A 54,430-nucleotide genomic window follows, 5' to 3' on the forward strand; every position below is an offset into this window, starting at 1 on the left:
TCGGCAAGGTCGTTCTCGCGGCCGTGCTTTCCGCCGGCGGTCTCCTCGGACTCGCCGCGCAGGGTTTCATCTCCCCCGGAAACCCGCTCGGTCCGGTGCTCTGCGTGGCGCTGGTGGTGGCCGGGCTGCTCGTCGTACGGGAGAAGAGCGCTCCGAAGGCAGAGGCCGCGCAGGGCATTCGCACCGTGCCCGTTCAGCCGGTGGTACGCCATGAAGGTGCCCGGGTTCTCTCCCGGCAGGGCAGCTGATGAGGGCCGCCTCGCGTACGGCGCTTGCGCGCCCCGTACGCGAGGCGGCTCTCCCGCTTCCGCGTCTCATGAGCCGTCGGCTGCGAGCTGTTGCCGGACCAGGCAGACCAATCCGTCGATGAGAGGGCCGGGCTCAAGGGACGGGTCGAGCGACCGCTGGAGCAGGTATCCGTCGATCGCCGCCGTGAGCGTCACCGCGACGGCGAGCGGGCGCGCGACCCCCCGCTCCGCGAACCAGTCGCACAACCGCTGCCGCAACTCGGCCAGCAAGCCGGCGATTTCGGCACGCAGCTCGTCGTCCCGGCTCGCGGCGACGAGGGACTCGTACAGCAGCAGCAGTTCCGGATCACGGGGATCGTTGGCGGACAGCGCACGGAGCATGGTTTCCACGGCCACGGCCGGATCCTCCTGCGCCAGCGCCTCGCCGATCCGGTCGAGGAAGAACGTCCGGATCTTCCGCACCGCGGCGATGCGCCGGAGTTCGCCGATGCTCCCCACGTGGTAGTGGATCACTCCGGTGTTCACGCCTGCGCGCTCCGCCACCCGCCGACTGCTCACATCGCCCCAGCCCAGTTCGGGAATGAGAGAGGCCGCGGCTTCGATGATCTTCTCGCGCGTATCCGTCCGGCGCGAAGGACCCGTGGACTCGTCGCTCACAGCCGTACCCCCTGGATCGCGGCCACGGCGATCACGCCGGCCGAAGCCAGCGCGATCGCTTCGAGGACGAGCAACTGCACCGGCAGGGGGTCGGGCACGACGGGGAAGACCGCGCCGAGGTCGGCCGCGAATACCGCGATGTAGCCGAGGCTCAGCACCAGCGCCGCCACGAAGGCCCAGTGCTGACCGGCCATGGCGAACCCGGCCACCACGAAGCTGGTGAGCCCCAGGGAGGTCAGATACACGTTGAAGCTGTTGTACTGCCACCGCGGAAGCGGGGAGAAGTCCCTCGTGTCGATCAGCTTCCCCGGGACCATGGGAATCAGCAGAAGCGCCTCCCAGACCAGCAGTGCCGCGATCACGGTCCCCAACAAGGATTGGTTCATCACGCTCTCCGATACGTGTACGTGCGGGAGTCTCCGTCTGTTTGGACGATAGTCCTGGACGGTCGTCCAAATCAAATGGAGAGGTGAGTCGCGCTCGCGGCGGAGAGGGTGAACCACACCGTCTTCGAGTGCGGTGACCGTGCCCCGTACGCGGTGGTCCCCCACCGGGCGGCGAGCGCGTCGACAAGGAGCAACCCCCGGCCACCCTCGTCCGCACCGGGGGCTCGCGGAGGCGGGGGCACGGGCAGCCGACCGGGTTCGTCGTCCGTCACGTACACCGTCACCTGCCGTCGATTGACGGTGACCTCCACCCGGACCTGCGGCGAGTCCGTATGGCAGTACGTGTTGGAGACGACCTCGCTCACACAGAGCCGGGCGTCATCGACGAGCGGGGCGTGCCCGGCGGCCCACAGCACCGTCGCCACGAAGTCCCGCACGATCCTGGGGGCGGTGGGGGCGTTCGGTGCGACGAGCCGGTAGCGCTCGCCGCGCTGGGGGAGGTAGGGGGTGGGTGACGGAGGGGCGGTTACGGGGGTCATGGCGCGGTCTCCCTGCGTGAGGCGGGCTCCGGGGCGTCGTGCGGTGGGCGCGGTCCGTGGCATTGGCCGACTCCCACGAGCGTTCAACTCGCTTGCAGGTGGCTGCACTTCGGTCCGGTCGAGCCTCAGCTCGGCATGACGGGACGCTAGGGCACAACAATGGGACGGCGCAACAGTGTGACGCCCGTAGCACCCATACGAGTGGACCAGTGACCCGGTTGCGCGGCACACTCGTACCCGCACGAAGGGGAGGGTCCATGCCACCAAGGAGCTACCCGACCGCCAGGCAGCGGCGGTTGGGTGCGGAACTTCGCAAGCTGCGCGAGCGTGCGGGGATGTCCGGGAGCGAGGCGGCCGCGTACCTGGGCGGCGAGCGAGCCCAGATCAGCCACATCGAGTCCGGCCGCTACGGAGTGAGCAGCGAACGGGTACGCCGGCTCGCAGCTCACTACTCGGCCACCGACAAGCACCTGGTCGATGCCCTGGCCGAGATGGCCGAGGAACGCACCAAGGGATGGTGGGACGACTACCGCGGAATACTCTCGCCCGGATTCCTGGACCTGGCGGAGCTTGAGCACAAGGCGTCCTACATCCGTGCCATCCAGATGCTCATCATCCCTGGAGTGTTCCAGACGGAGTCGTATGCGCGAGCCATCATCCGGAGCGGGATCACCGACCTTCCCGCTGACGAGCTGAGCGCCCGCGTCGAGCACCGCACCAGACGGCGCGACATCTTCGACCGCCCCAGGCCGACCCCGTTCGAGGCGTTCATCCATGAGGCCGCGTTGCGGATGCGGTACTGCGACCCCGAGACCATGCGGGCGCAACTCACCTTCCTGCACGAGGTTTCCACCTGGCCGTCCGTGACGATCCGCATCATCCCGTTCACCAGGCAGATCACCGGTTCAGTGCACTCGACGCTGTACGCCGGGGCCGAAATTCCGGCACTCGACACCGTTCAGCTGGACAGCGCCTTCGACGCGGGCTTCCTGGACGCCGAGGCCCAGCTGGCGCGATATCGAGCCCTCCTCGACTCCATCGAGTCCATCTCTCTCGACACGGAGGAGTCCGCACAATTCATTCAACACATCGCACAGGAAATGTGAGTCCACCCGCATGACCGACGCAATCAACTGGCAGAAGTCCTCGTTCTCCGGAGCGGACAACAATCAGAGCTGCATCGAGCTGGCACCTGTCGACGGCTCGATCAAGATGCGCGAGAGCGATGACCCCGACATCGTCGTCACCACGAGCGTCGCCAAGCTGCGCGCATTCGTGCTCGGCGTGAAGGCCGGGGAGTTCGACCACCTGATCTGAGCACGGCCCGCAAGCGCCCTCCGGTTCGAACACCGGGGGGCCTTCTACATATCCGGCGCAACATAGGGACGTCACGCTGTTGCACCGCAGCCACCCGTAACGCTACCGCCGCTCTGTGTCGCCGCGCCACGGAGACCACCCGCCCCCGCCTGCCGCGCCGCTCCACAACTCCCCCTGCCCGCACGCCATTTGGCGTGCCCGCCGTGATCGGACGGTCGACGATGCGTACGCCCCTCACCCTCTTGCAACCAGCCGTCGAGCGCGGCTACCGGTTCGAGGCCCTCCGCTACGGCCCCGCCACCGGCTTCGTCCCCGAGCCGGTCGTCCTGCGCATCATGGCCACGCCCCAGGAGGCCGTCCGCGCCATCCGCGTCCAGCTCCGGGCGAACCACCTCTTCGGTCTCACACCTCGCGAACTGATCCGCGCCCACCACTGGGCGGACCGGGGCGGCTGGGTGCAGGCGCTGGGGGCACTCCATCGCGGCGAACCCTGCGGGTTCACGCTCCTGCTGCGGGGTGGTCGGCACATCGAGTGGCACGTCCGCCCACTGACGTACGTATCGCTCGACGCCCGCACCCACCACCGCCCCGCCCCACGCCCCGTCGCACAGAAATCCGCATGAGTTAGGCTCGCCGGGGCGCAGCGAGGGCATCGATCGGGCTCAGGTATCGGCCCGCTGGGCCGGAATGTGAGGCCGCCCGTGCGGGACTACTTGCTCATGCTGTTCATCACGGCGGCCGTGACCCATATCCTGACCGGCCCCGTAAGAAAGTTCGCGATCTCCATCGGGGTGGTCCCCGAGGTCCGGGCGCGCGACGTCCACCGCGAGCCCACTCCGCGTCTGGGCGGCATGGCCATGTTCGGTGGGCTGCTGGCCGGACTGCTGGTCGCCTCCCATCTGCCGCATCTGGAAGAGATCTTCACCGAGAGCTCGACGCCACGGGCGTTGCTGTCCGGCGCGGCACTGATCTGTCTGCTCGGTGTGCTCGACGACAAATGGGGCGTCGACGCGCTGGTCAAGCTCGGCGGGCAGGTGCTCGCCGCCGGGGTGATGGTGTTCCAGGGGCTGACAATCCTCTGGCTCCCGGTGCCGGGCACCGACGGGATCTACCTCTCCGACTGGCAGGGCACGCTGCTGACCGTGGGGCTGATCGTCGTCTCCATCAACGCGGTCAACTTCGTCGACGGGCTCGACGGGCTGGCCGCCGGCACGGTGGGCATCGCGGCGTCGGCGTTCTTCCTGTACGCGTACCGGCTCTGGTACGGCTACGGCATCGAGGCCGCCGCGTCCACCACGCTGATCTCGGCGATCCTGGCGGGCATGTGCCTGGGCTTCCTGGTCCACAACTCCCACCCCGCCCGGATCTTCATGGGTGACTCGGGCTCGATGCTGCTCGGTCTGCTCATCGCCGGGTGCGCGGTCTCGGTGACGGGCGAGGTCGACCCGAGCCTCCTCAACCAGTCGATGGACGGCAGGTCCGGTTCGGCCGCGATGGTGCCGGTCTACATTCCGCTGCTGCTGCCGCTGTCCGTCATCGCGCTGCCGGTCGCGGACCTGGTGCTGGCCGTCATCAGGCGTACCTGGAACGGAATGTCCCCCTTCGCCGCCGACAAGGGACACCTCCACCACCGTCTGCTCCAGCTCGGCCACTCGCACCGCCGGGCCGTGCTGCTCATGTACTTCTGGTCGGCGCTGTTCTCGTTCGGGATCGTGGCCTACTCGGCGCGGGGCGCCAAGTCCTGGATGCTCTTCGGCGTCGCGTTCGTCTGTGCGGTGGGCCTGGTCCTGCTGCTCCAGCCCCGCTACGAGTTCCGCCTCACCCGCCGTCCGCTGCCGCGCGGGTCCAGGGGGCGTGTGGTCGCCTCCGGCGGAAAGCGCGCCGAGGCCGACGAGGAACGCCGGGTGCCGACCGCGTGACCGGGTGCTCCGCTCGCCGCCCGGGCGAAACCCCCTGGCGGGACAGGGCACTTGGCGGCGAGCATGGGGCACATGAATGATCAACCCGCACGATGGACCCAGGCCACTGTCTACCCCGACATGTGGGCCGACCCGGACGACGACCCCCGCAACAGCGAAGGAACCGGTCCGGACGGTGAGCTCGCGACGCTGCAGGGCTTCCTGACGGACTACCGCCTGACCCTGCGGATGAAATGCGAGGGCCTGGACGCGGAGCAACTGGCCCGTCGTTCGGTTCCGCCGTCGACGATGTCGCTGCTCGGCCTGATCCGGCACCTCGCCATGGTGGAACGGGACTGGCGCAACTGGATCAGCGACGACGAGCCGCTGCCGAGGCTGTACGGCAGGCGTGACGCGGACTTCGACGAAGCCGTCGCCGATCAGGCCCTGGTCGACGCCGCGTACGCCGACCTGGAGCGCGAGCAGGCCGCGACCGATGCCGCGCTGGCCGAGCACCCGGACCTGGGCGAGCGTCTGGGGAAGGACCGGACCTCGGTCCGGGAGCTGATGGTGCACCGGGTCGAGGAGTACGCCCGTCACTGCGGGCACGCCGACCTGCTGCGCGAGTGCGTCGACGGAAGAGTGGGCCAGTGACGGGCCCCGGACTCCCTCTCCGGACGGAGCGCGAGCACGGTTCGTCGACCTAAGTCGTCGTTCCGGGCGCGCGGTTCATCCCTTGGTCGCGCGCCCGGAGACTTTCGGCGGACGCCCGCCCCCGCACCCGCTCGGCAGACTGGCGGCGACACGTGAACCGCCGACCATCCGGGGAGTCAGGGTGCATCGCGACGTACGCAGTGAGGGAATCAGCCGGGCGAGGTTCCTGGCCGGGGCGGGGGCGATCGGGGCCGCGGCGGCCGCCGGACCGCTCCTGACCGGCGCCCCCGCCTCGGCGGCCACGACCGGTCGGCGCGACGGGCGCGGGAGCCACAAAGGGCTGACGCATCGAGGGGTCTGCTACACGGTCGGCGCGGGCGAGACCCCCGGCACCGCGTGGAGCACCGCCCGTATGCGCCGGGACCTCCGCGCCATCCGCCACGACATGCACGCCACGTCGATCGAGGTGACGGGCGACGGCGTCGACCGCCTCAACGCCACCGCTTCCGAGGCCGCCGAGCTCGGCCTGCACATCTGGCTCCAGCCGACCCTGGGCGACCGCCCCCCGTCGGAGATCCTCGACCACCTCGCGGAGACCGGCCGGCACCTGGAGCGGCTGCGCCGCCAGGGGGCGCGGGCCGATCTGAGCGTGGGGTGCGAGTTCTGGCTGTTCGTGCCGGGCATCGTGCCCGGCGCCGACGCGCAGGAGCGGATCCGCAACCTGATGGAAGGCAACTTCGACCCGGAGCAGATGATGCGCCGCCTGTCCGCGTTCACGGCACGGGCCGCCGCGGTCGGACGGTCGGTCTTCGGCGGCAACCTGTCGTACGCGGCCGCCCAGGACGACGAGGTCGACTGGAACCTCTTCGACATCGTGGGCATCGACTACTACTCGCACTTCCCCGACCGCGCGGACTACGTGCGCGAGCTGCGCTCGTACCTGCGCTGGGGCAAGCCGCTGGCGATCACGGAGTTCGGCACGTGCACGTACGCGGGGGCACCCGAGCAGGGCGGCATGGGGTGGGACACCATCGACTACACCAAGCAACCGCCGGAGATCAAAGGCGACTTGGTCCGCAGCGAGCGGACCCAGGCCGCCTATCTCACCGAACTCCTGGGTGTCTTCGAGGAGATGGGCCTGTACGCCGCGATGGCCTTCGAGTTCGTCACCGCCGACGCCCCGCACTCCCCCGTCCCGCGCTACGACCTGGACATGGCGAGCTACGCCGTGGTGAAGCCGGTCAAGGACCGGTTCGACGACCCGGAGTCCGACTGGCACTGGGAACCGAAGCAGGCCTTCCACGCACTGGCGCGGTGCTACGGGCGGGCGGGGCACCGCTGAGAGGCGTCGGTGGGAGGGACGCCCTGGCGACGGGTCACGTCCGGGAAGAGGGAGCGCTCTTCGCGGACCAGAAATCCGACTTGACGTCAGGGATGGGGGTCATTTTTCCAGAATAGTCCGGGCCGACTGTCTCCGCTTTCGGCGGAGACACCTCGGAAACGTTCACACAAGGCGTCGCAACCTCAAAAAATGCCTGTCCTGCACCGCCGATGAGCACGCGCACATTGAATTGGTCGGGCGTCCTGTAGTATATGGCCGGCATATCCGAGTTGTTCACCGATAGCTGCTTGTATCCCTTCCCCTCCCAGTAGCGCTCGATCAAGCCCAGAAAGCTCCCCCGACGTTCCTCCGAGATGATCGTCATGACCGCCCGGCGCCTCTGCACGTCGCAGCTTCCCTCAGTCGACCGCTCGTGCGTCCAGTGCACCTCCGGCTTAATGGCGGCAAATGTACCGTCGAGGATCTCATCCGCCCGAACCGCCGCCTCCTGCATATCCATCTTTACCTCCTGTTCAGCCGGATCACCCGATTCACCGCACCCAGCCAGGAGCAGGGCTCCAGCCATCAGCACCATGGCCCTCGAAACCCTCATCGAGGCGTCTCCAACTTGATCTCCTCAGACTTCCCAGCCACAATCTTGGCAATATTGTCGGCCGATTCCTGGTCTTCGTCCGGGTTGAAATAATTCGAATGCGCCGACATCTTTCCACGGTCTTCGATGATGGTTGCACCGTCGTCCACCATGAACCGTGTGGCTCCGAAACTCTCACTTGCAGGGTCGGTGCCGAACCAATGCTCGCTGGGGTCGGTTTGTGCGTCTTGCGCGTTGTAGCCGGCGATTCCTCCGACGAGGGCGCCGACACCGCCACCGAAAAGCGCTCCCGGCGGGCCGGCCATACCGGCTCCCAGAACAAATCCGGCCGACCCTCCACCGACCGCTCCGGAAGCCATTCCGGAGGCTTCCGCATGGTTCGGGAGTTTGGTGACGATGTCATTGTCGGCTGCGCCCACATACACGTGGTCCTTACCCACATTGAGGTCCTGCGCGTTGTCCGCGCCGGTGCCGGGGCTTCCGACCAGGATGATGTCATCGGCGCCGGGGATGCCGCCTTTCTCCTGAGCAGCGAGCCCGACCGTGAGGGATCCGTAGGAGTGCCCAATGGCGGTGACGTGCGGGTTGCCGCCCTCGTGCGTTGCGGAGATCCCCGCCATGAACGCGTTGTAGTCAGGGGCTCCCGCCTCGGCATCGTTCGTGAACATCACGCTCTTGCCGCTGGCCAGATCGCCAGGTGTCGTCTGCGGCGCATCATATCCGAGCCACACGATCGACGAGGTTCTGCTGGACTGATCGACATGGTGTGCGCCGAGAGCTGTCTGCAACGCGCGGTTCACTGTTCCACCGGCGAAGTCCGCGTCCAGCTTGGTGCCGAGTCCAGGGACATACGCCGAGACGTTGTCGGCGGTATCGGGGTTTCCGTAGGCGATGATCGCGCGGCCGTTTCCCTCATCGCCGATGCCCAGCAAGTACATCGGCGGCTCGCCGCCCTCCTCCAGCTTCTCCTGAATCCCCTTCAGACCACCCAGCATCTCTCGGGAAGCGTCATCATGCTTCACACCGAGTTGCCCGATGAGCAGCTGAAGATTCTCGCGGTTCGCCTCATCGCGCGCCGTCGCCGGAATCCCGTCCAAGTTCCCGATCACCCCTGGAAACGCAGACAAATACTCGTCACGCTGCTCCTGACTCAGGTGGTCCCACCACTCCTTGCGTTCAGCAGGAGACTTGTCGAGCGGAAGCTGTTTCTCCAGGTAGTTCTGGGCGGCCTGGCTCACCGCGTCGGCATCCGAGCCCACGTCCGCCCACGTCCTGGTGTCGACCGTGAGGCCTGGAGCCGCCTTGAGCTTGTGGAGTGCCGAGCTGTACCGGGCGTCGATCTCGTGTGCTTCCCGCATGGCATGGGCGAGGCGGTCGGCGACGTCCTGGGCCTTGGCGCGGTGCGGGTTGGGACTCTTCAGCGCGGGTGTGCCCGGAGCCGGTGCGGGGTCCAACATGCCGTTGGCGTCGCGGTACAGCCCCGGATTCCCAGCACCGATGAGGCCGTTGTTGCCCACCACAGAGCCGCCGGGGTGCGGGTCGCCGGTCAGGTCGTTCTTACCGCCGGCTGGGTAGTCGATGCTGCCGCTGTCGTTGACGGTGTATCCGAGCGAGGCAGCGTCATCGAGGGCGTCGCGCAACCGGCGCTGTGGGGCGCCGAGTTCGGTGGCGAGCCCGTCGAGGGCGCCTCGAACGAGGCCCGTCTCGGTGCGGATGTAGTGGTAGTTCGCGCTCAGCCGCTTCAGTCTCTTGACCGCTGCTCGGGCGGACTCGCTGTCCTGGGTCTTGGTGAGCCTGCCGCCCATGTCGCCGTCGACGCGTTCGCGAGCGGCATCGGCGAACGCGGATGCGGCACGCCAGCCGTCGGCGGCGTCGGTCAGTTCCGACAGCTTGAGGTCGCGGAACCGCTGCCATGTCAGCCCGGGTTCTGTGGCCATGGTCTACTCGCCCCTCCTCGTGCCCGGCACCACGACCGCCTTCGTTCTCTCCGCCACCCCGGCATCCACTTCGGCGAAGTCCACAGCCACCTGTCGCAGTTTCGGCTCCAGAGAACTGCACTCCTCACGGACACGACCGAGGCGTTCGTCCCACGAGGTGAGAACGGACTTGAGTGACCCGAGGCTGGACAACCCGGCCAGACCGCTGGAAATGCCGTCATGAGCCTTGCGCAGGTCGACCTTCGCGGTGATCGTGCTGGTCTGGAGGCCATCCGCCGTGCCGGCCGCCTTCGTCCACGGGCCGCCCTTGTGCCTGAGCGTTCCGGCACCGCCACCGCCACCGGACGGATCGGCGTGGCCGCCCTCCCCCGGAAGGCCGTTGAGCTGTAACCGAGCGGTGTGCCGCTCGGCCACCTGCGCCTTTACCTGTTCCCACTCGTCCCACGCCATGCACACGCCTTCCCCCGCGACCCGGGCCACCACCCGGGTGAATTCTCCGGCCGTGTCTGCTGTACTCGCCGGAGGTGGTCGCCACAGAAGTTACCGACGAGGCGCTCATCGTCACGTCCGTACGGTCACCCAAACGGGCCCTGAGTATCCGTACCTACCAGCCACAGCTACGGGGAGCCATTGACGCGACACTGCACTCATCCGCCCTCACACCAGGGGTTGTTGGGGCTTCCCCAGGATATTGAACAATGATTCAATCCTTGCTGAGCCGGTTGGAGCGCCACCCAGGAGTCGCGGCAGGGCCGCGCTTCGTCGAGCCACGGCCGCGACCGTATGTGGAGAATCCTGCAGTGAACCTGACGTGGATGCTGGAGAAGTCGGCTCGTACCTCCGGCGCGAAGCCCGCCGTGGTCTCCGACCTGGGCTCGATGACCTACGCCGAACTGCTCTCGGCTTCGAAGCGCGCGGCTGCCGTACTGCGTGACCGCGGTGTGCGGCCGGGCGACCGCGTGGGCGTGATGATGTACAACACTCCCGCCTTCGCCGTGGCGGCGTTCGGCATCTGGCGGGCCGGTGCGGCACTGGTGCCCATCAACCACAAGCTCACCGCACACGAGGTGGCGTACGTCGTCGGGCACGCGAAGGTGCGCCTGGCGATCGTGGCGGAGGAACTGGCCGGGCGCGTGCACGAAGGGGCCCCCGATGCCGTCGCTCTCACCACGAGCGACACCGGCAGTGGCGAGTTCGACCTGTGCGTCGCGCAGGCACAGGAGTGGAACGGCGTGGAGGTCGGGCCCGACGCCGTCGCGCAGGTGCTCTACACCTCCGGAACGACCAGTGCGCCCAAGGGATGTCTCCACTCGCACCGCGGCCTGTCCAGTGTGCCCGCGTACACCACCGCGGCCACGGGTCTGCGCCGCGACGACCGGTTCCTCATCGCGATGCCGATCTGGCACGCGGCGCCCCTGAACAACTGGTTCCTGTCCATGATGTACCTGGGCGGCACCGTGGTCCTGCTCAAGGAGTACCAGCCCCTCGCCTTCCTCGAAGCCGTCCAGAAGCACCGGGCCACGGCGTTCTTCGGCGCCCCCATCGCCTACCTCGCCCCGCTGAAGACACTGGAGGCGGCGGGGCGTGACCTGTCCGGCTTCGATCTGTCGAGCATGCGGCTGTGGGCCTACGGCGGTGCGCCCCTGGGAGCGCGGACCGTACGGATGCTCCAGGAGGCCTACGGATCCGACCGCTTCTACCAGGTGTACGGGATGACCGAGATGGGCCCGGTCGGCTCCGCCCTCTACCCCGAGGAGCAGGTCACCAAGGCCGGGTCGATCGGTGCGGGGGGAATGCCCGGCGTGGACATCCGCGTGGTCGGGCCCGACGGCTCCGATGCCCGCGCCGGCCAGACCGGGGAGCTGTGGCTGCGCTCGGGCACGCGGATGATCGGCTACCTCGACGACCCGGTGGCGACGGAGCGCGCGTTCGACGGCGACTGGTACAGGTCCGGGGATCTGGCACGCGTCGACGAGGACGGTTACCTGTTCATCGTCGACCGGCTCAAGGACGTGGTCATCACCGGCGGCGAGAACGTCTTCTCCCCCGAGGTGGAGGAGGCGCTGCGCCAGCATCCGGCGGTCCAGGACTGCGCCGTCATCGGCCGGCCGCACGAGGAGTGGGGAGAGACCGTCGTGGCCGTCGTGGAGGCGAACGCGGCCGTGACACTCGATGAGTTGCGCGAGTTCCTCGCCACGACGCTGGCCAAGTACAAGATCCCCCGGGAACTGGTGGTCCTGCCGTCCCTTCCCCGCACGCCCTCCGGCAAGGTGATGAAACACGTCCTGCGCGAGCAGGCGCTGCCGGGTGAGCACTGACCGCACCGCACCGCACTGCGCCGCACCCACACGGTTGAACAGGGCGGCCCCTGACGCGAGGACGGGTGTCCCCTCGCCAGGGGCCGGGGAGGCGGCGGTGGGCGGCCGTCCGCCGTCAGTCCTCCTGTGCCGGGCGCTCGCCCGCCGTCACGATCGTCCCTTGCGCCACGGCGACCAGGCGCTCGTCCCCCTCCGGGGACGCGACGTAGATGGAGCACTGGCACACGGCCTGCCGCCGGGTGGTGGCCGTTGCCTGCGCGCGGGCGATGACGACGTCGCCGACCGCCGGCTTGATGTAGTTGATCTTGTATTCGGCGGTGAGCGCGTCGCCTCCCAGGGCGAGTCCTCCCGCGAACGTCAGCGCGTTGTCCGCCAGGTAGCTGAGGACGCCTCCGTGCACGAAGCCGTGCTGCTGCTGGATCTCGGGCCGGTTGGAGATGCGGATCTCGGCCGAGCCGGGCCCCACCGAGGTGAGCTCGGCGCCCAGGAACATGCTGAAGGGCTGGGCCTTGAAGATGCCGTGCGCGAAGTCGCTGAGGTCCGTGGTCATGAGTGCTGTCCTGTCGTCGCGCGGGTGGTGGACGGAGTGCCGGCGGTCTCGCCCGGACCGGTGAGCCGCTCATCTATGTTGTTCTGGAATATCGAGAGCAGGCCCTCCGCGAGTCCCAGCACGTGGTGATCGCTGCCGCCGTGGAGGAGGTGGCGCTGCACGTCCTCGGCGATGGCGAAGTCCTCCTGGTCGAACACGGTGTCGTTGGTGAACCGGAACCGCTTCTCCAGGGAACTCTGCCCGGCGGAACCGGCGAAGTCCTCGGCCCGGTAGAGCATCTCGTGGGTCCAGATCGTCCGGTCGGGGCTCAGCGGCCAGAACGTGTTGATGGACACGTAGTCGGGATGCAGGATGAAGAAGGTGTTGGGGAAGAGCGTGTAGTACACGGAGGCGTAGTCGAGGATGCGCCACTCCTCCTCCGGCTTGAGGGCGCACTCGCCGATGTTGGTGCGCGCCGCGGACAGCCGGATGTGCGGCCCGTCGCTGTCGTGGGCGATCACGCCCCTCTTGAAGGCGGCCGCGAGCGTCTCCCGGTGGAGGTAGGGGACGTGGTAGCCCTCCAGGTACGTCTTGATCAGCAGCTTCCAGTTGGCTTCCTTGACGACCTTCGTCTTCTTGTACTGGATCAGTGAGGCCACGTCGAAGTTCACGAGGTCCTCGAAGAACGTCCCCAGGAAGCCGGGGATGTCGAGCTCCGCCCCGGGTGTCCGGCCGACCCAGATCAGGCCACCGGCCTCCGTGGCCGGCAGCTCCACCAGCCCGTAGTCGCACGGATTCACTCCCGGGAAGTCGTGTGCCCGGGTGATGCCCTTCAGCGCGCCGTCGAGCCCGTAGACCCAGCCGTGGAAAGGGCAGACGAAGTTCTTCACCGTGCCGGCGGGCGCCTCCGCGATCCGGGCACCGCGGTGGCGGCACTGGTTGTAGAAGGCGCGGACCCGGCCGTCCTCACCCCTGACCACGAAGTACGGGAACTGGTCCCAGTCACTGGTCAGATAGGCCCCGGGTTCGGCCAGCGTCGACGCGTGACCCGCGATCAGCGGGTACTGGGAGAAGGCCGAGGCGATCTCCTGCTCCAGGAGCCCCTCGTCCGTGTACTTGGTGATCGGAAGTCTGACGACCTCATCGAGCATCTTCTCGTCGCGGCGCGTCTCGCGCAGCGCGAGAAGGCGCTTGAGCATGTCTACCTGTTCCCCGTGTTGCATCTGTCCCCCACGTCCAGATCAAGCCATGAACCATTGTTCAATTTATGGTACGGACGATGCAGGAGCGGGGCAACGATCCTCCGAAGCAGGTGTGGACGATCCGTCTGGCGCGTAACCCAGCGCCCGGAAGCAGAAGTTGCGGATTTCCGCCACCAACTGCACATCCGGAAGATCCGTCCCCGTCCCGCCGGAGACGACCGGCGAGAGCCGCCCGATCAGTGCTTCGGCGATGGCACCGATCGCCGCCGAGGCCGCGACGTAGGCGTTCTGCTGTGCGAACAGCTTCGCCGCGACACCCTCGCCGATGACGCTCTCCCCCAGCGCGACATACTCCCGCCGGTAGCGGAGCCGCTCCTCCTCGACCAACGGGGAGACCGGCTCGAAGAGCAATGACCACGCCAGTCGGCGCCCCAGCAGGGCCCGCCGCGTGAAGGTACTGACGAGCGCGTCCAGACGCGCCGGCGCAGTGGCAGGGGCTTCGGACACCGCGTCGCGTACAGCGGCCAGTTCACGGTCGGCAGCACGCCGGAAGACCCGGGCGAGCAGTTCGTCCCGGCTGCCGAAGTACGAGTAGAGGGAGCCGGCACTCGCTCCGCACGCACCGGCCACCGCGGTCACTTTCGCCCCGGCGAAGCCGTGGCGGGCCACCAGGTCGTGCGCCGCGCGCAGGAATGCCTCCTCCTTCTCCTGGGCGTTCCGCCTCGTACGTTCCGTATGCCGATACACCATCGCTGCAGCCCCGGGCCTTTCCCTGTCCTGGTCGAACACCACTCAGTGAACCAGGACCACGGGCCGGCACCGCGCCGGTGACGTCGATCGGGAGCAGGAGGCGACCGCGGGCCCGGGGTGGCCGTCGCGGAGGATCAGGCCTTCGGGGCCACCTTCGAGAGCCCGTTGATGACGCGGTCCATCGCGTCGCCGCCCGTGGGGTCGGTGAGGTTGGCGAGCATCTTGAGGGTGAACTTCATCAGCAGCGGGTGCGTCAGGCCGCGCTGGGTGGCGATCTTCATGACCTTCGGGTTGCCGATCAGCTTCACGAAGGCGCGGCCCATCGTGTAGTAGCCGCCGTAGGTCTCCTTGAGCACCTTCGGGTAGTTGTTCAGGGCCAGTTCGCGCTGGGCGGGGGTCGCGCGGGCATGGGCCTGGACGATGACGTCCGCGGCGATCTGGCCCGACTCCATGGCGTACGCGATGCCTTCGCCGTTGAACGGGTTGACCATGCCGCCCGCGTCACCGACGAGCAGCAGGCCCTTGGTGTAGTGCGGCTGGCGGTTGAAGGCCATCGGGAGGGCGGCGCCGCGGATCGGCATCGTCATGTTCTCGGGGGTGTAGCCCCAGTCCTCCGGCATCGAGGCGCACCACGCCTTGAGGACCTCGCGCCAGTCCAGCTCCTTGAACGCGGAGGAGGAGTTGAGGATGCCGAGGCCGACGTTGGACGTGCCGTCGCCCATGCCGAAGATCCAGCCGTAGCCGGGCAGCAGCCGGTCCTGGGGGCCGCGGCGGTCCCACAGCTCCAGCCAGGACTCCAGGTAGTCGTCGTCGTGGCGGGGCGAGGTGAAGTACGTACGGACGGCGACGCCCATCGGGCGGTCCTCGCGGCGGTGCAGGCCCATGGCGAGCGACAGCCGGGTGGAGTTGCCGTCGGCGGCGACGACGAGGGGGGCGTGGAAGGTGACCGGGGTCTTCTCCTCGCCGAGCTTCGCGTTGACGCCGGTGATGCGGCCGGTGCGGTCGTCGATGACCGGGGCGCCGACATTGCAGCGCTCGTACAGCCGCGCGCCCGCCTTCTGCGCCTGGCGGGCCAGTTGCTCGTCGAAGTCGTCGCGCTTGCGGACCAGTCCGTAGTCCGGGTACGAGGCGAGGTCGGGCCAGTCCAGCTGGAGGCGGACACCGCCGCCGATGATGCGCAGGCCCTTGTTGCGCAGCCAGCCGGCCTCTTCGGAGATGTCGATGCCCATGGAGACGAGCTGCTTGGTGGCACGTGGGGTGAGGCCGTCGCCGCAGACCTTCTCGCGGGGGAAGGCCGTCTTCTCCAGGAGCAGGACGTCCAGTCCGGCCTTGGCCAGGTAGTACGCCGTCGTGGAGCCGGCCGGGCCTGCCCCGACGACGATCACATCCGCGCTGTGTTCGGAGAGGGGCTGCTCGGTCACGGTCGGATCTCCCGAAGACTCGAAATCACGTGCCGCGCGGCACCTGTCCCGTGCAGTCTATTGGGGTCCGCCGATCAACTCTCCGAAGGGCTCCCAGATGTCGACCGTGCTTCCCGGTGCTCCCTCCGTACAGCTGCGCGTGCCGATCGACGAGGACACGCTGTCCTGGCATCGCGCGTTCGACGATCCCGAGGTGATGGAGTTCTTCGGCGGTACGTCGGAGGAGCTCTCGATGTACGAGGAGTGGACCGCCCGCCAGCGCAGGCTCGACGCCGAGCTCGGCTACTGCCTGTGGACGGTGCTGGGCGCGGACGGCGAGGTGGCCGGCTTCACGGGCGCCCAGCCGTGGCCGCGGGCCGATCACGGCCCGGTCGGCGAGATCGAGATCGGCTGGCGGCTGGCCCGGTCGGCCTGGGGCCGGGGTTACGCCACCGCCGCCGCGCGCCTCACGCTGGAGCGGCTGCGCGCGGCCGGGGTGGAGCGGGTGGTGGCGACGATCGACGCGGAGAACGAACGGTCCCTGGCCGTGGCCCGGCGGCTCGGAATGGAGCGGGCCGAGAGCTTCACTGCGCCGGGGACGGGCCGGGAGGTGGTCTGCTTCCGGTTGGCCCTGTGACCCCGGCGCCGTGAACGCGGGCCTCGGTCGGTGTCGTCGAGGGACCAGGTGGGCAGGGCCGCCCGGTCCGTCTCGGAAGTCGCCGAACCGTTGTCTCAGGGGCGTACGCCCCGGTGCAGCGCCACCACACCGCCGGTGAGGTTGCGCCAGGCGACCTTCGACCAGCCGGCCCGCTGGAGCGCGGCCGCGAGTCCGGGCTGGTCGGGCCAGGCGCGGATGGATTCGGCGAGGTAGACGTACGCGTCGGGGTTGGAGGACACCGCGCGGGCGACCGGCGGCAGCGCCCGCATCAGGTACTCGGTGTAGACCGTGCGGAACGGCGCCCAGGTCGGCGACGAGAACTCGCAGATCACCACCCGGCCGCCCGGCTTGGTCACCCGGTACAGCTCGCGCAGCGCCGCGTCCGTGTCCTGGACGTTGCGCAGCCCGAAGGAGATCGTCACCGCGTCGAAGGTCTCGTCGCGGAACGGCAGCCTGGTGGCGTCGCCCGCGGTGAACGGCAGCCAGGAGTTGCGCTTCTTGCCCTCCTGGAGCATGCCGAGGGAGAAGTCGCACGGCACGACGTACGCGCCCGTGGCGGCGAACGGCAGTGACGACGTCGCCGTGCCCGCGGCCAGGTCGAGGATCTTCTCCGCGGGCCGGGCGTGCACCGCCTTCGCGACCTCCTTGCGCCACAGCCGGGCCTGGCCGAGCGACAGCACGTCGTTGGTGAGGTCGTAGTTCGCCGCCACGCCGTCGAACATCGTGGCGACTTCGTGCGGCTGCTTGTCCAGGGATGCTCGGGTCACCCACCCATTCAAGCAGCCCGGTCCCGGGCGCTCCGCGCCGGTCGCAAGTCGTTACCCGAGTGGACTGAACCAATCCGTTCCACCGACGGTCAGACTGGAGGGGGCACCGAGCCACCGGGATCCAGGGGGGAGCCCAGATGTCCGTACGAGACGCACGCGTCCGGTCACAGCCGGAACGCCGCCGAGGGCGCCTGCTCGTGGCCGTCGCCGTCCCGGTGGCGCTGCTCTGTGCCGCCGCCGTGCTGGGGCCGCGGGAGAGCACCGGCGCCGAGGGGAAGGCGTCCGCGCCGTCCGCGTCCGGGAGTTCGCCGAGCACCGGCACGTTCACCGTCGCCGATGCGCCCGATGCCGGCGGGGACAGGGGCGAGGCCAAGAAGGACAAGGGCGCGGGCCGGAGCAAGGGCATGGCGTACCGGGTCGAGGTGGAGAACGGATCGGGCGTCGACCCGGACCGGGCCGCCGCCGAGATCGCCCGGATCCTGGCCGCACCACGCGGCTGGTCGCACCACGGCGAACACACCTTCCTCCGGGTCTCCGAAGGACCGGCCGGGCTCGTCGTCCGGATCGCCACGCCGGAAACCACCGACGCCATCTGCGGCAGGAGCGGCCTCGACACCCACGGCGAGGTCAACTGCCGGGTCGGCACCGACGTCATGGTCAACCTCAAGCGCTGGCAGCGGGGATCGCCCGAGTTCCACGGCCCGCTCGCCGAGTACCGGGCCCTGATCATCAATCACGAGGTCGGCCACTGGCTGGGCCACGGCCACGAGACCTGCCCGGGCAAGGGCCGCCCCGCCCCCGCGATGATGCAGCAGATATACGGGCTGAAGGGGTGCGTCTCCAACGCCTGGCCGTACGACACCGAGGGCCGCTATCTGGGCGGCCCGCAGGTCCCGTGAGCCGGCCCGCCGTACGTATCGACCGCGGGTGTCAGCTGCGGCGGAAGACCAGCCGGCCGCCGAGCACCGTCGCCGTGCAGCTCCCGGCGCCCTCGGCCCGCAGGGCCGCCAGGTCCGGTACGTCGAACACCGCCAGGTCCGCGGGGCCGCCGACGGTCAGCGCCGCCGCGAACGCGTCGCCCGGCTCCGGCACGGATGCCAGCGGGTCGAGCGACGCCGCTTCCGGCGCCGGGCCGGGGGCGTGGACGCGCAGCCCCGAGCGGGCGACCGCGGTACGTACGGCGGGGCGGGTGAACGGGCCCCGCACGGCGGTCGTGCCGTGCCGCAGCATCCGTTGCAGCCCGCGCCGGGCGCTCGCGCCCCAGCGGGCGTCGTCCATGCCGAGTGCGGTGAGCGCGTCACCGGTGAGCGGTTCGGTGCCGTGCTCGTCGGCCTCGCGCGGGTCCGGGTGGTAGGCGGCCTCCAGCAGCGCGGGAGCCGCCGCGTTCAGCAGCCCGGGGGTGATCAGCCCGGACCAGCGCCTGACCCCGGCCTGCGGACGGGCCGCGGTCAGCTCCGCGTACCGGCCGATGGCGACGACCGCGCCGCCGTCCACGGCCACCGAGTCCGCCCCGTCCGGGGCGCCGATGACCGCGTCGGCGGCATGGACCGTCAGCAAGGGGGCGGCCTCAGTTGGCGCTGAGGAGCTTCAGCTCCGGGTGGGCCGTGCCGCCGTCGATCGCCGTGGACGAGATGTGCGAGACCACGCGCTCGTCGACCGGGTCGTTCGCCGGGTCGTCGTGGACGACGAGGTGCTCGTAGGTGGTGGCGCGCTGGGCCGGCACCCGGTCCGCCTTGCGGATCAGGTCGATGATCTCCAGGCGGTTGGAGCGGTGCTTGGCACCGGCCGAGGAGACGACGTTCTCCTCCAGCATGATCGAGCCGAGGTCGTCGGCGCCGTAGTGCAGCGACAGCTGGCCGACCTCCTTGCCGGTGGTCAGCCAGGAGCCCTGGATGTGGGCGACGTTGTCCAGGAAGATCCGGGCGATGGCGATCATCCGCAGGTACTCGAAGAGCGTGGCCTGCGTCTGGCCCTTCAGCTTGTTGTTCTCCGGCTGGTACGTGTACGGGATGAACGCGCGGAAGCCGCCCGTCCGGTCCTGTACGTCGCGGATCATCCGCAGGTGCTCGATGCGCTCGGCGTTGGTCTCGCCGGTGCCCATCAGCATGGTGGAGGTGGACTCGACACCGAGGCGGTGCGCCGCCTCCATGATCTCCAGCCAGCGCTCGCCGGACTCCTTGAGCGGGGCGATCGCCTTGCGTGGCCGGGCCGGCAGCAGCTCGGCGCCGGCTCCCGCGAAGGAGTCGAGACCGGCGGTGTGGATGCGCTGGATGGCCTCCTCGACGGAGACCTTGGAGATCCGGGCCATGTGCTCGATCTCGGAGGCGCCCAGCGAGTGGATGACCAGCTGCGGGAACGCCTTCTTGATCGCGGAGAAGTGCTCCTCGTAGTACTCGACGCCGTAGTCCGGGTGGTGCCCGCCCTGGAACATGATCTGCGTGCCGCCGAGTTCGACGGTCTCCGCGCAGCGGCGCAGGATGTCGTCGAGGTCGCGCGTCCAGCCCTTGGCGGTGTCCTTCGGCGCGGCGTAGAAGGCGCAGAACTTGCAGGCCGTGACACAGACGTTCGTGTAGTTGATGTTGCGCTCGATGATGTACGTCGCGATGTGCTCCGTACCGGCGTAACGGCGTCGGCGGACGGCGTCCGCGGCCGCACCCAGTGCGTGCAGCGGCGCCGAACGGTAGAGGTCGAGCGCCTCCTCCGGAGAGATCCGACCGCCCTCGGCGGCTCGGTCGAGGATGGGCTGAAGGTCGGCCTTCTCGGTCACCGGGCTGTCACCTTTCGGCGGTTTTTCAACGGATCTACGGACCGGTTCAGCGTACGCCAGCCCCTCTCGGGGTCAGCCGCCGGACCTGGTGAGCGTGGCGTACGGCAGGCCCGCGCCCCGCTCCTCGGACCGGAAACGCAGGGTGCCGTCGGAGGCCAGGGTGAAGTGGACGTCGGTGGTGGTGGAGGTGCACAGGGCCGGGGTGCTGGGACGGTCCGGGTCGACGCGTTCGTGGAGGGTGAGCTCCTCGGCGGTGCCGGAGGTGAGGCTGGCGACGCTGTTGCAGCTGACGGTGACTCCGAGGTTGCTGATCTCGGTGTTCATCCGGACCACGTCCGTCCCCTTCTTCCCCGCGGTGAAGACGGCGGTGAGGGTGCCGTGCGGCGCCCCGGTGGTCTTCTCGGTGGCCGGGCCCTTCCAGGTGCCGATGAACTCCTTCGGCAGCTCGGCGATCTGCTCCGGGGTCGCGGTCCCCGGGTCCGCGGGCTGCGACGGCCGGCCGGACCCGGTGGCGGCGGGCGGGGTGCTGCCGACGTTGCCGTGCTCGGCGCTGCTCCCGCCGCCGCCCGGCATCAGGTCGAAGATGAACGCACTGCCCACGGTCACCGCGGCGAGCGCGCCCGCCACCGCGAGGGCGACGGTGCAGCTGAGCCGTCGGCCGCGGTTCGCGTCCGGCCGGGCCGGGCCGGAGTCCGCGCTGACGGTGACGGAGAAATGCGGGTCGGACGCGCGTTGCCCGGGCAGCCCGGAGGGCCCGGTCCGCGGCGGCGGTCCGAACGCCCCCGACGTCCTGGCCGACTGGGCCGCGCCGGCGGTCGCGGGCCACGAGGGCAGTACGCCCGGGTGGGACAGCCGGGTCGGGTCGTGCGTGGGGAAGGGCTCGGCCGGTGATCCGAACCCGCCGCCCAGTCCCCCGGACCCGCTCGGACCGCTGCCCCCACCGGCCCCGTCGGCACCCCACTCCGCCCCGCTGAACGGCACCGGCCCCGACTGCGCCGGCGCGTCCTGCGGCTCCAGGTCCAGGAGCGCGACCGCGGCCCGGCTTACCTCGCGCACCAGCGGTCCGGGCAGCCAGCCGGCCGCCACCAGCGCGGCGGCCCCGCCCGGCGCCAGCCGCCGGGCCAGCTCCATGGGCGTGGGCCGGTCCTCGGGCTCCTTCGCCAGGCACCCGGCGACCAGCTCCCGCAGATCCCCCTCCAACTCCCCCAGCTCGGGCTCCTCGTGTACCACCTTGTAGAGGAGTACGGCGGAGGAGTCGCCGAGGAAGGGCGCGGTACCGGTCGCCGCGTACGCGAGCACCGCGCCGAGCGAGAAGACATCGGCCGCGCCCGAGATGTCGACGCCCCGGATCTGCTCCGGCGCCATGTAACCGGGCGAGCCGACCGAGACCCCGGTGGAGGTGAGCGAGGCGGTGGCGCCGATGGCGTGGGCGATGCCGAAGTCGATCAGCCGGGGGCCGTCCAGGGCCAGCAGTACGTTGGACGGCTTCACATCACGGTGGATGAGGCCCTGTCCGTGCACCGCGGCCAGCGCCTCGCCGAGTCCGGCGCCCAGCGTCCGTACCGCGTTCTCGGGCAGCGGGCCGTGCTCGGCGACGGCGGCGGAGAGCGCGGGGCCGGCCACGTAACCGGTGGCGACCCACGGAATGGGTGCGTCGGGGTCGGCGTCCAGCACCGGGGCCGTCCACTGCGCGCCGATCCGCCGGGCCGCGTCCACCTCGCGCCGGAAGCGCGCGCGGAACTGCTCGTCCAGCGCGAAATGGGGGTGCACGACCTTGACCGCGACGGTGCGTCCGCCCGCGCTGCGCCCCAGATAGACCCGGCCCATGCCGCCCGCACCGAGCCTGCCGAGCAATCGGTAGGCACCGATGGTCAGCGGTTCGCCGGCTTCCAGCGGCTGCATATGGACACTCCCCCTGTGGACCGGCCTGACCTCCGACCGAAGCCTAGGGGGCGAAGGTCATCGAGTCACAGAGGAAACCATCCGCCTATTTCGCCCCTATGGGAACGAACAACGGCTTTCGACACAACAAAAGGCGTGAATGCGTCGTTCACCCGAGCGATTCCGGGGCCGGCCGGGACGCCCGGCGGACCCCCGTCCGGGAATCGGCTATTCGACGCGTATTAACCCGAATCGAGGCCGTACCGGCAGAAACGCATAGCGAGAGGCGGCGGGAGATGCGGCGGGAGAACGCGCGGGACGGGAAGGGATAAGCGATCCCGAAAGGTACGGGATTCACCTATATCCCGGTCCATTCCCGCGTCAGGCGCACGCCCGGCTCTCTTACCCCCGAACCCGCGCCCCGCACTCCACTCCCGGCCCCCGCTCCCGGCGGGCCTCAGCCGCCGAGCAGTTCGACCTTCACGTCGGCCGGGAAGCCGGTCGTCGGACCGATCCGGCGCGCGAACTCCCGCACGCCCGCCAGCTGGTCCGGTCCGAAGCGGAAGTCCAGGGTCGTGAAGTACCGCTCCAGCACCTCCGAGTCGAAGGCCTCCCAGCGCGCCGCCTGCTCCGCGACCTTGGTGACCTCCTCCAGGGAGAGGTCCCGCGAGGCCAGGAACGCCTCGTGCACCTTGCCCACCCGCTCGGGCTCGGCCGCCAGGTAGTCCTTGCGGGCCGCCCAGACCGCGAAGACGAACGGCAGCCCGGTCCATTCCTTCCACATCTGCCCCAGGTCGTGGACCTGGAGGCCGAGCCGGGGCGCGTCGTGCAGGTTGGCGCGCAGCGCGGCGTCGCCGATCAGCACGGCGGCGTCCGCCTCCTGCATCATCAGGCCGAGGTCCGGCGGGCAGGTGTAGTAGTCCGGGCTGACCCCGTACCGCTCGGCGAGCAGCAGTTGGGCCAGCCGGACGGAGGTGCGCGAGGTCGAGCCGAGGGCCACCCGGGCCCGGTCGAGCTGGTCCAGCGGCACCTGCGACACGATCACGCACGACATGACGGGCCCGTCGCAGCCCACCGCGATGTCGGGGAAGGCGACCAGGTCGTCGGCGTTGCGCAGATACTCGACCAGGGTGATGGGGCCGATGTCCAGATCGCCCTTGACCAGCTGTTCGCTGAGCTTCTCCGGGCTGTCCTTCGAGAGCTCCAGGTCGAGCAGGGTTCCGGTGCGCGCCAGTCCCCAGTACAGGGGAAGGCAGTTCAGGAACTGGATGTGGCCGACGCGCGGCCGGCTGCGACGGTCGTCGCCTGCGACGGTTGAGACGGTTGAGTTGTCCACATCGCGAGGCTAGACCCGTGGCGCGATCCTGACGGCACCGGGGGCGCGGGGCTCACCCGATCTCACTTCCGGGGCGCCCCGGAAGGCTCCTCGGGCCCCCGCCGTACGCCTGGAAGTCGCCCCCACGACACCCTCCCGTACGCCCACTTCGTCAGCTCATCAGCGCGGCAATCAAACATCCGAGTGAAGTGATCTTTCCCTCTACCCTTCGATACACGCTGCGTGCTAGGCTCGACGCAAGTTGCAGTTTGGTTTCCCTTGCAGTACAGAGCCTGCGGAGCATGTAACCCGCAGGCTTTTGTAGTTTTCAGACTTCTTTGCAGGTTCTGGAGCAGGGCAACCCTTTGGCCCAAGGAGGGCTTATGGCTACCGGAACCGTCAAGTGGTTCAACGCTGAAAAGGGCTTCGGCTTCATCGCCCAGGACGGCGGCGGCCCGGATGTCTTCGTCCACTACTCCGCGATCAACGCGTCCGGGTTCCGCTCCCTTGAGGAGAACCAGGTCGTGAACTTCGACGTCACTCAGGGACCCAAGGGTCCGCAGGCTGAGAACGTCACCCCGGCCTAGTTGCCCGGGTCGGCCGATCGCGGCCGGCTAGTAGTACCCAAGGAGCCCCGCTCCTCCGCTTCGGCGGGGAACGGGGCTCCTGCCTTTTCCGCCGCCTTTCCCCTTTTCCGTTCCTCCTCCTCTCCCCCGCTCCTCTTTTCTTCCGCTGCGGGCCCGCAGGGCGGCGGCGCTTGACCTTGACACCGTGTGAGGCGGTGGGCTCGGAGACATCATGTTCACCATCGGAGACTTCGCCCGGTACGGGCGGGTGTCGGCCCGGATGCTGCGTCACTACGACGCCATCGGGCTGCTGCGCCCGGACCGTACCGACCCCGCCACCGGCTACCGCTTCTACGGCGCCGCCCAGCTCGCCCGTCTCAACCGCGTCATCGCCCTCAAGGATCTCGGCTTCACGCTCCAGCAGGTGCGGGCCATCCTCGACGAGCAGGTGGGGCCGGAGGAGTTGCGCGGGATGCTGCGGCTGCGCCGGGCGGAGCTGGAGGAGGCCATGAGGGCGGCGGCCGCGAGGCTGACGCAGGTCGAGGCGAGGCTCCGGTCGATCGAGAGCGAGGGAAGCATGTCCGTGGACGATGTCGTCGTCAAGAATGTTGCCGCGGTACGGGTCGCCGAGCTGACCGGCACCGCGGTCGGTTACGAGCCGGAGGACATCACTCCGGTGATCGGGCCGCTGTACGACCGGCTGTTCCCGCTGCTGGGCGAGGCGGGCGTCGCTCCGAGCGGTCCCGGGATCGCGCACTACGAGGACGCCCCGGAGGGCGGCGGCGCGGTCGTCGTCCACGCGGGGGTCACGGTGTCCGCCCCGGTGGGCCCGCTGGGCGACACCGGGATCACGGTGGTCGAACTGCCCCCGTTCGAGGCGGCGACCGTCGTCCACCGGGGTTCGATGGACGGCGTGCTGCCGACGTCCCAGACCCTGGCCCGCTGGATCGACGCCAACGGCTACCGGTCCGCGGGGTACGCCCGGGAGATCAGCCTGGAGTGCCCCGAGGACCGGGACCAGTGGGTGACGGAGCTCCAGGAGCCCGTCGTCCGGGTCTGACACCGCCGGAACCGGCACCCGGGCCCGACACCGTCAGAACCGGTCGTCCGGGCCCGGCGCCACCGGGCCCGCTGCCGCCGCATGGATCCGGTGGCTCCGGTAGCTCCGGTGGCTCCGGGCCGGAAGGGCGTCTGCCGCGTCGCCTTCCGGCCCGGGTGGGTCACGCTCCGGGCCCCGCCCACAGCCCGTCGTCCGTCAGCCCCAGCAGATCGATCGCGTTGCGGCGCACGATCCGGTCCACCACATCGGCGTCCAGATGCCCCATCTGCGCCTCGCCGACCTCGCGCGACTTGGGCCAGGTGGAGTCGGAGTGCGGGTAGTCCGTCTCGTACAGGACGTTCCCGACGCCGATCGAGTCCAGGTTCTTCAGCCCGAAGGCATCGTCGAAGAAGCAGCCGAAGACGTGCTCGGAGAACAGCTCCGACGGCGGGCGGTGGACCTTGTCGGCGACGCCGCCCCAGGCCCGGTTCTCCTCCCAGACCACGTCGGCGCGTTCCAGGATGTACGGGATCCAGCCGATCTGTCCCTCCGCGTACATGATCCTGAGGTTCGGGAACCGTTCGAACTTGCCGCTCATCAGCCAGTCGACCATCGAGAAGCAGCAGTTGGCGAAGGTGATGGTGGAGCCGACGGCGGGCGGGGCGTCCGCCGAGGTGGACGGCATCTTCGAGGACGAGCCGATGTGCATGGCGATCACCGTCCCGGTCTCGTCACAGGCCCGCAGGAACGGATCCCACTCGTCCGTGTGAATCGAGGGCAGTCCGAGGTGCGGGGGTATCTCGGAGAACGCCACCGCGCGCACCCCCCGCGCCGCGTTGCGCCTGACCTCGGCCGCGGCCAGCTCCGCGTCCCAGAGCGGGATCAGGGTGAGCGGTATGAGCCGGCCGTGCGCCTCGGGCCCGCACCACTCCTCGACCATCCAGTCGTTGTACGCGCGCACTCCGAGCAGCCCCAGCTCGCGGTCCTTCGCTTCGGTGAAGGTCTGGCCGCAGAAGCGCGGGAAGGTGGGGAAACAGAGCGCGGACTGGACGTGGTTGACGTCCATGTCGGCAAGCCGGTCGGGGACCGAGAACGAACCCGGACGCATCTGCTCGTAGGTGATGATCTCCAGCTTGATCTCGTCCCGGTCGTAGCCGACCGCGGTGTCGAGCCGGGTGAGCGGGCGGTGCAGGTCCTCGTACACCCACCAGTCGCCGATCGGCCCGTCGTCGCCCTTCGCACCCATCACGGGCGCGAACTTCCCGCCCATGAAGGTCATTTCCTTGAGCGGTGCGCGGACGATCCGCGGGCCGCTGTCGAGGTACTTGGACGGGAGCCGGTCCCGCCAGACATGAGCGGGCTCCACCGTGTGGTCGTCCACCGAGATGATCTTCGGGAAGGTCTCCATGTACAACACCGTAGCGCCGATCTGACGAACCGTCAGCTATCCGGACCGGACCCCGTGCGGTAATCGTTGTCGAGGGCTTGTGCAGAGAGTCACCCACTGCTGACGTGCCACCCAAGACAAGGCAGACTGTTGAGCGCGATACCAGCGGTACCGACCAATCCGGATCCCCCCGCCCCGGACGGCACATGGGCGGGCAATCCAGGCGGGCAGCATCAAGCACGATGGGCAGCACAGGCGGGGCGAGCAGGGCAGGGGGCGGCAATGGACCGTGACATCGGGCCACACGTGCGTGTTCCGGAGCAGCGCGCTCCACAACAGCGGTCGGCGGGCGGCGTCGATCTGCGTTTCTCCGTACTCGGTCCGGTACGGGCATGGCGGGACGGCGAAGCCCTGTCGTCCGGTTCGCCCCAGCAGCGCGCCCTGCTGGCGGCACTCCTGCTGCGTGGTGGCCGCACGGCCACCGCCTCGGAGCTCATCGACGCGATCTGGGGCGACGAACCGCCCTCCCAGGCGCTCGCCACGATACGTACGTACGCGTCCCGGCTGCGCAAGGTGCTCGACCCGCAGACGCTGGCCAGCGATGCCGGCGGGTACGCGATCCGGGCCGGCCACGACGCGTTGGACGTGACGGTGGCCCAGGAGCTGGCGGCCGACGCGGACAAGGCGCGGGCCTCCGGCGACCGCTGCCAGGCCCGGACCCTCCTCAACAAGGCGCTCGGGCTGTGGGACGGCGAGGCGCTGGCCTCGGTGCCCGGACCGTACGCCGAGAACCAGCGCACCCGCCTGGAGGAATGGCGCCTCCAGCTCACCGAGACCCGCCTGGACCTGGACCTGGAGGTCGGCTGCCACGCGGAGGCGGTCTCCGAGCTGACCGCGCTCACGGCCGCGCACCCGTTGCGGGAGCGGCTGCGCGAGCTCCTGATGGTCGCCCTGTACCGCAGCGGCCGCCAGGCCGAGGCGCTGGCCGTGTACGCCGACACCCGCCGGCTGCTCGCCGACGAACTGGGCGTGGACCCGCGCCCCGAGCTCGCCCAGCTCCAGCAGCGCATCCTGCGCGCCGACGAGGAACTCGCCCGCCCCGCGGACGAACCGGCCCCCGCCCCGGCCCCGGTGCGCCCCGCCCAGCTCCCGGCCACCGTCCCGGACTTCACCGGCCGCGCCTCCTTCGTACGCGAGCTGGGCGACCGGCTGGCGACCGCCGAGGGGTCGGTGATGGCCGTCTCGGCGCTGGCCGGGATCGGTGGCGTCGGCAAGACGACCCTCGCCGTGCACGTCGCCCACCAGGCACGCCAGCACTTCCCGGACGGCCAGCTGTACGTGGACCTCCAGGGCGCGGGGGCGCGGGCGGCGGAGCCGGAGACGGTCCTCGGCGCGTTCCTGCGCGCCCTGGGCACGGCGGACTCGGCGATCCCGGACTCCCTGGACGAGCGCGCCGCGCTGTACCGGTCCACGCTGGACGGCCGCCGCATCCTGGTCCTCCTCGACAACGCCCACGACGCGGCCCAGATCCGCCCCCTCCTGCCCGGCACCGCGGGCTGCGCGGCCGTGGTCACCAGCCGCGTCCGCATGGTCGACCTGGCCGGTGCCCATCTCGTCGACCTGGATGTGATGTCCCCCGAGGAGGCGCTCCAGCTCTTCACCCGCATCGTGGGCGAGGAGCGGATCAACTCCGAGCGGGAGGCCGCCCTCGACGTGGTCGCCGCCTGCGGTTTCCTCCCGCTGGCCATCCGCATCGCCGCCTCCCGCCTGGCCGCCCGCCGCACCTGGACGGTCTCCGTCCTGGCCGCCAAGCTCGCCGACGAACGCCGCCGCCTCGATGAGCTCCAGGCCGGCGACCTCGCGGTGAAGGCCACCTTCGAACTCGGCTACGGCCAGCTGGAGCCCGCCCAGGCCCGCGCCTTCCGCCTCCTCGGCCTGGCGGACGGCCCGGACATCTCCCTGGCCGCCGCGGCCGCCCTGCTGAACCTGGACGAACACGACGCGGAGGACCTCCTGGAGGCCCTGGTGGACACCAGCCTCGTGGAGTCGGCCGCCCCCGGCCGCTACCGCTACCACGACCTGGTGCGCCTCTACGCGCGTTCCTGCGCGGAGCGGGGCGAGGAGCCCCTGGAGGAACGGGAGTCGGCGCTGTCGCGACTGCTGGACTTCTACCTGGCGACGGCGGCGGGGGTGTACGCGCTGGAGCGGCCGGGTGACCGCCTGGTGGACCACCTGGAGCCCACGGGGCAGGCGGGGCTGTCGTTCACCGACCGGCACGACGCCCAGGACTGGCTCTACTCGGAAGCCGGCCCGTTGCTGGCATGCGTACGCCAGTCCTCCGCCCCGGAAGTTCTCCGCCGGGCGATCGACCTTCTGTGGGCCGCCCTGGATCTCGCCGAATCCGGCGCGAACTCCAAGCAGTACGAGGCCGCCGCCTCGTTCATGCTGGGTGCCGCGCGCACGTGCGGCGACCTCCGGGCCGAACGGCGTGCCCTGGTCACACTGAGCAACGCCCACCTGGGCGCCGGCCGGTTCACCCAGGCCGATCAGGAGGCGCTCCAGGTAGTGGAGTTGTCGCACGACGCGCGCGACCCGCTCGCCAACTGCTGGGCGCTCAACCACCTCGGGGTCATCGCCATCTACCAGAGCCGCCACGAGGACGGCGAGAAGTACCTGACTCGGGCGATCGAGGATTTCCGTACCGGCGAGAACCTCCCGGGAGAGGCTTCCGCGCTGTGCAACCTGTCCCGGATCCACCTGGCCATGGGCCGGACGGCGAGCGCTGTGGCACTGGCCCGCAAGGGTATCGAGATCTACGACGGCATGGGGCACTCGCTGCGGGGAGCCAATGCCCGGTACGCCCTCGGCATCGCGTTGACCCGCAGCGGGGAACTCACCGAGGCGACCGACAGCTTCCTGGAAGCCCTGAAGGTCTTCCGCGACAGCCGCCAGCGGCTCTGGGAGGGAATGACTCTGTTCCGCCTCGCAGAAGCGGATCTGGCGGGGGACAACGCGGCCCAGGCAGCCTCCAAGGCGGAAATGGCGCTGACCGTCCTGCGCGGCATCGGCGGGGAATGGCGTCGGGGAAACGTCCTCACCGTCCTCGGGCACGCCCTCGACGGGATAGGCCAGTCGGGACGGGCCGTGGTCTGCTGGCGCGAAGCCCTCGCGATCTACGACGACCTCGGTTCCGACGAGGCGGCAGGGATTCACGCCCTCCTGGCCCGGGTCTCTCCGGAGCGGGGATGACGCCGGGTCGGCCCGGTCGTTCATCGTTCGTTTATCGCCGGACGGCAAGCTCATCTCTGTCGATCCGTCGTGTCGGGGGGCAGACGGGGCGACGAGCGGCCAAGCCATTAGGGTGAGCGGCCTTGACAGGGGCCCGTCCGGCAGTCCACGGGGGAACAGCTGGGCGGGCCCCTCCGACGCAGCATGCCAGCCACAACGGAGATGACCATCATGGGCGATAAGAAGAAGACCGACCCGATCGTCAAGCCGCAGGACACCCACGCCACCGGCGCGGAGACCGGATCGGTGACGACCCAGGACACGCACGCCACCGGCGGCGACATCAAGCTCACGGACACCCATGCCACCGGCGGCACCAAGCCGCTGGACACCCACGCCACGAGCGAGCCGGCCAACTAAAGCTGCAGTCGACGGGGTACGGGGGGAGCGGCCGCGGCGGCGCGGAGGGGGAGCCGTCGCGGTCGCTGCATGTCTGCATGCGCGCGATCAGCGCATTCGAGCCGCGCCGACCGAGTCACATCCGCACGCGCAGAGAAGACCGAGCCGCCGTCCGGGCCTTCTCGCATTTCCCCGAATCAGCAACCGCGCCCCGCGCAGCCTCACCCACGCCACCCTTGCCCGAGGCGTGCCGCACGCCTCCCGGCAAGCTCCTGAGAGCCGCCCGCCCGGCCGCGCGTGGCCGAGATTCATTGCTCTATGGCATTTTCAATGCCATAGTAAACAAATGGACGAGAACTCCGATTTCCCACCCGGCGACGGCCCCAGCAGCGGCATCTCCGTCACGCTCACCGCCGGAACCCTGCGCGCCATCCGCGAGCGGGTCGGAAAACGGGGCGTCTCCGCGTACCTGGAGATGGCCGCGCAACGCCAGATCGAGCGCGACAACCTGGACGAGCTCCTCGCCGATTTCGAGACGGTGAACGGGCCGGCCGATCCTGACGCCGTGAGCGACAAACGCGCCAAGCTCACGGGCGGCACACCCCATGCCGGGGCAGCCGCGTGAGCAGTGCATTGATCCTCGACAGCGAGGGGCTCGCACAGGCGGTTCAACGAGGCCGTGAGGTCCAGGAATGGCTGACGGCGGCCCGCGACGCGGACCTTCCCGTCATCACCTCGGCCGCGGTGCTCGTCGAAGTGATCCATCCACGCGTCAACCACGCCGCGCTCCAGTGGACGCTGTCGCGCCTACGCGTCGAACCGGTCACCCAGGCCCTCGCGCACTCAGCCGCCTCCCTGCTCCGGGATGCCGGACTGCACGGCCACAAGTACGCGATCGACGCAATGCTCTGCGCGACCGCCCTGGCACACCCGGGCCGGGTAACGGTCCTGACTTCCGACGTAGAGGACATCAGGCTGCTCACCGCCGGCCACCCCCGGCTGGCGGCGGAGAAGGTCTGACCGGTCAGCAGCCCGCAGACTCCTGCCCCCGCCCCCGCAGCTCTCCCTTCACCACCTTGCCGCTCGCGTTGCGCGGCAGTTGTTCCATGAACTCCACCGCTCGCGGGACCTTGTAGTTGGCCATCTCGCGGCGAGACCAGGCGATCAGGTCGTCGGCGGTCGTCGTCGCGCCGGGGCGGCGTACCACGTAGGCCCTGCCGACCTCGCCGAGGCGGGGGTCGGGGACTCCGACGACCGCCACGTCGGCCACGTCCGGGTGCAGGCCGAGGAGTTGTTCTATCTCGGCCGGGTACGCGTTGAAGCCGCCGACTATGAACATGTCCTTGATCCGGTCGGTGATCCGGAGGTTGCCCGCTTCGTCGAGGACGCCCACGTCGCCGGTGTGGAGCCAGCCGTCGGGGGTGATCGCGGCGGCCGTGGTCTCCGGGTCCTCGAAGTAGCCCCGCATAACGTTGAAGCCGCGGACCAGGACCTCGCCGGGGGTGCCGGGGTCGGCCAGGACGCGGATCTCGGTGTCCGGGATCGCCCGGCCGGACGTCGAGGCGATCGTCTCCGCCGGGTCGCCGCGCCGGCACATCGTGACGATGCCGCTCGCCTCGGAGAGGCCGTACGCGGTGAGGACCGTGGCGATACCCAGCTCCGTGCGCAGGCGTTCCACCAGTTTCAGCGGGACCACCGCCGCGCCCGTCACCACCAGGCGGAGGGCGGAGAGGTCGTGGGTGGAGCGTGCGGGGTGGTCCAGGAGGGACTGGTGGAGGGTGGGCGGGCCGGGCAGCACCGAGATGCGTTCGGCGGCGATGTTGGCCAGGGCCGTGTCCACGTTGAAGACCGGCTGCGGGACCATCGTCGCGCCCCGCATCAGGCACGCGATGATGCCGGCCTTGTAGCCGAAGGTGTGGAAGAAGGGGTTCACGATCAGATAGCGGTCGCCCTCGCGCAGATCCGCCAGTTCGCTCCAGATCGCGTAGCAGCGCAGGGTCTGGGCGTGGGTGATGACCGCGCCCTTGGGCCGGCCGGTGGTGCCCGAGGTGTAGATGATGTCGGAGGGGGCCGAGGAGGCGATCGCGTCGGCCCGGCTACGCACCTCGGCCCCGGACACGCCCTCCCCCGCCGCCAGGAAGTCCTTCCAGGTGAGGTAGTCGTCGGGGGCGGCGTCGGCCAGCACCACCACCCGTTCCAGGTGCGGGAGCCGTACGTCCGCCCGGCGCAGGGACGCCACGTACGACGTGCCGAGGAAGGTGCCGGTGACGAAGAGGAGTTTCGCCCGGCTGCGTTGCAGGATGTACGCCGCTTCGGTGCCCTTGAAACGGGTGTTGAGGGGGACGAGGACCGCGCCGGCCGTCACCGCCCCCAGCGCGGAGACGATCCAGTCCAGGGTGTTCGGCGCCCAGACCGCGACCCGGTCCCCCGGTTCCACGCCCGAGGCCATGCAGGCGGCGGCGGCCCGCTCCACGCGGTCGCCGAGCTCGGCGTACGAGACCCGCGTGCGGCCCTCGACGACCGCCTCCCGGTCCCCGTACCGTCGCGCCGCCGCCCGGATCAGCCCCGGGATGGTGCCCCACTCCTCGTCACCGCGCATCATTGGCCCTCCTGACGCAGTAGCTGACTATCCGTCAGATTAGCTGTAGCCTCAGCCGCTGTCAGCAGTCATGACGGCCTGGGAGGTGGCGGTGACGGCACTCAAGGACGCGACGGCGATAGCCGGCATAGGACAGACGGCCTTCGCGAAACAACTGCCGGAGTCCGAGAAGACCTTGGCCTGCCGGGCCATTGTCGCGGCGCTCGACGACGCGGGCATCGCCGCGTCGGAGGTGGACGGATTCGCCTCGTACACGATGGAGGAGACCGACGAGGTGGAGGTCGCCAAGGCCATCGGGGCCGGCGACGTCACCTTCTTCAGCAAGGTGGGTTACGGGGGCGGCGGCTCCTGCGCGACGATCGCGCATCTCGCCGCCGCCGTGGCGACCGGGCAGGCGAGCGTAGGGGTCGCCTGGCGGTCCCGGAAGCGCGGGTCGGGGCCCCGGCCCTGGAAGAACACCGCCGTGCAACTGCCCACCCCAGCCCAGTGGACCCGCCCGTACGGGCTGCTGCGGCCGGCCGACGAGATCGGGATGCTGGCGCGGCGGTACATGCACGAGTACGGGGCGACCCGCGACCACCTCTTCAACGTCGCCCTGGCCTGCCGCAACCGCGCCAACCAGAACCCGGACGCGGTGATGTACGAACGGCCGCTGACCCGCGACATGTATATGACCTCGCGCTGGATCAGTGAACCGCTCTGCCTCTTCGACAACTGCCTGGAAACGGACGGGGCGCTGGCCTGCGTCATCGTCTCCGCCGAGCGGGCCCGCGACTGCCGGCGGAAGCCCGTGTACATCCACTCCGTCGCCCAGGGGCTGCCCGCCCAGCACCACGGGATGGTCAACTACTGGAACGACGACCCGCTCACCGGCCCGGCCTGGACGGCCGCCCGGCAGCTGTGGAAGCAGGCCGACTTCGGCCCGGAAGATGTCGATGTGGCGCAGATCTACGACGCGTTCACCCCGCTCATTCCGCTCTCGCTGGAGGGTTACGGCTTCTGCGGGCGCGGCGAGGGCGCCGCGTTCACCGAGGGCGGGGCGCTGGAGAGCGGCGGGCGGCTGCCCATCAACACCGGGGGCGGCGGGCTCAGCGAGGGGTATGTGCACGGCTTCAACCTGATCAACGAGGGCGTCAAGCAGTTGCGCGGCATCTCCACCGCCCAGGTCCCGGACGCCGGGACGTGCCTGGTCACCGCCGGTGAGGGCGTTCCCACATCCGCCGTACTGCTGAGGAGCTGAGGGAGTTGACCGGGATGGATGCTCTGCTGCTGCCCGTCGTGGACGAGGACGGCGCCCCCTTCTGGGAGTACGCGGCCCGCGGTGAACTCCGCGTCCAGGCGTGCGCCGCGCCGGAGTGCGGACGGCTCCGCTTCCCGCCCCGGCCGTGCTGCCCGCACTGCCAGTCCTTCGAGAGCGAGTGGCGGCCGATGAGCGGACGCGGCCGCATCTGGTCCTACGTACGGCCGCATCCGCCGCTGCTGCCCGAGTACGCCGCGCAGGCCCCGTACAACGCGGTGGTGGTCGAGCTGGCGGACGCCCCGCAGATCCGGCTGGTCGGGAACGTGGTGAGCGGTCCGGACGCCCCGCTGGACTCGGTCGATCCGGAGCGGCTGCGGATCGGTGCGCCGGTCCGGGCGGTGTTCTGCCCGGCCGGTCCCGGGGTGACCCTGGTGCGCTGGCTGCTGGAGAGGTGAGGGGCGATGGCGCTGCGCACGGAGACGGACAAGGAGACCGGGGTCGCGCTCGTCACCCTCGACCGGCCCGCGAAGCACAATGCGATCGACCTGGCCACGGCCGCCGAACTGACCGCCGCCTGGCGGGCGTTCCGCTTCGACGACGAGGTGCGGGCCGTGGTCCTCACCGGTGCGGGCGGCCGGGCCTTCTGCACCGGGATCGACCGGGGCGTGGACGTGCCGCAGCCCTCGTCCCCGTACACGATCGACGATCCGCTGATCGCGATCGGGCCGAAGGCGAACGACCTGTGGAAGCCGGTGATCGCGGCCGTGGAGGGGATGGCCTGCGGCGGGGCGTTCTATCTGCTGGGCGAGGCGGAGTTCGTGGTCGCGTCCGAGGAGGCGACGTTCTTCGACCCGCACACGACGTACGGCATGGTCAGCGCGTTCGAGGCGATCTCGATGGCGCAGCGGATGCCGTTCGGCGAGGTGGCCCGGATGGCGCTGATGGGGACGGCGGAGCGGGTCTCGGCCCGTCGTGCGTACGAGACCGGGCTGGTCAGCGAGTTGACGGCGCCCGGGGGCGCGGTGGCCGCGGCGCTGCGGGCGGCGGCGGTGATCGCCTCGTACCCGACCGGGGCGGTGCAGGGGACGGTGCGGGCGGTGTGGTCCGCGCGGGAGGCGGCCAGGTCGCAGGCCATGGCCCACGCCCCGCACCTCGTCGCGCTCGGCAATCTGCCGCCGGAGCGGCAGGCCGAACTGTTCCGGGGGCGGGGCGCGGGCGGGTTCCGGACGCGCTGACGGGCCGGCCGGTGGCTCAGTAGCTCAGCTCGGCGTCCACGCGGCAGTCCTTCACCTTGGAGACCTTGCGCGGGTTGTCCATCCGCACGGAGACGGTCTTGGTCTCGCCGCCCTCGGCGTCCACGGTCGCGTCACCGGTGTCGACGGTGTTGCCACGCGCGTCGAGGAAGGTCACGTCGACCTCGTAGGTGTGGGAGCCGGTGGCACCGGCGTCGGCGGTGAGCCTCACGGTGGAGGCGGTGACGGCCTTGCGCTTGCCCTTGCGGGGCTGGGCGCAGCGCACGGCGTACGCCTCGGGCTCGTCGGAGGCCGTGGCGGTCGGGGTCGGCGTCCCGTAGTCGGTGGAGCCGGAGGAACTGCTCGACGAGTCGTAGTCATCGTCGTCGTAGTCGCTGCTGTGGTAACCGTTGTTGCTCTTCTTGGAGTTGGAGCAGCCGCCGCCGCTGCTCGACCCGCTGCTCTTGCTCTTTCCGCTGCGGCCGCCGTGGCTGGAGGTCGAGAAACCGGTGAGCGCGAGCACCACCACGACCAGTACCGCGGAAAGCTTTATGTGCTGCCGCATCATCGATGCAGCCCCCCTTGTGTTGTTGTCCGTCTCTGCAGTTGTCGAACGACCGTGCGTCACGCTAGCGCAAGGTGGCGAGGGCCAGGGGCCGGGCGTAGCGTCGAGGCCGAGAGCGGTGCAGAGCTGTGACGCCGGTCCGTGGCACGCAGGAGGCCGATGATGATCCGCAACGTCCTCGGCTCGGTCCTCGCTCTCGCCGGAGCGGCGGCCGCCGTGCTGAGCCCCTTCCGTGACTGGTACGACGGTCGCCTCGGGCGTCACTACCGGGTGGACGAACTGTTCACCGGCATCACGGCCGGCCGGCCCGGACCGCTGGGGTCGATCCTGGTCGCGTTCCTCTTCGCCGCCGTGCTGGCGGTGGTCGGTGTGGTGCTGCGGTCACGGCTGCTGGTGGCGTCCGCGGGTGTGGTGGTGCTCGGGTTCACCGTGCTGTGGATGGTGCGCCAGGGGGAGTCGGTGGGCAGTCTGACGGTCGCGGGCGACGGTTCCGGGCTGGGGTGGGGCGTGGCCGGGGCGGCGGCGGGCGGGGTGCTGCTGCTGGCGGGCGCGGCGGTGATGTCCGGGCGGCGCGGTGCCGGGCACCGGTCCGTGCATGAGGGGCACGACCGGCCGTACGCGGCGCCCGGCTCGGAGAACCCGGACACCTGGCCGCCGACGCAGGAGCCGGGGCCGTCCGTGCAGACGAGCACCCTGCCGGAGCCGGAGCCGGAGCTGTACACGGGGCCGGATCCGGCGGAACGGCACCGCCCGGTCCCGGGCCCGGGTCGGGCCCCCGGCTCAGCCCCCGGCACGGGCTCCGCCCCGGATGCGGACGGGCGCCCGCAGGGCTGAGGCCCTCCACGCCCGGGGTTCCGTCCTCAAACGCCGGACGGGCCGGATTTTGCCGGACGGGCCGGATTCTGCTGATCCCGGACGGGCTGGATTTCGCCGCAGCCCGGCCCACGTCCCGGCCTGACCCCGGACGGGCCGGGTTTCGCCGGACGGCCCGGTTTTCGCCGGACGGCCCGGTTTTCGCCGCGTCCCGGCCTACGTCCTGGCGCGGCTGCCCGTTCCCGTTCCCTTCAGCGCGTCCAGCGCGTACACGCAGCGGTCCTTGCTGCACGCGTACACGACACCGCCCTGCGCCACCGGCGAACCCGTGATCTCGCCGCCGGTCGCCAGCTTCCAGCGGAGCTGGCCGCCCGCCGCGTCCAGGGTGTACAGGACGTGGTCGGCGGAGCCGAAGTGGACCCGGCCGTCGGCGACCACCGGGGCGCCCACCACCTCGCCGCCCGCCGCGAACCGCCACTTCGGGGTGCCGGTGACCGCGTCGAGCGTGTACAGCGCGCTGCCGCTGCCGACATGGACGTTCCCGGCCGTCACCAGCACCGGTTCGATCGACTGGCGGGCCTCCGTGGCGATGCGCCAGCGGTCCTTGCCGGTCGAGGCGTCGAGCGCGTACACGGTGCCGAGGTAGTCGGCGAGGTACACCCCGCCGCCGGTGACGGCGGGGCCGGGTGCGAACGCGGGCGGGGAGAGGAAGACCGCGGGCGACTCGAAGTGCCAGCGCACATGGCCGGACGCGTTGTCCACGGCGAGGACCCGGGCCCCCGCGCTGACGTAGACGAAGCCGTCCGGCGCCGCGGTCACCCGGACCGGCACCCCGCCGCAGGAGGCCGCGTCGCCGATGGGGTACGACCAGCGCTCGATGCCGGTACGGGCGTCGACGGCGCGCAACCGGGCGTCCTGCCAGAGGTAGACGGTGCCGTCGTGGACCACGGGCCCGGCCTCCGCCGTCTCGAAGTCGGTCTGTACGCCGCCGCTCTCCCAGAGCTTCTCACCGGTGGACGCCTCCCACGCCTGGACTCCGCCGCCCCGGGTGCCGGTGACGACGGTGCCGCGGTCGGCCTTGAGGGAGTAGACCCAGGCGTCCGTCTGGAGCCGCCACCGCTCGGCGCCGGTGGTCGCGTCCAGGGCGTACAGGGACGGCCCGTCGGAGGCGTGGATCCGGCCGCCCTCGACGGCCATCACCCAGGCCACGTCGCGGGTCTTGAACTGGCGCCGCCCGTTGCCGACGTCCAGGGCGTGCACCTCGAACGACGTGACGTAGAGGAGGTCCCCGGCGACGACGGGCGTGCCCCAGACGTCGTTGGACATCCGGAACCGCCAGGGCCGCCAGCGGTCCGGGCCGGGCGGCGGCTCGGGCGGCTGCGCGGGGCCGGGTACCGGCGCGGTCGGGGCGGAACCGTTCACTCCGGCGGGCGGGCGCACCCAGCCGGTCGCGGGGCCCGTCTCCCCGGTGGCCGTGGAGGTGGCCCGGACGTCCTGGGCCCGCGGACCGGGGCCGATCGGCACCTTCGCGCCGGGCAGCCGCACCGGACCGCCCGCGTCGGGGACGGATACCGGCTCGGGGGCCTGGGGGCGCGGATCGGGGGCCGGGGGGCGCGGGTCGGTGTTGCGGCGCCAGCCGGGGTCGATGCCCGGCGGCGGGCCGGCGGGCGGACCGGCGGGCGGACCGGGGGGTGTGGGCCTCCGGCCGCCGCGGCGCTGCTCGATCATCGCGGTGGCGGAGCCCGGCAGCCAGGCGGAGGCCGTACCGCTGTCGTCGCCGCCGGAGGCGAAGAGGTGCGGGGCGAGCTGGGCCTGGAGGTCGGCGGGGGTGGGCCGCAGAGCGGCGTCCATCTGCATGCAGGACTCGATCAGCGGCCGCAGCTCGCCGGGCAGGCCCTCCAGGTCGGGGCCCTCGCGCAGCAGCATGAAGACCGTCTCGACCGGGTTGGCGCCGTGGAACGGCGCGTGGCCGGTGGCGGCGAAGACCAGCGTGGAGCCGAGCGAGAAGACATCGCTGGCGCCGGTGACGCTACGGGAGTCCCTGGCCTGTTCGGGCGACATGTAGGCGGGCGTGCCCACGGCGACGTTCGTCATGGTCAGCCGGGTGTTGGAGACCCCGGACGCGATCCCGAAGTCGATCACCCGGGGGCCGTCCTCGACGACGAGCACGTTCGACGGCTTCATGTCGCGGTGGACCAGCCCCGCGCCGTGGATCGACTGGAGCGCCTCGGCGATGCCGGCGGCCAGCCAGCGCACCGCCTGGACGGGCATGGGCCCGCACTCGCTCACTATCTCCTCCAGCGAGGGGGCCGGCACATAGGCGGTGGCCAGCCACGGCACGGCGGCACGCGGGTCGGCGTCCACCACCGCCGCGGTGTAGAAGCCGCTGACCGCGCGGGCGGCCTCCACCTCACGCGTGAACCGGACCCGGAACAGCTGGTCCTCGGCGAGCTCCGTACGGACCGTCTTGATCGCCACGCGCCGGCCCGAAGCCGAGCGGGCGAGATAGACCAGCCCCATGCCGCCGGCACCGAGCCGTCCCAGCACCTCGAACGGGCCGATCCGCCTCGGGTCGTGCTGCGTCAGCTGCTCCACCACTTGCCCTGCCACCTCCCCGTACGAGCCTCAGGAACAGAAGCCCGCGAAAACCCGCCCTGTACGGCGTCTCACCACTGGGCACCACCCGGCGGTGCGCACCCCCGATTCTTCCTGGCTGAGGCCCTGGTTGCGAACCCGGGGGCGGATCGGGGTGTCACAGCTCACTCTGCCCCGTTCTCGGACACAGGGGGCTGAAGTACGGCGAACACGGCGCCCTGATCGTCCTGGAGGACGGCCATCCGCCCGTACGGAATGTCGAAGGGCGGCGCGGAGATCCGGCCGCCGAGGCGTACGGCGTTCCCGGCGGTCCAGTTGCAGTCCTCGACCGCGAAGTAGCTGAGGAAGTAGCTGGGCAGCTCCGCCGGGAACGCGTCGCTGATGACGCTGCGGCCGCCGACCGCGGTGTCCGGACCGGGCTCGGTGCCCGCCGGGGACCACATGCGGAAGCCGACGGGAGGGGAGCCGTCGGGGCCCGTGCGGGCGGCATCGGGACCGGAGGCTTCGAGGTCGGTACCCTGGAAGCCGAAGACCTTCTCGTAGAAGGGGTCCACCCGGTCCTTCCGCCGGGTGTGGACCTCGGTCCAGCAGAAGGAGCCGGGTTCGTTCTGCTTCTGGAAGCCCTCGCGGTCACCGGCCTGCCAGAGCCCGAAGACCGCTCCGCCGGGGTCGGCCGCCTGGGCGAGCACTCCGGCCCGGCCGGCCCGGACCGGCTCGGTGATCACCTGGCCGCCCGCCTCCCTGATCCGGGCCACGGACGCGGCGATGTCGTCGGTGGCGAAGTAGATCCCCCAGGCGGTGGGCATCCGGCCGTCCTGCTTGGCGGCGAGCGCGGCGACGAGTTTCCCGTCGCTGAAGGCGTCCGCGTACGGCCCCTCGCCGGCCCGGAAGGTCCAGCCGAACAGCTCGCCGTAGAAGCGCTTGCCCGCTTCCAGGTCGGGCAGCTGCACATCCACCCAGCACGGCGCGGATCGCGCGAATGCGGCCATGGGCCCTGGTCCTTCCCTTTGCGGCGGTCGTACGGTGCACGCGGCGCTCGACCGTCCGCGGCCCTCGGAGTCCGTGGCGGCAGAGGTTCGTGGCGGCGCAGGTTCGTGGCGGCGCAGGTTCGTGGCGGTCGAAGTTCGTGGCAGTGACACTCGTCACAGCAAACGTAACCGCGGGTCGCCCACACCGCGCCCCGACCCCTCCGCATCGAACTCATTTTCGAAAGAAGAGTTCCATGCTCACGGCATCACGGAAAGTTATCCACGGAAGTTATCCACAGGCTGTTGATAACACTTATCGCCCTGTGGTGCGCATACGTCGAAATCCGGCCACTCCCCCCACCGCGTCTGCGGTGATCCCCATTTGCAGTCGGCCGAATCGCGCTCCGATCACCCCTCGGTAAGCTGACGGCATGACAGGACAAGTGCGCACCGTCGACGGCCGCGTGGCCGGTCGACGCGGACAGGCGACGCGGCAGAAGCTGCTCGACTGCCTCAGCGAAATGCTCAGCTCCTCGCCGTACCGGGACGTCAAAGTCATCGACGTCGCCCGGAAGGCGGGGACTTCACCCGCGACCTTCTACCAGTACTTCCCCGATGTCGAGGGCGCCGTCCTCGAAATCGCCGAGGAAATGGCCAAGGAGGGCGCCGGGTTGACCGAACTGGTCGCCGGCCGCTCCTGGGTCGGCAAGGCCGGCTGGCAGACGGCCGAGGAACTCGTCGAAGGGTTCCTCGACTTCTGGCGCCATCACGACGCGATCCTGCGCGTGGTCGACCTCGGTGCGGCCGAGGGCGACAAGCGGTTCTACAAGATCCGCATGAAGATCCTGAACTCGGTCACCAACTCCCTCACCGATTCGGTGAAGGAACTCCAGGCCAAGGGCAAGGTCGACAAGGAGGTCAGCGCCGCCGCGATGGCGGGCTCGCTGGTCGCCATGCTGGCCGCTGTCGCCTCGCACCAGAAGGGCTTCACGACCTGGGGCGTCAAGCAGGCCGAACTCAAGCCGAACCTCGCCCTGTTGGTGCATCTGGGCATCACCGGAAAGAAGCCCACGAGGTAGCACAGGCGCCGACGGCCCCTCCCCCACCGGGTTCGCGCGGCCGTCCCGGGCGCCCCAGGTCCTGTCACACCGACGGCGGGCCACGCATTGTGGCCCGCCGTCGGTGCACCCGGACCATGTCCACGGCACACGGTTCCTCCCCGCGCTCCGCCCCTCTGCTCTGCCGGCTCAGGACGCGGCGTCGTCCCGCCCGCGCAGCCTGAAGAGCCGGATCTCCCGCTCCACCCGCGCCTGGTAAGTCGCGTAAGGCGGCCAGAACTTCAGCGCCGCCCGCCACACCTCTTCCCGCTCCTCGCCCTCCAGCAGCGTGGCGCGCACCGGGATGTCCCGGCCCTGCCAGTTCACGACCGCCCGGTCGGGACCGGCCAGCAGATTCGCGGTCCAGGCCGGGTGCCCGGACCGGCCGAAGTTGCTGCCGACCAGGATCCAGCTCTGCTCCGTCCCCTTCTCCGGCATGCAGGCCAGCGGGGTGGTTCTGAGCCGTCCGCTCCGCGCCCCCGGCACCGTCAGGATCAGCCCCGGCAGCATCCGGGCACTGAGCAGCACCTTTCCACGCGTGAGCCGGTGCACCGTACGGTCCATGACGGGAACCACGTGCGGGGCGACCTTCGCGAACGCCCGGGTGGAGGAGACCTTCTGGACCAGTCGGACGCCGGGCGCCATCAGACCGCCACCCGCTCGGCCGGTGCGGTCACGGCCGCACCGGCGAACAGCCCGGCCAGCTGCGCCGCCCGGTCCCGGAGCCGGTGGACGGGGCCGAAGAGCAGTTCGTCGGCCGCGGCCCGTTTGAAGTACAGATGCGCCTCGTGCTCCCAGGTGAAGCCGAGCCCGCCGTGCAGCTGGACGGCCTCGGCGGTGGTGATCCGGAGCGCTTCCAGTGCCTGGGCCAGGGCGAGTCCCCCGGCGTCGGCCGGGTCCCAGGCCGCGTAGTACGCGGCGGAGCGGGCCGCCTGCACCTGTACGTACAGATCCGCCAGTCGGTGCTTCACCGCCTGGAAGGAGCCGATCGCCCGGCCGAACTGCTCGCGCGCCTTGACGTATTCGACCGTCCGCTCCAGCGCGCTGCTCGCCGCCCCCACCGCCTGGGCGGCGAGCAGCGCGGCGACCGGGTGCCCGGCCGTGGCGAGCGCGCCGGTGACGTCGGCGCCGTCGTCGGCGCCGAGGAGTTCGGCCTCGGTGTCGCGGAGTTCGATCCGGGCCAGCGGGCGGGTCTCGTCGAGCGAGGTCCGGCGGGTGCGGACGACTCCGGCCGCCGCGTCGGGACGGACCAGGAAGAGGAGCGTACGGCTGCGCGGGAAGCCCCCGGCGTGGGCCGCGACCAGCAGCAGTTCGGCGCTGTGCCCGTCGAGGACCTGCGTGGCCTCCCCGTACAGCCGCCAGCCCCCTTCGCCGGCGCCCGGCCCGGCCTGTACGCCGCCGGCCCGGCCGCCGCCCGCCCAGGCGCCGTCGGCGGGGTCGCCGGTCAGACCGAGTGCGGTGGCGAGCGAGCCGCCGGGGACGGCCAGGGTCGCGGTCAGCTCACCGGCCGCGATGCGCGGCAGCAGGGCGGTGCGCTGGGCGTCGGTGCCGAGTGCGGCGATCAGGGGCGCGGCGAGCACGGCGGTGGCGATCAGCGGCGAGGGCAGCAGGGCGCGGCCCGTCTCCTCGCAGGCGACGGCGAGCTCGGTGCGGCCGCAGCCGACGCCCCCGTACTCCTGCGGGAGGGCGAGTCCAGGCAGCCCGAGGTCCTGGGCGAGCCGTCGCCACAGGTCCGCGTCGTACCCGTCGGCGGTGCGCACGGCGCACCTGATGTCGTCGGGTGCGCAGTGTTCGGCCAGCAGTTCGCGCAAGGTGCGGCGGATCTCGTCCTGTTCCGCGGTGAAGGCGGCATCCATCGTCGGACTCCTTCCCCTCAGAGGCCTCCGGCCCCTGATCTGACGGTGCGTCATGTTAGGGGCGAATCCACCAGATGCCCAGAGTCCCGCACCGGCGGGAGCGGAGGATCCATGCCCGGCGGGAAGGGAAATCCGCGCCCGACGGAAAGGGGATCCGCGCCAGGCGGGAAGCGAGGATCCGCACCGCACCGGGCGGTCCACCCCCGCCGTATCTGATGTACCGTCAGATTCATGCCTTCTTCCCACCGCAAGGTCGCTGTCGTCGGCATATCCCTCGCCGACTGCGGACGCGTCGACACGGCCACGCCGTACGCCCTGCATGCCCAGGCCGCCCGCCGGGCGCTGGCCGACTCGGGGCTGGACCGGTCCGTCGTCGACGGTTTCGCCTCCGCCGGGCTCGGTACGCTCGCCCCGGTCGAGGTCGCCGAGTACCTGGGGCTGAAGCCCACCTGGGTGGACTCCACCTCGGTCGGCGGCTCGACCTGGGAGGTGATGGCGGCGCACGCGGCGGACGCCATCGCGGCGGGGCACGCCAATGCCGTACTGCTGGTCTACGGGTCGACGGCGCGCGCGGACATCAAGGCGGGCCGGCGGACCTCCAACCTCTCCTTCGGCGCGCGCGGCCCGCTCCAGTTCGAGGTGCCGTACGGGCACTCGCTGATCGCGAAGTACGCGATGGCCGCCCGCCGGCACATGCACGAGTACGGGACGACCCTGGAGCAGCTCGCCGAGGTCGCGGTCCAGGCACGGGCGAACGCGGCGGCCAACCCGGACGCGATGTTCCGTGACCCGGTCACGGTGGACGACGTCCTGTCGGGGCCGATGATCGCGGACCCGTTCACCAAACTGCACTGCTGCATCCGCAGCGACGGCGGCTGCGCGGTGCTGCTGGCCGCCGAGGAGTACGTACCGGACACCGCGAAGGCGCCGGTGTGGATCCTCGGCACGGGCGAGCACGTCTCGCACTCCACCATGTCCGAGTGGGACGACTTCACGGTCTCCCCCGCGGCGGTCTCCGGCCGCCTGGCGTTCGAACGGGCCGGGGTGCGGCCCTCGGAGATCGACCTCGCCGAGATCTACGACGCGTTCACCTACATGACCCTGGTGACGCTGGAGGACCTGGGTTTCTGCGCGAAGGGCGAGGGCGGCGCGTTCGTGGAGAAGGGCCGGACCGGGCTGACCGGCGAGCTCCCGGTGAACACCGACGGCGGCGGCCTGTCCGCCTGCCACCCCGGGATGCGCGGGCTGTTCCTGCTGGTCGAGGCGGTACGCCAACTCCGCGGCGAGGCCGGCGAACGCCAGGTGCGCCGCCCGGGCGGCCGGCTCCCGGAACTGGCGGTGGCATCGGGCACGGGCGGCTGGTTCTGCTCGTCGGGGACGGTGGTGCTGGGGCGAGGATGAGGAGCGGGGCGCGTCCCGGCGCGGCAGGCCGGTCACACCGGGACGACGGTGAGCGCCCCCTCCAGTCCCTTGAAATCGTCCGCGTTGCGCGTGTAGAGCGGCAGCCCCCTGACCGAGGCGATGGACGCGATCATCAGGTCCATGCGCCGTGGCCGGGGATCACCCCGCCTGCCCCGCCCGGCCCGTGCCGCCCCATGCGCTGCAATGGGGGCATGACCGACGCACACCAGAGCTTCCTGGACCTGCTCCACGCCCAGCGTGTCTGGGACGTGGAGCTTCCCGGTTTCGACCCGGCCGCCGCGCCCCCGGCCCCGCTTCCCCTCTTCCACAGCTGGTTCGCCGAGGCGGTGGCCGCCGGGCAGGTGGAGCCGCACACCATGTCGCTGGCCACCGTGGACGACGAGGGGCGTCCCGACGTACGGACGGTGATGCTGCACGACGCGGACGAGCGGGGCTGGCACTTCGCCACCCACCGCACCAGCGCGAAGGGCCACCAGCTCGCTGGCCGGCCGTACGCGGCGCTCGGTTTCTACTGGCCGGCGCAGGGCCGGCAGGTACGGGTGCGGGGTCCGGTCACCGAATGCGCGCCCGCCGAGAGCCGGGCCGATCTGCGCGCCCGCTCGACCGGGGCGCTCGCCTCCGCGCTGACCGGCTCGCAGAGCGAGGTGCTGGGCTCGCGGGAGGAGCTGGTCCGTACCGCCGACGCCGCCTGGGAACGGGCCCGGGCCGAGCCGGACGCGGAGGTGGCGAGCTGGACCCGGTACGTGGCCGAGCCGCGGGAGGTCGAGTTCTTCCAGGGCGACGCCGCGCGCAGGCACGTACGACTGCGTTATCGCAGGACGGACGCGGCCGGGGGCGACGCGGCGTGGGTCCGGGAACTGCTCTGGCCCTGAGGGCTGTCCCGTGCCGGGTCGTGTCCGTTCCGTACACCCGCGTACGCGGACGGACACGACCCGGCAGGCGGGCCGGTCACTCGATGGTGATCGCCTGTACCGGGCAGACGCGGACGGCCACCTTCACCGATTCCTTCACCGCCGCACCGTCGAGGGCGTCCTCGTGGCCGGGCAGCAGTTCGCTGAAACCGTCGTCGTCCTGGGTGAACACCGTCGGAGCGGTGAGCGCGCACTGACCCGCGCCGATGCACCGGTTCCTGTCGATATCGATCTTCATTGCGGCGGGGCCTTCCGGTCGGATTCCGGTCACCAGATCACGGGCATTTCGAGCAGACCCTGAATGGTGTCACCGGGTTTGAACGGGACTTCTTCGGCGGGGACCGCCAGCCGCAGTTCCGGCAGGCGGTCGAAGAGTGCGGGCAGCGCGATCTCCAGCTCGGCCCGTGCCAGGTTCTGTCCCAGGCACTGGTGAATTCCGAAGCCGAACGCGACATGATTGCGCGCGTTCCGGCCGAGGTCCAGCTCGTCCGGTGAGGGGTACACGGTCTCGTCCCGGTTGATCACCGACGTGGTCAGGAGGACGCCGTCCCCCGCCCGGATGGTCACCCCGCCCACTTCGATGTCGTCGACGGCGACCCGCGAGATCCCGTCGGCGATGGACAGGAAGCGGAGCAGTTCCTCGACCGCGGATGGCATCAGGCCGTCGGACTCGCGCATCCGGGCCAGCTGGTCGGGGTGCTGGAGCAGGGTGAACGTGCCGAGCGAGATCATGTTCGCGGTCGTCTCGTGCCCGGCGATGAGCAGGATCTGGGCCAGCCGCACCAGCTCCTGCTGGTCCACGGCCCCGGTCTCCAGCTGCTTGGCGATGAGTTCGTCGAGCAGCCCTTCGCCGGGGGTGGCCTGCTTCTGCTCGATGAGGACCCGGAAGTACTCGTCGAGCGCGTCCCGCGCGGACTCGACGTCCGCGGCCGCCGGGCCGCGGAGCAGCTTGCGCGACTGCGCCTCGAAGAACTCGTGGTCGTCGTACGGCACCCCGAGCAGCGCGCAGATGACCATGGAGGGCACCGGCAGGGCGAACGAGTCGACCAGATCGGCCGGCGGCCCCTGCTTGACCATCGCGTCGAGCAGCCGGTCCACGGTCGCCCGGATCTGCGGCCGGAGCGAGGCCGTCCGCCTGACCGTGAAGCTCGGGATCAGCATCCGGCGCTGGACGTTGTGCTCCGGGTCGTCGACGCCGAGCAGCTCGACGCGCCGCAGGGTGCTGGCGGCCACCCGCTCGGCGAAGAACGGGAAGGCGGGGTTCTCCCGGTCGGACGAAAGCCGCTGGTCCACCAGGAGCGAACGCGCCTCGGCGTGCCCGGTCACCAGCCACACCGCACGGCCGTCGAAGAGCCGGGCCCGGGACACCGGCTGCGGCCCCCGATGCTCGCTGCGGTATCCCGTCGGCGGGTTGTAGGGACAGGTGCGGTTCTGCGGGAAAGAGACGGTCTCGGCGTCTGCCATGGCGGACCTCGCAAGAGATGGGGGAGTCCTACCGATCTCCACCACTAGATGCCTCAGGCACCTAATGGGTCCAGGTGTAGTTCGGCCAAATGTCTTCGGAATCGCCCTCGGACAGATCCATTGAGAGATCAATCAGATCCGTTGAGGAATCAATTTGCCGTCCGCCCGGACGGGCGGACGTTTCGAGCCGGCGTCGTTCTCCGGGCCCGGATCAATTGTCTCCGATTTCCACGTGAAAGGGGCAATATGGAAGGCACCTAGGGCTGTCCCTCAGGGCGACTGGAGGCAACGATGAGCCAGACCCGTTCCCGCGCCCGCTCCCGTTCGCGCTACGCCCCGGACAGCGGGTTGACCACTCGCATGGTCGGCACCATGTTCTTGATCGGCCTGCTGTACGTGGTCCTGGTCGGCGTGCTGCTCGCCGTGCTGCGCGGCGCCTGGCCGATCATCCTGATCCTCGTCGGCGGCATGTTCATCGCCCAGTTCTGGTTCAGCGACCGCATCGCGGCGTTCAGCATGGGGGCCCGTGAGGTCACCCCGGAGGAGGCGCCCGAGCTGCACGGCGCCGTCGACCGGATCTGCGCTCTTGCCGACATGCCGAAACCGCGCGTGGCCATCGCGCAGAGCGACGTACCGAACGCCTTCGCGACCGGCCGCAGCGAGAAGACCGCTCTCGTCTGCGCCACCACCGGGCTGCTGCGCAGACTGGACCCCCCGGAGCTGGAGGGCGTGCTCGCGCACGAGATGTCACATGTCGCGCACCGCGACGTCGCCGTCATGACGATCGCCTCGTTCCTCGGCGTGCTCGCCGGCATCATCACCCGGGTCGCCCTGTGGGGCGGGCTCTCCCGCAACAGCCGCAGCAATGACCCCGTCGGCATCGCGATCATGCTGATCCCGCTGGTCAGCGCGGTCGTGTACGCCCTGAGCTTCCTGCTGACCCGGCTGCTCTCCCGCTACCGCGAGCTCTCCGCCGACCGCACCGCCGCCCTGCTCACCGGCCGCCCCTCCGCACTCGCCTCCGCCCTCACCAAGGTGAGCGGCCAGATGGCCCGCATCCCGACCGAGGACCTGCGGAAGGCGGAGCCGTACAACGCCTTCTACTTCGTCCCCGCGTTCTCCTCCAAGGAGAGCCTGAGCCGGCTGCTCTCCTCCCACCCGACCCTCGAACAGCGCCTCGACCAGCTGGCCCGGATCTCCGCCGACCTCGCCCGTCCGTAAGGAACGCCCATGGGCCTTCTCGACACCATCCTCGGCCGCAGCAAGCCGGTCCGCCCCGACCTCGACCAGCTCTTCGCCGTGCCCTCCGCGGCCCTCACCCTCCAGGCGGGCGCGGGCTTCACCCCGACCGGTCTCGGCTCGGTCTGCTTCGCGGGGGTCGAGGGCGGCACCTTCGCCCGCATCCAGCAGGACGTACGGGAACTGCTCGACGCCGACACCGGCCGCGACGGAATCCCGGTGGAGTTCAGCCAGGACGCGTACGGCTACACCTGGCTGCTCTCCCGCCGCCCTGCCGAGGACACCGCCGCACTGGTCAACGACCTGCACGCGGTCAACACCCTGCTCCAGGACGGCGGGTTCGGGCCGCACCTGCTCTGCTCCCTGATCGGCTTCCGCGATGCGCGGGACCGTCCGCTGGCCCTGGTCTACCTCTACAAGCGCGGCACGTTCTACCCGTTCGCACCCCTGCCCGGCGGCGCGGAGCAGCGGGACAACCAGCTGGAGTTGCAGGTCAGAGCGGTGCTCGGGGACGACCTGCGGGTGGAGAAGGACCTGTCCCGGTGGTTCCCGGTGTGGGGGGCGCCGGGGCTGTGAAGCAGCCGGGGCGGGCGACGGGGGAAACGGCGGGGAGCCCGGTGCGGCCCCCGCCCGTATCATCACCTCCATGACTGCAGAGCCCGCCCGTTCCGCCGCCCGTATGCGCGCTTCGGATGCCGATCGCGAGGCGGTGGTCGAGCAGTTGCGTGAGGCGGCGGCCGAGGGCCGCATCGACATGGACGAGCTGGACACCCGGCTCGGGCAGGCGCTGTCCGCCAAGACCTACGCCGAACTGGCGCCCCTCACCGAGGACCTGGTCCCGATCGAGGTGGCCACCGGTGAGCCGCTGGTCCTCAAGGGCGGCGTGCACGGCATGATCCGCGCGGGCGTCTGGAAGGTCCCGCCGGTGATCCGCGCCCAGGGCGGCATCGGCGGTGTCCGGATCGACTTCACCCGCGCCGAGTGCCGGCTGCGCGAGATCTCGCTGGAAGTGCGCGGCGAGATGGCCGGGGTGAAGATCGTGGTCCCGGAGGGCTGGACCGTGGAGAGCGACAGCCTGGACCGGGGCCTCGGCGGCCTGAAGGACAAGACCACCGACGCACGGACCCCCGGCGCCCCGCTCCTCCGGCTGACGGGCTCCTGCGGCATGGGCGGTGTGGTCGTCCGCCACCCGAACTTCCGCGAGCGCCGCAAGCTGCGCAGCATCGAGCCCTGAGTACGCGTACCCGGTCCCGGCCGGGTGACCGTACCCATCCGCCACGTTCCCCCGGCGGCATACCGTCCCCCGTATGCCCGAGGAGACCGCACCCACCGACACCACGCCCGAACCGGCCCCGGCCGGATCGAAGTCCCCCTCTTCCTTTCTCGGGGCTCTCGGATGCGGCTGCGCCGCGCTCCTCCTCGTACCCGTCATCGCCCTGGTCGCCCTGGTCGCACGGGCTTCGTCCGGGTCCACGGACATTCCCCGGGCCGCCCCCGAGAAGATGGCGGACCGCGCCTTCCAGCGCTCCCGGGAGGCGTACGGCCTCATGGGGTTCGAGCGCACCGTGGAGCCGGGGGTCGAGAAGATCGGCGTCAGCACGGAGAACACCCTGAGCTCCGGCTACTGCTACGACGGGGGTCTGCTCGGGCTGGAGGACAAGACCGTCGACGGCGCCTACCGGATGAGCCACGGATGGGCGCTCGACCACGTGCCCGCGAGCCAGGCCGTCCCCGGTCTCCGCCGACTGCACCGACAGCTCAAGGACGACGGCTGGAAGGTCACTTCCTACCGCGAGGGCGGGAAGCGCAAGGACTGGGAGCTGTACGTCCAGCGCGACGACGGGGACGAACGGATGTCCTTCGTCTGGTACCCGGACCGTGACTACTTCAGGGGCGGCGCCTCCGTACCCTGCGCCTACGCCCCCGAGTGGAAGGACGGCGATGCGGGCCTCCCCGGTGAGGACCAGAGGCCGCCCGCTCTCGGCCCCGCGCAGCGGAAGAAGTAGAACGGGCCCGCCCGGCGCGGCGCGCTCAGCAGTCCCCGGGACGGAAGACCGGAACGGCCTCCTCCCCGTCCTCCTGCCGGAAGGCCACCCGCAGCGCCATGCCGATGGCGAGCCGGGACTCCTCGCAGTCCACGATCTCCGTCATCATCCGTGGCCCCTCCGCCAGGTCGACCACGGCGGCGACGTACGGGACGCGGGCGCCGAACGGCGGCAGGTCGTTGCGGTGGACGACGGACCAGGTGTAGAGCGTGGCATCCCCGCTCGCCCGCTCCCAGGCGACGTCCTCGCTCCAGCAGTGCGGGCAGAACTCGCGCGGATAGTGGTGCGCACGCCCGCAGTCGCGGCAGCGGCGCAGCAGCAACTGCCCCCGGGCGGCGGCGTCCCAGTACGGGCGGGTGAAGGCGTCGGGTTCGGGACGGTCGAAGCGTACGACGGGCGAGGTCACAGGAAGAGTCCGATCGCTTTGTCGAGGGACCAGGTCTGCCAGGACATCGCGAACAGCGCGACGAACGAGATGAGCGCCATCATCGCGTTCTGCCCCTGCTCGGCCCAGTCGTGGATCATCAGCACGAGGTAGAGCAGATTGAGCAGCAGCCCGGCGACGAGCGCGACGGGCGTGAGGAACCCGGTGATCAGGCCGAGCCCCAGGGCGAGTTCGGCGTACACGACGACGTATGCCATGACCTTGGGGCGCGGGGCGACAATCCGCCGGAAGCCGGTGCGTACGGCCGGCCAGCGGTGCTTGCCCGCGACGTCCGAGGCCCAGGCGATGCCCGTGCCGCGCTCGAACCAGCCCTTCTTGTCCTTGTGCCGCCAGCTCTCCAGCCACCACAGGCCGAGGCCTATCCGGAGAACGGCGAGCCACTCGGCTCCACCGAGCCAGATCGTCTGCATGGGGCCTCCCGTGGCCTCCCGTTCACTGAATCTGACGGTACGTCAGTTCACCTGATGGCGGGCAACTCGCGCAAGGGGTGCGCACGGAGTGCGGGCGGAGATGGACGAAGAGCGAGCAGAAAGAGTGCACCCGTGATCAATTCGCAATCGATTCCGGTCTTGACCGAGACCCATCAACCAGGTGCGCGATTACGCTCCGAACCATGTCCGACAGCGCACTTACCGCCGGTATCCCCATATCGGCCCCCACCGACCTCACCGAGGACCGCCCCGTCTACGTCATCGGCGGCGGGCCGGGCGGCCTCGCCGCCGCAGCGGCCCTGCGCGAGCTGGGCGTACGGGCGGTGGTGCTGGAGAAGTCCGGGAACGTGGGCGCGTCCTGGCGCCGTCACTACGACCGGCTGCACCTCCACACGACCCGGCGCCGGTCCGCGCTCCCGGGGCTCGCGATGCCGCGCCGGTTCGGGCGCTGGGTGTCCAGGGACGATGTGGTGCGCTATCTGGACAAGTACGCCGAGCACCACGAGCTGGAAGTGGTGACGGGCGTCGAGGTGTCCCGGATCGACCGCGCCCCGGACGGCAGGAGCTGGCAGCTGACCGCGACCGGCGGCCGGGTGCTGACCGGCCGGGCGGTCGTCGTCGCCACCGGCTTCAACCACACCCCGCGCATCCCCGACTGGCCCGGCCGCGACACCTTCACCGGCGACCTGGTCCACGCCTGCGACTACCGCAACCCCGCCCCGTACGCGGGCAAGGACGTCCTGGTCGTCGGCATCGGCAACACGGGCGCGGAGCTCGCCGTGGACCTGGTCGAGGGCGGTGCGGCCCGGGTACGGATCGCCGTGCGCACCGTGCCGCACATCGTGCGCCGTTCGACGGCGGGCTGGCCCGCGCAGCTGACCGGCATCCTGGTCCGCAGGCTGCCGGTCCGGCTGGTCGACCGGGCCGGGCGCCTGATGGCCAGGATCGCCGTGCCCGACCTCGCCGCGCAGGGCCTCCCCCGCCCGGACACCGGCCTGTACTCACGGGTCAAGGACGGCGCGATCCCGGTGCAGGACGTGGGACTGATCGACGCGGTGAAGCGCGGCCGGGTGGTGCCGGTGGCGGCCGTCGAGTCGTTCGACGGGGACGCGGTGGTACTGGCGGGCGGCGACCGGATCACCCCGGACACGGTGATCGCGGCGACCGGCTACCGGCGGTCCCTGGAGGGCCTGGTCGGCCACCTCGGCGTGCTGGACGCCCGGGGCCGCCCGGTCGTCCACGGCGCCCGCACCCCCAAGCAGGCCCCGGGGCTGTACTTCACCGGCTTCACCAACCCGATCAGCGGCATGCTGCGCGAACTGGCCCTGGACGCCCGCAAGATCGCCAAGAAGGCGGCACGCAGGCGCTGAGCCCGCGCGGGGCGGGGCGCGGGCTGCCGGTTCCGCCCGTGGGCTCAGGCGTACAGCGGCAGCCCGTCGGTCGAGATCGTCCACTCGCCGATGGTGACGTCCTCGCCGTACACGAAGTCCTTGCGGATCGCGTACCTCGGGCCTTCCGGCGTCGCGTGGATCTCGGAGAGGACGGCGCCCGTGCCCGTACGGGGGTCGAAGATCGCGTAGACGGGGACGCCGAGCAGTGGGTAGTCCCGCAGCTTGCTCACCCAGTCGTTGTCCGGGTTGGACCGGGAGACGACCTCGATGGCGGCGATGAGCGTAAGGGGGTCGAGGGAGCCGTCAACCTCCATGTCGTTCTCGGCGATCACCATGATGTCGGGGTGGCGCATGATGCCCTGAGGTACGTTCTCCACATCAGGGGTCCCGGTGTGAGCTGCCAGTTCTTCCGGCATCACCTTCTCCAGGCGCTTCCGAAGACGGAGTGCCGTCAGCTCGTGGAGTCCGGCGGGCGCCATCATGTCGTGGACGATTCCTTCTTTGGTGATCTCAATTTTCCCGGGAACGTCGTCCTGCATCTGCTCGACGATGTCGCGCATGGCCCGGTAGTGGAGCGAATCCCGCTGTGCGTGGTCCGGGGCGTTGGCCATGGCGTGCGCTCCTCGTCTGCGCCTGGGGGCAAGGGTCGTCACGTTCATGCTAGGCGGCCTCCTTCAGGTCGGTTCGGCACTCGCGGCAGTGGCCCGGCTCGGGGGCACGGAAGGCCCGGTCGCAGCCGTCACAGTTCTGGAGGGGGTCACGGCACGGCGCGGCCTCGTCGGCCGGGGCGGTGGGCAGGGGTGGAGGCAGGAGCACGGTGAGGCGGTGGGCGAGGAGTCCCGCCGGACGGGTCAGCGATTCGGGCAGGTCCGCGACGAGGGTGCGGCGTACGGCGTCGGGCCGCGCGTCCCGTTCGAGCCAGGCGGCCACGGCGGGGGCCAGCCGGCGGATGTCGGCCTCGCCCAGCAGCAGCCGGGATTCGTGGCGCCGAAGGTCCGCGAGGAGTTCGACAGCCACGCGATGCCGGTCGAGGTCGTGAGCCTGCGGGCGGGGAAGCGGAGGGCGCGGCGGCGCGGGGGCCGGGGCGGGTTCGTCCGTCTTGGGCGTCTCCGGCGCGGGAGCGGGCGTGGGAGCCGAGGGCGCGGGGGCGGGCGTGACCGTTTCCGGGCGGGGCGCGGGGACCGGGCGGACGGGCCTTGGTCGCGGCCCGGACTCCGACGTCGGCCGGGTCTGCGGCTGCGGCTGCGGCGCTGCGGCGGACCTCGTACCGGTGAGGGGCTGGTTGTACGAGACCGTGCGGGTGACGACCCTGCCGCTGGGCAGTCGCTCCCGGGTGCGCTTCAGGTAGCCGTGGGCCTCCAGTTCGCGCAGGGCGGCGGCGATGCGGGCCTCGCTCTCCGGGAAACGGTCGGCGAGGGGCTTGATGCCGATCCTGGCGCCGTCGGGCAGCGACTGGATGTGGGCGGCGAGCCCGATCGCGACGAGGGACAGTTCGCGGTGCTGGGCGAGGTGGTTGCCCACGACCGTGAAGCGACCGGTGTGCCGGGTGTCGATATGTACGACACCGGATGACGGGGCGCGCGAGGGCGCGCTAATCTGCGGGGTATCCATCAGGAAGCTTGCTTCTTCCTTGTTGGTCAGGCCCTCGTTTCAGGATTGCCGTCCTGGCGAGGGCCGTCGCGCGTCTGGGGTTGTGTGGCGAGCATATGCCGGACAACCGGCCTCACTTCCAGCCGAGTTGGGGAAGCTCACCCGTGTGAGTGACGGGCGTGAAGTGGGGTGCGGCGGGGCGGGGTGGGGTTGGGTTGGGAAGGGTTTTTCTCCCCGGTTCTTAGATCTTTTGACGTCGTGCACGACCACGTCGCGGTCCCCCGCGTCGTCGTTCACCGGATCGCGGTCCACCGGGTCGCGGCTGTCACGATCCGGTGCGGCCGCTCACCGTACGAGGTCGAGCTCGGCCCAGACCGTCTTGCGCGGGAACGGGCCGGGCACGATGCCCCAGTCCCCCAGATGCGCCGTGGCCAGCAGCCGGGCAAGGCGGGCGCCCCGGCGCGTGGGCGAGAGCAGCACGGTGAACGCGCGGGTGGGGGAGGCCAGTTGAGGTTGAGCGATTTCTCGATTCACGTCACTCAGCGTGGCCGGGCCCGCATACCGTGAACAGTGACAAAGCTCTTGCGTACGGTAACTGTCCGGGGCTTGTCCAGCGCTGTCCTGGCTGTCCGGGGTGACGGGCCGGGGACAGAAGGGGTTGAGGAAGAGAACGGCACGCACAGCGGAAATGGGGCACGGATGAGCGTGGATGGGGCCGGTACGGAACGCGCTGACGGCGGAGCGGACGAGT

At 70.6% G+C, this 54,430-nt stretch carries 58 protein-coding genes and 1 pseudogene (2 of these 59 cut by a window edge); 29 read left to right on the forward strand and 30 right to left on the reverse strand.

Features of this window, described 5'->3' with window-relative positions; genetic code table 11:
• Positions 1–248: the final stretch of an acyltransferase family protein gene (locus tag EES42_RS06190; protein ID WP_124717020.1), read on the forward strand. The gene continues 1,111 nt to the left of window position 1, outside the view; the window shows 248 of its 1,359 coding nt (coding positions 1,112–1,359); its start codon lies off the left edge, out of view; the stop codon is at positions 246–248.
• A 66-nt stretch (positions 249–314) separates the two neighbouring features.
• Here EES42_RS06190 and EES42_RS44595 read toward each other — a convergent pair whose 3' ends face one another.
• The 3 genes from EES42_RS44595 to EES42_RS06200 all read right to left on the reverse strand — a co-directional run bounded on the left by EES42_RS44595 (position 315) and on the right by EES42_RS06200 (position 1,830).
• Positions 315–905: a TetR/AcrR family transcriptional regulator gene (locus tag EES42_RS44595; RefSeq protein WP_164495170.1), complete on the reverse strand. Its 591-nt coding sequence runs from the start codon at positions 903–905 to the stop codon at positions 315–317.
• Positions 902–1,291: a hypothetical protein gene (locus EES42_RS44600; RefSeq protein WP_164495171.1), complete on the reverse strand. Its 390-nt coding sequence runs from the start codon at positions 1,289–1,291 to the stop codon at positions 902–904. The genes EES42_RS44595 and EES42_RS44600 overlap by 4 nt, the downstream gene beginning before the upstream one ends.
• Before the next feature lie 71 nt (positions 1,292–1,362).
• Positions 1,363–1,830: an ATP-binding protein gene (locus EES42_RS06200; RefSeq protein WP_124717022.1), complete on the reverse strand. Its 468-nt coding sequence runs from the start codon at positions 1,828–1,830 to the stop codon at positions 1,363–1,365.
• 257 nt (positions 1,831–2,087) lie between these two features.
• Between EES42_RS06200 and EES42_RS06205 the strand changes: the two genes are divergently transcribed.
• The 6 genes from EES42_RS06205 to EES42_RS06230 all read left to right on the forward strand — a co-directional run bounded on the left by EES42_RS06205 (position 2,088) and on the right by EES42_RS06230 (position 7,041).
• Positions 2,088–2,936, forward strand: coding sequence for a helix-turn-helix domain-containing protein (locus EES42_RS06205; protein WP_124717023.1), 849 nt, complete (start codon positions 2,088–2,090; stop codon positions 2,934–2,936).
• A 10-nt stretch (positions 2,937–2,946) separates the two neighbouring features.
• Complete coding sequence (locus tag EES42_RS06210) at positions 2,947–3,147, forward strand: DUF397 domain-containing protein (RefSeq protein ID WP_124717024.1); 201 nt, start codon at positions 2,947–2,949, stop codon at positions 3,145–3,147.
• A 194-nt stretch (positions 3,148–3,341) separates the two neighbouring features.
• Complete coding sequence (locus EES42_RS06215; protein WP_124717025.1) at positions 3,342–3,770, forward strand: hypothetical protein; 429 nt, start codon at positions 3,342–3,344, stop codon at positions 3,768–3,770.
• Between the two features lie 66 nt (positions 3,771–3,836).
• Positions 3,837–5,066, forward strand: coding sequence for an MraY family glycosyltransferase (locus EES42_RS06220; RefSeq protein WP_206433377.1), 1,230 nt, complete (start codon positions 3,837–3,839; stop codon positions 5,064–5,066).
• A 63-nt stretch (positions 5,067–5,129) separates the two neighbouring features.
• Positions 5,130–5,699 (forward strand): DinB family protein, encoded by a 570-nt coding sequence (locus EES42_RS06225; protein ID WP_124717027.1) that lies wholly within the window; start codon positions 5,130–5,132, stop codon positions 5,697–5,699.
• Positions 5,700–5,880: 181 nt separating this feature from the next.
• Positions 5,881–7,041, forward strand: coding sequence for an abortive phage infection protein (locus EES42_RS06230; protein WP_124717028.1), 1,161 nt, complete (start codon positions 5,881–5,883; stop codon positions 7,039–7,041).
• 34 nt (positions 7,042–7,075) lie between these two features.
• On the opposite strand, the gene EES42_RS06235 is transcribed toward EES42_RS06230, so the two are convergent.
• Genes EES42_RS06235 through EES42_RS06245 form a run of 3 tightly spaced genes read right to left on the reverse strand, consistent with a single transcriptional unit; the run spans position 7,076 to position 10,020 of the window.
• Positions 7,076–7,633 (reverse strand): hypothetical protein, encoded by a 558-nt coding sequence (locus tag EES42_RS06235; RefSeq protein ID WP_241196250.1) that lies wholly within the window; start codon positions 7,631–7,633, stop codon positions 7,076–7,078.
• Positions 7,630–9,570, reverse strand: a complete 1,941-nt coding sequence (locus EES42_RS06240; RefSeq protein WP_124717029.1) for an alpha/beta hydrolase — start codon at positions 9,568–9,570, stop codon at positions 7,630–7,632. Before EES42_RS06240 ends, EES42_RS06235 begins: the two co-directional genes overlap by 4 nt.
• 3 nt (positions 9,571–9,573) lie before the next feature.
• Positions 9,574–10,020, reverse strand: a complete 447-nt coding sequence (locus tag EES42_RS06245; protein WP_124717030.1) for an amino acid ABC transporter permease — start codon at positions 10,018–10,020, stop codon at positions 9,574–9,576.
• Positions 10,021–10,370: 350 nt separating this feature from the next.
• Here EES42_RS06245 and EES42_RS06250 point away from each other — a divergent pair, with 350 nt between their 5' ends.
• A complete protein-coding gene (locus EES42_RS06250; RefSeq protein ID WP_124717031.1) occupies positions 10,371–11,888 on the forward strand; it encodes a class I adenylate-forming enzyme family protein in 1,518 nt (505 codons plus the stop codon).
• Positions 11,889–12,003: 115 nt separating this feature from the next.
• Here the strand turns inward: EES42_RS06250 and EES42_RS06255 are convergent, their stop codons facing one another.
• The 4 genes from EES42_RS06255 to EES42_RS06270 all read right to left on the reverse strand — a co-directional run bounded on the left by EES42_RS06255 (position 12,004) and on the right by EES42_RS06270 (position 15,790).
• A complete protein-coding gene (locus EES42_RS06255) occupies positions 12,004–12,438 on the reverse strand; it encodes a PaaI family thioesterase (RefSeq protein WP_124717032.1) in 435 nt (144 codons plus the stop codon).
• Positions 12,435–13,616, reverse strand: a complete 1,182-nt coding sequence (locus tag EES42_RS06260; RefSeq protein ID WP_206433378.1) for an aromatic ring-hydroxylating oxygenase subunit alpha — start codon at positions 13,614–13,616, stop codon at positions 12,435–12,437. The genes EES42_RS06255 and EES42_RS06260 overlap by 4 nt, the downstream gene beginning before the upstream one ends.
• 66 nt (positions 13,617–13,682) lie before the next feature.
• The gene (locus EES42_RS06265; RefSeq protein ID WP_124717034.1) at positions 13,683–14,369 is read right to left on the reverse strand and encodes a TetR/AcrR family transcriptional regulator; all 687 of its coding nucleotides are present in this window, start codon (positions 14,367–14,369) and stop codon (positions 13,683–13,685) included.
• Positions 14,370–14,503: 134 nt separating this feature from the next.
• Complete coding sequence (locus EES42_RS06270; RefSeq protein ID WP_124717035.1) at positions 14,504–15,790, reverse strand: geranylgeranyl reductase family protein; 1,287 nt, start codon at positions 15,788–15,790, stop codon at positions 14,504–14,506.
• A 97-nt stretch (positions 15,791–15,887) separates the two neighbouring features.
• Between EES42_RS06270 and EES42_RS06275 the strand changes: the two genes are divergently transcribed.
• Positions 15,888–16,406: a GNAT family N-acetyltransferase gene (locus EES42_RS06275; RefSeq protein WP_124717036.1), complete on the forward strand. Its 519-nt coding sequence runs from the start codon at positions 15,888–15,890 to the stop codon at positions 16,404–16,406.
• Positions 16,407–16,501: 95 nt separating this feature from the next.
• Here EES42_RS06275 and EES42_RS06280 read toward each other — a convergent pair whose 3' ends face one another.
• Entirely contained in the window at positions 16,502–17,194 is a 693-nt protein-coding gene (locus tag EES42_RS06280) for a demethylmenaquinone methyltransferase (RefSeq protein ID WP_124717037.1), read from the reverse strand.
• Between the two features lie 137 nt (positions 17,195–17,331).
• Between EES42_RS06280 and EES42_RS06285 the strand changes: the two genes are divergently transcribed.
• Positions 17,332–18,093, forward strand: coding sequence for a DUF3152 domain-containing protein (locus EES42_RS06285; RefSeq protein ID WP_124717038.1), 762 nt, complete (start codon positions 17,332–17,334; stop codon positions 18,091–18,093).
• 31 nt (positions 18,094–18,124) lie between these two features.
• On the opposite strand, the gene EES42_RS06290 is transcribed toward EES42_RS06285, so the two are convergent.
• The 4 genes from EES42_RS06290 to EES42_RS06305 form a co-directional block, all read right to left on the reverse strand.
• Positions 18,125–18,751 carry a hypothetical protein gene (locus EES42_RS06290; protein WP_124717039.1) on the reverse strand — a complete coding sequence of 209 codons (627 nt, stop codon included), beginning with the start codon at positions 18,749–18,751 and terminating at the stop codon, positions 18,125–18,127.
• Between the two features lie 10 nt (positions 18,752–18,761).
• The gene (gene mqnC / locus EES42_RS06295) at positions 18,762–19,961 is read right to left on the reverse strand and encodes a cyclic dehypoxanthinyl futalosine synthase (protein WP_124717040.1); all 1,200 of its coding nucleotides are present in this window, start codon (positions 19,959–19,961) and stop codon (positions 18,762–18,764) included.
• Positions 19,962–20,033: 72 nt separating this feature from the next.
• A complete protein-coding gene (locus tag EES42_RS06300; RefSeq protein ID WP_124717041.1) occupies positions 20,034–21,863 on the reverse strand; it encodes a serine/threonine-protein kinase in 1,830 nt (609 codons plus the stop codon).
• Between the two features lie 436 nt (positions 21,864–22,299).
• Positions 22,300–23,178: a menaquinone biosynthetic enzyme MqnA/MqnD family protein gene (locus EES42_RS06305; RefSeq protein ID WP_124717042.1), complete on the reverse strand. Its 879-nt coding sequence runs from the start codon at positions 23,176–23,178 to the stop codon at positions 22,300–22,302.
• A 362-nt stretch (positions 23,179–23,540) separates the two neighbouring features.
• Here EES42_RS06305 and EES42_RS06310 point away from each other — a divergent pair, with 362 nt between their 5' ends.
• Both EES42_RS06310 and EES42_RS06315 read left to right on the forward strand, forming a co-directional pair.
• Positions 23,541–23,744: a cold-shock protein gene (locus EES42_RS06310; protein ID WP_003967102.1), complete on the forward strand. Its 204-nt coding sequence runs from the start codon at positions 23,541–23,543 to the stop codon at positions 23,742–23,744.
• Between the two features lie 211 nt (positions 23,745–23,955).
• Entirely contained in the window at positions 23,956–24,783 is an 828-nt protein-coding gene (locus EES42_RS06315; protein WP_124717043.1) for a MerR family transcriptional regulator, read from the forward strand.
• A 160-nt stretch (positions 24,784–24,943) separates the two neighbouring features.
• Here EES42_RS06315 and EES42_RS06320 read toward each other — a convergent pair whose 3' ends face one another.
• Positions 24,944–26,170, reverse strand: coding sequence for an amidohydrolase family protein (locus EES42_RS06320; RefSeq protein ID WP_124717044.1), 1,227 nt, complete (start codon positions 26,168–26,170; stop codon positions 24,944–24,946).
• 261 nt (positions 26,171–26,431) lie between these two features.
• Between EES42_RS06320 and EES42_RS06325 the strand changes: the two genes are divergently transcribed.
• From EES42_RS06325 to EES42_RS06340, 4 genes are all read left to right on the forward strand, one after another.
• Positions 26,432–29,398 carry an AfsR/SARP family transcriptional regulator gene (locus EES42_RS06325; protein WP_124717045.1) on the forward strand — a complete coding sequence of 989 codons (2,967 nt, stop codon included), beginning with the start codon at positions 26,432–26,434 and terminating at the stop codon, positions 29,396–29,398.
• 210 nt (positions 29,399–29,608) lie between these two features.
• Complete coding sequence (locus EES42_RS06330) at positions 29,609–29,797, forward strand: hypothetical protein (protein ID WP_124717046.1); 189 nt, start codon at positions 29,609–29,611, stop codon at positions 29,795–29,797.
• 325 nt (positions 29,798–30,122) lie between these two features.
• Entirely contained in the window at positions 30,123–30,401 is a 279-nt protein-coding gene (locus tag EES42_RS06335; RefSeq protein ID WP_124717047.1) for a hypothetical protein, read from the forward strand.
• On the forward strand, positions 30,398–30,796 hold the full coding sequence (locus EES42_RS06340; RefSeq protein WP_124717048.1) for a PIN domain-containing protein: 399 nt from the start codon (positions 30,398–30,400) through the stop codon (positions 30,794–30,796). The genes EES42_RS06335 and EES42_RS06340 overlap by 4 nt, the downstream gene beginning before the upstream one ends.
• Positions 30,797–30,800: 4 nt before the next feature.
• Here EES42_RS06340 and EES42_RS06345 read toward each other — a convergent pair whose 3' ends face one another.
• On the reverse strand, positions 30,801–32,375 hold the full coding sequence (locus EES42_RS06345; protein ID WP_124717438.1) for a FadD3 family acyl-CoA ligase: 1,575 nt from the start codon (positions 32,373–32,375) through the stop codon (positions 30,801–30,803).
• A gap of 70 nt (positions 32,376–32,445) precedes the next feature.
• Between EES42_RS06345 and EES42_RS06350 the strand changes: the two genes are divergently transcribed.
• From EES42_RS06350 to EES42_RS06360, 3 genes are read left to right on the forward strand one after another with little or no spacing between them, the layout of a single operon-like run.
• Positions 32,446–33,615: a lipid-transfer protein gene (locus EES42_RS06350; protein ID WP_241196251.1), complete on the forward strand. Its 1,170-nt coding sequence runs from the start codon at positions 32,446–32,448 to the stop codon at positions 33,613–33,615.
• A gap of 14 nt (positions 33,616–33,629) precedes the next feature.
• Complete coding sequence (locus EES42_RS06355) at positions 33,630–34,070, forward strand: Zn-ribbon domain-containing OB-fold protein (protein WP_206433379.1); 441 nt, start codon at positions 33,630–33,632, stop codon at positions 34,068–34,070.
• 6 nt (positions 34,071–34,076) lie between these two features.
• Entirely contained in the window at positions 34,077–34,850 is a 774-nt protein-coding gene (locus EES42_RS06360) for an enoyl-CoA hydratase/isomerase family protein (RefSeq protein WP_124717050.1), read from the forward strand.
• A gap of 16 nt (positions 34,851–34,866) precedes the next feature.
• Here EES42_RS06360 and EES42_RS06365 read toward each other — a convergent pair whose 3' ends face one another.
• Complete coding sequence (locus tag EES42_RS06365; protein WP_124717051.1) at positions 34,867–35,415, reverse strand: hypothetical protein; 549 nt, start codon at positions 35,413–35,415, stop codon at positions 34,867–34,869.
• 159 nt (positions 35,416–35,574) lie between these two features.
• Here EES42_RS06365 and EES42_RS06370 point away from each other — a divergent pair, with 159 nt between their 5' ends.
• Positions 35,575–36,246: a hypothetical protein gene (locus EES42_RS06370; RefSeq protein WP_124717440.1), complete on the forward strand. Its 672-nt coding sequence runs from the start codon at positions 35,575–35,577 to the stop codon at positions 36,244–36,246.
• A 195-nt stretch (positions 36,247–36,441) separates the two neighbouring features.
• Here EES42_RS06370 and EES42_RS06375 read toward each other — a convergent pair whose 3' ends face one another.
• Together EES42_RS06375 and EES42_RS06380 are read right to left on the reverse strand one after the other, a co-directional pair.
• Positions 36,442–38,823 carry an outer membrane protein assembly factor BamB family protein gene (locus tag EES42_RS06375; protein WP_206433380.1) on the reverse strand — a complete coding sequence of 794 codons (2,382 nt, stop codon included), beginning with the start codon at positions 38,821–38,823 and terminating at the stop codon, positions 36,442–36,444.
• A gap of 161 nt (positions 38,824–38,984) precedes the next feature.
• Positions 38,985–39,809 (reverse strand): VOC family protein, encoded by an 825-nt coding sequence (locus EES42_RS06380; RefSeq protein WP_124717052.1) that lies wholly within the window; start codon positions 39,807–39,809, stop codon positions 38,985–38,987.
• Between the two features lie 410 nt (positions 39,810–40,219).
• Here EES42_RS06380 and EES42_RS06385 point away from each other — a divergent pair, with 410 nt between their 5' ends.
• On the forward strand, positions 40,220–40,867 hold the full coding sequence (locus EES42_RS06385; protein ID WP_124717053.1) for a TetR family transcriptional regulator: 648 nt from the start codon (positions 40,220–40,222) through the stop codon (positions 40,865–40,867).
• Positions 40,868–41,035: 168 nt separating this feature from the next.
• On the opposite strand, the gene EES42_RS06390 is transcribed toward EES42_RS06385, so the two are convergent.
• Entirely contained in the window at positions 41,036–41,530 is a 495-nt protein-coding gene (locus tag EES42_RS06390; protein WP_124717054.1) for a nitroreductase/quinone reductase family protein, read from the reverse strand.
• Positions 41,530–42,741, reverse strand: coding sequence for an acyl-CoA dehydrogenase family protein (locus EES42_RS06395; protein ID WP_124717055.1), 1,212 nt, complete (start codon positions 42,739–42,741; stop codon positions 41,530–41,532). Before EES42_RS06395 ends, EES42_RS06390 begins: the two co-directional genes overlap by 1 nt.
• 231 nt (positions 42,742–42,972) lie before the next feature.
• On the opposite strand from EES42_RS06395, the gene EES42_RS06400 reads away from it, so the two are divergent.
• The gene (locus EES42_RS06400) at positions 42,973–44,142 is read left to right on the forward strand and encodes a thiolase C-terminal domain-containing protein (RefSeq protein WP_124717056.1); all 1,170 of its coding nucleotides are present in this window, start codon (positions 42,973–42,975) and stop codon (positions 44,140–44,142) included.
• A gap of 32 nt (positions 44,143–44,174) precedes the next feature.
• On the opposite strand, the pseudogene EES42_RS06405 reads toward EES42_RS06400, so the two are convergent.
• Positions 44,175–44,315, reverse strand: a pseudogene (locus EES42_RS06405) (type II toxin-antitoxin system VapC family toxin); the annotation flags it as partial.
• Between the two features lie 39 nt (positions 44,316–44,354).
• On the opposite strand from EES42_RS06405, the gene EES42_RS06410 reads away from it, so the two are divergent.
• Positions 44,355–45,035, forward strand: a complete 681-nt coding sequence (locus EES42_RS06410) for a pyridoxine/pyridoxamine 5'-phosphate oxidase (protein WP_124717057.1) — start codon at positions 44,355–44,357, stop codon at positions 45,033–45,035.
• Between the two features lie 76 nt (positions 45,036–45,111).
• Here the strand turns inward: EES42_RS06410 and EES42_RS06415 are convergent, their stop codons facing one another.
• Together EES42_RS06415 and EES42_RS06420 are read right to left on the reverse strand one after the other, a co-directional pair.
• The gene (locus EES42_RS06415) at positions 45,112–45,312 is read right to left on the reverse strand and encodes a ferredoxin (protein WP_124717058.1); all 201 of its coding nucleotides are present in this window, start codon (positions 45,310–45,312) and stop codon (positions 45,112–45,114) included.
• Between the two features lie 29 nt (positions 45,313–45,341).
• Complete coding sequence (locus EES42_RS06420) at positions 45,342–46,538, reverse strand: cytochrome P450 (RefSeq protein WP_124717059.1); 1,197 nt, start codon at positions 46,536–46,538, stop codon at positions 45,342–45,344.
• A gap of 291 nt (positions 46,539–46,829) precedes the next feature.
• On the opposite strand from EES42_RS06420, the gene htpX reads away from it, so the two are divergent.
• The 4 genes from htpX to EES42_RS06440 all read left to right on the forward strand — a co-directional run bounded on the left by htpX (position 46,830) and on the right by EES42_RS06440 (position 49,783).
• Complete coding sequence (htpX, locus tag EES42_RS06425) at positions 46,830–47,759, forward strand: zinc metalloprotease HtpX (protein ID WP_124717060.1); 930 nt, start codon at positions 46,830–46,832, stop codon at positions 47,757–47,759.
• 9 nt (positions 47,760–47,768) lie between these two features.
• On the forward strand, positions 47,769–48,353 hold the full coding sequence (locus EES42_RS06430; protein WP_124717061.1) for a PspA-associated protein PspAB: 585 nt from the start codon (positions 47,769–47,771) through the stop codon (positions 48,351–48,353).
• A gap of 70 nt (positions 48,354–48,423) precedes the next feature.
• A complete protein-coding gene (locus EES42_RS06435) occupies positions 48,424–49,011 on the forward strand; it encodes a DUF1707 SHOCT-like domain-containing protein (protein ID WP_124717062.1) in 588 nt (195 codons plus the stop codon).
• A 73-nt stretch (positions 49,012–49,084) separates the two neighbouring features.
• Entirely contained in the window at positions 49,085–49,783 is a 699-nt protein-coding gene (locus EES42_RS06440) for a hypothetical protein (protein WP_124717063.1), read from the forward strand.
• Between the two features lie 25 nt (positions 49,784–49,808).
• On the opposite strand, the gene EES42_RS06445 is transcribed toward EES42_RS06440, so the two are convergent.
• Together EES42_RS06445 and EES42_RS06450 are read right to left on the reverse strand one after the other, a co-directional pair.
• The gene (locus EES42_RS06445; RefSeq protein ID WP_124717064.1) at positions 49,809–50,228 is read right to left on the reverse strand and encodes a Zn-ribbon domain-containing OB-fold protein; all 420 of its coding nucleotides are present in this window, start codon (positions 50,226–50,228) and stop codon (positions 49,809–49,811) included.
• Positions 50,225–50,677: a DoxX family protein gene (locus EES42_RS06450; protein ID WP_124717065.1), complete on the reverse strand. Its 453-nt coding sequence runs from the start codon at positions 50,675–50,677 to the stop codon at positions 50,225–50,227. Before EES42_RS06450 ends, EES42_RS06445 begins: the two co-directional genes overlap by 4 nt.
• A gap of 203 nt (positions 50,678–50,880) precedes the next feature.
• On the opposite strand from EES42_RS06450, the gene EES42_RS06455 reads away from it, so the two are divergent.
• The gene (locus EES42_RS06455) at positions 50,881–52,068 is read left to right on the forward strand and encodes a flavin-containing monooxygenase (protein ID WP_124717066.1); all 1,188 of its coding nucleotides are present in this window, start codon (positions 50,881–50,883) and stop codon (positions 52,066–52,068) included.
• Between the two features lie 44 nt (positions 52,069–52,112).
• On the opposite strand, the gene EES42_RS06460 is transcribed toward EES42_RS06455, so the two are convergent.
• The 3 genes from EES42_RS06460 to EES42_RS06470 form a co-directional block, all read right to left on the reverse strand.
• Positions 52,113–52,700 carry a Uma2 family endonuclease gene (locus EES42_RS06460; protein WP_124717442.1) on the reverse strand — a complete coding sequence of 196 codons (588 nt, stop codon included), beginning with the start codon at positions 52,698–52,700 and terminating at the stop codon, positions 52,113–52,115.
• A gap of 49 nt (positions 52,701–52,749) precedes the next feature.
• Positions 52,750–53,700, reverse strand: a complete 951-nt coding sequence (locus tag EES42_RS06465) for a helix-turn-helix domain-containing protein (protein ID WP_124717067.1) — start codon at positions 53,698–53,700, stop codon at positions 52,750–52,752.
• A 324-nt stretch (positions 53,701–54,024) separates the two neighbouring features.
• Positions 54,025–54,213, reverse strand: coding sequence for a hypothetical protein (locus EES42_RS06470; protein ID WP_124717068.1), 189 nt, complete (start codon positions 54,211–54,213; stop codon positions 54,025–54,027).
• Positions 54,214–54,378: 165 nt separating this feature from the next.
• Here EES42_RS06470 and EES42_RS06475 point away from each other — a divergent pair, with 165 nt between their 5' ends.
• A protein-coding gene (locus tag EES42_RS06475; RefSeq protein WP_124717069.1) for a helix-turn-helix domain-containing protein crosses the window boundary here: on the forward strand, positions 54,379–54,430 show its 5' end (the start). 827 nt of this gene lie beyond the right edge of the window; only the first 52 of its 879 coding nucleotides appear in the window; the start codon lies at positions 54,379–54,381; its stop codon lies beyond the right edge, outside the window.

The organism is Streptomyces sp. ADI95-17, assembly GCF_003846175.1.
Taxonomy (GTDB): domain Bacteria; phylum Actinomycetota; class Actinomycetes; order Streptomycetales; family Streptomycetaceae; genus Streptomyces; species Streptomyces sanglieri.

Coding starts and splice junctions, on each gene's coding strand:
- EES42_RS44600 (WP_164495171.1), bottom strand. CDS start 1,291: ATGAACCAATCCTTGTTGGGGACCGTGATCGCGGCACTGCTGGTCTGG.
- EES42_RS06200 (WP_124717022.1), bottom strand. CDS start 1,830: ATGACCCCCGTAACCGCCCCTCCGTCACCCACCCCCTACCTCCCCCAG.
- EES42_RS06205 (WP_124717023.1), top strand. CDS start 2,088: ATGCCACCAAGGAGCTACCCGACCGCCAGGCAGCGGCGGTTGGGTGCG.
- EES42_RS06210 (WP_124717024.1), top strand. CDS start 2,947: ATGACCGACGCAATCAACTGGCAGAAGTCCTCGTTCTCCGGAGCGGAC.
- EES42_RS06225 (WP_124717027.1), top strand. CDS start 5,130: ATGGGGCACATGAATGATCAACCCGCACGATGGACCCAGGCCACTGTC.
- EES42_RS06235 (WP_241196250.1), bottom strand. CDS start 7,633: ATGAGGGTTTCGAGGGCCATGGTGCTGATGGCTGGAGCCCTGCTCCTG.
- EES42_RS06240 (WP_124717029.1), bottom strand. CDS start 9,570: ATGGCCACAGAACCCGGGCTGACATGGCAGCGGTTCCGCGACCTCAAG.
- EES42_RS06245 (WP_124717030.1), bottom strand. CDS start 10,020: ATGGCGTGGGACGAGTGGGAACAGGTAAAGGCGCAGGTGGCCGAGCGG.
- EES42_RS06255 (WP_124717032.1), bottom strand. CDS start 12,438: ATGACCACGGACCTCAGCGACTTCGCGCACGGCATCTTCAAGGCCCAG.
- EES42_RS06260 (WP_206433378.1), bottom strand. CDS start 13,616: ATGCTCAAGCGCCTTCTCGCGCTGCGCGAGACGCGCCGCGACGAGAAG.
- EES42_RS06265 (WP_124717034.1), bottom strand. CDS start 14,369: ATGGTGTATCGGCATACGGAACGTACGAGGCGGAACGCCCAGGAGAAG.
- EES42_RS06275 (WP_124717036.1), top strand. CDS start 15,888: ATGTCGACCGTGCTTCCCGGTGCTCCCTCCGTACAGCTGCGCGTGCCG.
- EES42_RS06285 (WP_124717038.1), top strand. CDS start 17,332: ATGTCCGTACGAGACGCACGCGTCCGGTCACAGCCGGAACGCCGCCGA.
- EES42_RS06300 (WP_124717041.1), bottom strand. CDS start 21,863: ATGCAGCCGCTGGAAGCCGGCGAACCGCTGACCATCGGTGCCTACCGA.
- EES42_RS06310 (WP_003967102.1), top strand. CDS start 23,541: ATGGCTACCGGAACCGTCAAGTGGTTCAACGCTGAAAAGGGCTTCGGC.
- EES42_RS06315 (WP_124717043.1), top strand. CDS start 23,956: ATGTTCACCATCGGAGACTTCGCCCGGTACGGGCGGGTGTCGGCCCGG.
- EES42_RS06320 (WP_124717044.1), bottom strand. CDS start 26,170: ATGGAGACCTTCCCGAAGATCATCTCGGTGGACGACCACACGGTGGAG.
- EES42_RS06325 (WP_124717045.1), top strand. CDS start 26,432: ATGGACCGTGACATCGGGCCACACGTGCGTGTTCCGGAGCAGCGCGCT.
- EES42_RS06330 (WP_124717046.1), top strand. CDS start 29,609: ATGGGCGATAAGAAGAAGACCGACCCGATCGTCAAGCCGCAGGACACC.
- EES42_RS06335 (WP_124717047.1), top strand. CDS start 30,123: ATGGACGAGAACTCCGATTTCCCACCCGGCGACGGCCCCAGCAGCGGC.
- EES42_RS06345 (WP_124717438.1), bottom strand. CDS start 32,375: ATGCGCGGTGACGAGGAGTGGGGCACCATCCCGGGGCTGATCCGGGCG.
- EES42_RS06350 (WP_241196251.1), top strand. CDS start 32,446: ATGACGGCCTGGGAGGTGGCGGTGACGGCACTCAAGGACGCGACGGCG.
- EES42_RS06355 (WP_206433379.1), top strand. CDS start 33,630: ATGGATGCTCTGCTGCTGCCCGTCGTGGACGAGGACGGCGCCCCCTTC.
- EES42_RS06360 (WP_124717050.1), top strand. CDS start 34,077: ATGGCGCTGCGCACGGAGACGGACAAGGAGACCGGGGTCGCGCTCGTC.
- EES42_RS06365 (WP_124717051.1), bottom strand. CDS start 35,415: ATGATGCGGCAGCACATAAAGCTTTCCGCGGTACTGGTCGTGGTGGTG.
- EES42_RS06370 (WP_124717440.1), top strand. CDS start 35,575: ATGATCCGCAACGTCCTCGGCTCGGTCCTCGCTCTCGCCGGAGCGGCG.
- EES42_RS06380 (WP_124717052.1), bottom strand. CDS start 39,809: ATGGCCGCATTCGCGCGATCCGCGCCGTGCTGGGTGGATGTGCAGCTG.
- EES42_RS06385 (WP_124717053.1), top strand. CDS start 40,220: ATGACAGGACAAGTGCGCACCGTCGACGGCCGCGTGGCCGGTCGACGC.
- EES42_RS06390 (WP_124717054.1), bottom strand. CDS start 41,530: ATGGCGCCCGGCGTCCGACTGGTCCAGAAGGTCTCCTCCACCCGGGCG.
- EES42_RS06395 (WP_124717055.1), bottom strand. CDS start 42,741: ATGGATGCCGCCTTCACCGCGGAACAGGACGAGATCCGCCGCACCTTG.
- EES42_RS06400 (WP_124717056.1), top strand. CDS start 42,973: ATGCCTTCTTCCCACCGCAAGGTCGCTGTCGTCGGCATATCCCTCGCC.
- EES42_RS06410 (WP_124717057.1), top strand. CDS start 44,355: ATGACCGACGCACACCAGAGCTTCCTGGACCTGCTCCACGCCCAGCGT.
- EES42_RS06415 (WP_124717058.1), bottom strand. CDS start 45,312: ATGAAGATCGATATCGACAGGAACCGGTGCATCGGCGCGGGTCAGTGC.
- EES42_RS06420 (WP_124717059.1), bottom strand. CDS start 46,538: ATGGCAGACGCCGAGACCGTCTCTTTCCCGCAGAACCGCACCTGTCCC.
- htpX (WP_124717060.1), top strand. CDS start 46,830: ATGAGCCAGACCCGTTCCCGCGCCCGCTCCCGTTCGCGCTACGCCCCG.
- EES42_RS06430 (WP_124717061.1), top strand. CDS start 47,769: ATGGGCCTTCTCGACACCATCCTCGGCCGCAGCAAGCCGGTCCGCCCC.
- EES42_RS06435 (WP_124717062.1), top strand. CDS start 48,424: ATGACTGCAGAGCCCGCCCGTTCCGCCGCCCGTATGCGCGCTTCGGAT.
- EES42_RS06440 (WP_124717063.1), top strand. CDS start 49,085: ATGCCCGAGGAGACCGCACCCACCGACACCACGCCCGAACCGGCCCCG.
- EES42_RS06450 (WP_124717065.1), bottom strand. CDS start 50,677: ATGCAGACGATCTGGCTCGGTGGAGCCGAGTGGCTCGCCGTTCTCCGG.
- EES42_RS06455 (WP_124717066.1), top strand. CDS start 50,881: ATGTCCGACAGCGCACTTACCGCCGGTATCCCCATATCGGCCCCCACC.
- EES42_RS06460 (WP_124717442.1), bottom strand. CDS start 52,700: ATGGCCAACGCCCCGGACCACGCACAGCGGGATTCGCTCCACTACCGG.
- EES42_RS06465 (WP_124717067.1), bottom strand. CDS start 53,700: ATGGATACCCCGCAGATTAGCGCGCCCTCGCGCGCCCCGTCATCCGGT.